The sequence below is a fragment of the Rhizobium sp. RAF56 genome (assembly GCF_052113965.1).
Taxonomy (GTDB): domain Bacteria; phylum Pseudomonadota; class Alphaproteobacteria; order Rhizobiales; family Rhizobiaceae; genus Rhizobium.
Genome location: NZ_JBFRDU010000015.1, coordinates 56,879 through 114,549, shown reverse-complemented (window position 1 = coordinate 114,549; position 57,671 = coordinate 56,879). Strand labels below are relative to the sequence as shown.

The 57,671-nt window shown below is 62.3% G+C and carries 49 protein-coding genes (2 of these 49 running past the window's edge); 30 read left to right on the top strand and 19 right to left on the bottom strand.

Annotated elements, in window-relative coordinates:
- Positions 1–1,635, top strand: partial view of a CocE/NonD family hydrolase gene (locus tag AB4048_RS14850; protein ID WP_442202732.1) — the 3' portion only. It extends 366 nt beyond the left edge of the window; the window shows 1,635 of its 2,001 coding nt (coding positions 367–2,001); the start codon falls outside the window, past its left edge; it ends in the stop codon at positions 1,633–1,635.
- On the opposite strand, the gene AB4048_RS14845 is transcribed toward AB4048_RS14850, so the two are convergent.
- From AB4048_RS14845 to AB4048_RS14835, 3 genes are all read right to left on the bottom strand, one after another.
- Entirely contained in the window at positions 1,613–2,029 is a 417-nt protein-coding gene (locus tag AB4048_RS14845) for an ACT domain-containing protein (RefSeq protein ID WP_442202731.1), read from the bottom strand. The two genes, AB4048_RS14850 and AB4048_RS14845, sit on opposite strands and share 23 nt — an antisense overlap.
- Positions 2,026–2,949, bottom strand: coding sequence for an alpha/beta hydrolase (locus AB4048_RS14840; RefSeq protein WP_442202730.1), 924 nt, complete (start codon positions 2,947–2,949; stop codon positions 2,026–2,028). The genes AB4048_RS14845 and AB4048_RS14840 overlap by 4 nt, the downstream gene beginning before the upstream one ends.
- Before the next feature lie 106 nt (positions 2,950–3,055).
- Positions 3,056–3,967, bottom strand: coding sequence for an SMP-30/gluconolactonase/LRE family protein (locus tag AB4048_RS14835; protein WP_442202729.1), 912 nt, complete (start codon positions 3,965–3,967; stop codon positions 3,056–3,058).
- 269 nt (positions 3,968–4,236) lie between these two features.
- Between AB4048_RS14835 and AB4048_RS14830 the strand changes: the two genes are divergently transcribed.
- Genes AB4048_RS14830 through AB4048_RS14815 form a run of 4 tightly spaced genes read left to right on the top strand, consistent with a single transcriptional unit; the run spans position 4,237 to position 8,049 of the window.
- Positions 4,237–5,265, top strand: coding sequence for a sulfate ABC transporter substrate-binding protein (locus tag AB4048_RS14830; protein WP_442202728.1), 1,029 nt, complete (start codon positions 4,237–4,239; stop codon positions 5,263–5,265).
- A gap of 6 nt (positions 5,266–5,271) precedes the next feature.
- A complete protein-coding gene (gene cysT / locus AB4048_RS14825) occupies positions 5,272–6,129 on the top strand; it encodes a sulfate ABC transporter permease subunit CysT (RefSeq protein ID WP_442202727.1) in 858 nt (285 codons plus the stop codon).
- Positions 6,119–6,994 carry a sulfate ABC transporter permease subunit CysW gene (gene cysW / locus AB4048_RS14820; RefSeq protein WP_442202726.1) on the top strand — a complete coding sequence of 292 codons (876 nt, stop codon included), beginning with the start codon at positions 6,119–6,121 and terminating at the stop codon, positions 6,992–6,994. Before cysT ends, cysW begins: the two co-directional genes overlap by 11 nt.
- 11 nt (positions 6,995–7,005) lie before the next feature.
- Positions 7,006–8,049 carry a sulfate/molybdate ABC transporter ATP-binding protein gene (locus AB4048_RS14815; protein ID WP_442202725.1) on the top strand — a complete coding sequence of 348 codons (1,044 nt, stop codon included), beginning with the start codon at positions 7,006–7,008 and terminating at the stop codon, positions 8,047–8,049.
- A gap of 149 nt (positions 8,050–8,198) precedes the next feature.
- On the opposite strand, the gene AB4048_RS14810 is transcribed toward AB4048_RS14815, so the two are convergent.
- Complete coding sequence (locus AB4048_RS14810; RefSeq protein ID WP_442202724.1) at positions 8,199–8,441, bottom strand: DUF982 domain-containing protein; 243 nt, start codon at positions 8,439–8,441, stop codon at positions 8,199–8,201.
- Positions 8,442–8,520: 79 nt separating this feature from the next.
- Positions 8,521–9,504, bottom strand: a complete 984-nt coding sequence (acuI, locus tag AB4048_RS14805; protein WP_442202723.1) for an acrylyl-CoA reductase (NADPH) — start codon at positions 9,502–9,504, stop codon at positions 8,521–8,523.
- A 469-nt stretch (positions 9,505–9,973) separates the two neighbouring features.
- Between acuI and AB4048_RS14800 the strand changes: the two genes are divergently transcribed.
- Positions 9,974–10,303: a hypothetical protein gene (locus tag AB4048_RS14800; protein WP_442202722.1), complete on the top strand. Its 330-nt coding sequence runs from the start codon at positions 9,974–9,976 to the stop codon at positions 10,301–10,303.
- Positions 10,304–10,474: 171 nt separating this feature from the next.
- Positions 10,475–11,011 carry a hypothetical protein gene (locus tag AB4048_RS14795; RefSeq protein WP_442202721.1) on the top strand — a complete coding sequence of 179 codons (537 nt, stop codon included), beginning with the start codon at positions 10,475–10,477 and terminating at the stop codon, positions 11,009–11,011.
- A 51-nt stretch (positions 11,012–11,062) separates the two neighbouring features.
- Here the strand turns inward: AB4048_RS14795 and AB4048_RS14790 are convergent, their stop codons facing one another.
- Positions 11,063–12,952, bottom strand: coding sequence for an adenylate/guanylate cyclase domain-containing protein (locus AB4048_RS14790; RefSeq protein WP_442202720.1), 1,890 nt, complete (start codon positions 12,950–12,952; stop codon positions 11,063–11,065).
- Positions 12,953–13,263: 311 nt separating this feature from the next.
- The gene (gene speD, locus AB4048_RS14785) at positions 13,264–13,647 is read right to left on the bottom strand and encodes an S-adenosylmethionine decarboxylase (protein WP_442202719.1); all 384 of its coding nucleotides are present in this window, start codon (positions 13,645–13,647) and stop codon (positions 13,264–13,266) included.
- Between the two features lie 391 nt (positions 13,648–14,038).
- On the opposite strand from speD, the gene AB4048_RS14780 reads away from it, so the two are divergent.
- The 8 genes from AB4048_RS14780 (at position 14,039) to AB4048_RS14745 (ending at position 25,768) form a co-directional block, all read left to right on the top strand.
- Positions 14,039–17,659 carry a hydantoinase B/oxoprolinase family protein gene (locus tag AB4048_RS14780; RefSeq protein WP_442202718.1) on the top strand — a complete coding sequence of 1,207 codons (3,621 nt, stop codon included), beginning with the start codon at positions 14,039–14,041 and terminating at the stop codon, positions 17,657–17,659.
- 243 nt (positions 17,660–17,902) lie between these two features.
- Positions 17,903–19,039, top strand: a complete 1,137-nt coding sequence (locus AB4048_RS14775; protein WP_442202717.1) for a transporter substrate-binding protein — start codon at positions 17,903–17,905, stop codon at positions 19,037–19,039.
- A complete protein-coding gene (locus AB4048_RS14770; protein ID WP_442202716.1) occupies positions 19,036–19,617 on the top strand; it encodes an ANTAR domain-containing response regulator in 582 nt (193 codons plus the stop codon). The genes AB4048_RS14775 and AB4048_RS14770 overlap by 4 nt, the downstream gene beginning before the upstream one ends.
- Positions 19,617–20,465, top strand: coding sequence for an ABC transporter permease (locus tag AB4048_RS14765; RefSeq protein WP_442202715.1), 849 nt, complete (start codon positions 19,617–19,619; stop codon positions 20,463–20,465). The genes AB4048_RS14770 and AB4048_RS14765 overlap by 1 nt, the downstream gene beginning before the upstream one ends.
- A complete protein-coding gene (locus AB4048_RS14760) occupies positions 20,466–21,386 on the top strand; it encodes an ABC transporter permease (RefSeq protein WP_442202714.1) in 921 nt (306 codons plus the stop codon). It begins immediately after the preceding gene.
- A 31-nt stretch (positions 21,387–21,417) separates the two neighbouring features.
- Positions 21,418–23,049 (top strand): ABC transporter substrate-binding protein, encoded by a 1,632-nt coding sequence (locus tag AB4048_RS14755; protein WP_442202713.1) that lies wholly within the window; start codon positions 21,418–21,420, stop codon positions 23,047–23,049.
- A gap of 71 nt (positions 23,050–23,120) precedes the next feature.
- The gene (locus AB4048_RS14750; RefSeq protein WP_442202712.1) at positions 23,121–24,065 is read left to right on the top strand and encodes an acetamidase/formamidase family protein; all 945 of its coding nucleotides are present in this window, start codon (positions 23,121–23,123) and stop codon (positions 24,063–24,065) included.
- Positions 24,062–25,768 (top strand): ABC transporter ATP-binding protein, encoded by a 1,707-nt coding sequence (locus AB4048_RS14745; protein ID WP_442202711.1) that lies wholly within the window; start codon positions 24,062–24,064, stop codon positions 25,766–25,768. Before AB4048_RS14750 ends, AB4048_RS14745 begins: the two co-directional genes overlap by 4 nt.
- Positions 25,769–25,777: 9 nt before the next feature.
- Here the strand turns inward: AB4048_RS14745 and AB4048_RS14740 are convergent, their stop codons facing one another.
- The 9 genes from AB4048_RS14740 to AB4048_RS14700 all read right to left on the bottom strand — a co-directional run bounded on the left by AB4048_RS14740 (position 25,778) and on the right by AB4048_RS14700 (position 37,314).
- Positions 25,778–26,077 (bottom strand): hypothetical protein, encoded by a 300-nt coding sequence (locus tag AB4048_RS14740; RefSeq protein ID WP_442202710.1) that lies wholly within the window; start codon positions 26,075–26,077, stop codon positions 25,778–25,780.
- Between the two features lie 293 nt (positions 26,078–26,370).
- Positions 26,371–26,886, bottom strand: a complete 516-nt coding sequence (locus AB4048_RS14735) for an RES family NAD+ phosphorylase (RefSeq protein WP_442202709.1) — start codon at positions 26,884–26,886, stop codon at positions 26,371–26,373.
- Positions 26,879–27,250 carry an antitoxin Xre-like helix-turn-helix domain-containing protein gene (locus AB4048_RS14730; protein WP_442202708.1) on the bottom strand — a complete coding sequence of 124 codons (372 nt, stop codon included), beginning with the start codon at positions 27,248–27,250 and terminating at the stop codon, positions 26,879–26,881. The genes AB4048_RS14735 and AB4048_RS14730 overlap by 8 nt, the downstream gene beginning before the upstream one ends.
- Positions 27,251–27,328: 78 nt before the next feature.
- Positions 27,329–28,120 (bottom strand): crotonase/enoyl-CoA hydratase family protein, encoded by a 792-nt coding sequence (locus AB4048_RS14725; protein ID WP_442202707.1) that lies wholly within the window; start codon positions 28,118–28,120, stop codon positions 27,329–27,331.
- A complete protein-coding gene (locus AB4048_RS14720; protein ID WP_442202706.1) occupies positions 28,117–28,998 on the bottom strand; it encodes a hydroxymethylglutaryl-CoA lyase in 882 nt (293 codons plus the stop codon). The genes AB4048_RS14725 and AB4048_RS14720 overlap by 4 nt, the downstream gene beginning before the upstream one ends.
- A 5-nt stretch (positions 28,999–29,003) precedes the next feature.
- Complete coding sequence (locus AB4048_RS14715; RefSeq protein ID WP_442202705.1) at positions 29,004–30,992, bottom strand: acetyl/propionyl/methylcrotonyl-CoA carboxylase subunit alpha; 1,989 nt, start codon at positions 30,990–30,992, stop codon at positions 29,004–29,006.
- Between the two features lie 7 nt (positions 30,993–30,999).
- Positions 31,000–32,607: a carboxyl transferase domain-containing protein gene (locus tag AB4048_RS14710; protein ID WP_442202704.1), complete on the bottom strand. Its 1,608-nt coding sequence runs from the start codon at positions 32,605–32,607 to the stop codon at positions 31,000–31,002.
- A 41-nt stretch (positions 32,608–32,648) separates the two neighbouring features.
- A complete protein-coding gene (locus tag AB4048_RS14705) occupies positions 32,649–33,812 on the bottom strand; it encodes an isovaleryl-CoA dehydrogenase (protein WP_442202703.1) in 1,164 nt (387 codons plus the stop codon).
- Between the two features lie 13 nt (positions 33,813–33,825).
- Entirely contained in the window at positions 33,826–37,314 is a 3,489-nt protein-coding gene (locus tag AB4048_RS14700) for an indolepyruvate ferredoxin oxidoreductase family protein (protein ID WP_442202767.1), read from the bottom strand.
- A gap of 241 nt (positions 37,315–37,555) precedes the next feature.
- On the opposite strand from AB4048_RS14700, the gene AB4048_RS14695 reads away from it, so the two are divergent.
- From AB4048_RS14695 to AB4048_RS14670, 6 genes are all read left to right on the top strand, one after another.
- Positions 37,556–38,641 (top strand): LacI family DNA-binding transcriptional regulator, encoded by a 1,086-nt coding sequence (locus AB4048_RS14695; protein WP_442202702.1) that lies wholly within the window; start codon positions 37,556–37,558, stop codon positions 38,639–38,641.
- A gap of 54 nt (positions 38,642–38,695) precedes the next feature.
- A complete protein-coding gene (locus AB4048_RS14690; RefSeq protein ID WP_442202701.1) occupies positions 38,696–39,934 on the top strand; it encodes an ABC transporter substrate-binding protein in 1,239 nt (412 codons plus the stop codon).
- A gap of 151 nt (positions 39,935–40,085) precedes the next feature.
- Positions 40,086–41,003, top strand: a complete 918-nt coding sequence (locus AB4048_RS14685; RefSeq protein WP_442202700.1) for a carbohydrate ABC transporter permease — start codon at positions 40,086–40,088, stop codon at positions 41,001–41,003.
- Positions 41,000–41,863 (top strand): carbohydrate ABC transporter permease, encoded by an 864-nt coding sequence (locus tag AB4048_RS14680; RefSeq protein WP_442202699.1) that lies wholly within the window; start codon positions 41,000–41,002, stop codon positions 41,861–41,863. Before AB4048_RS14685 ends, AB4048_RS14680 begins: the two co-directional genes overlap by 4 nt.
- Positions 41,864–41,885: 22 nt before the next feature.
- Complete coding sequence (locus AB4048_RS14675; protein ID WP_442202698.1) at positions 41,886–43,820, top strand: glycoside hydrolase family 127 protein; 1,935 nt, start codon at positions 41,886–41,888, stop codon at positions 43,818–43,820.
- Position 43,821: 1 nt separating this feature from the next.
- Entirely contained in the window at positions 43,822–44,895 is a 1,074-nt protein-coding gene (locus tag AB4048_RS14670) for an ABC transporter ATP-binding protein (protein ID WP_442202697.1), read from the top strand.
- Here the strand turns inward: AB4048_RS14670 and AB4048_RS14665 are convergent.
- A complete protein-coding gene (locus AB4048_RS14665) occupies positions 44,887–45,816 on the bottom strand; it encodes a LysR family transcriptional regulator (RefSeq protein WP_442202696.1) in 930 nt (309 codons plus the stop codon). The genes AB4048_RS14670 and AB4048_RS14665 overlap by 9 nt on opposite strands.
- Before the next feature lie 100 nt (positions 45,817–45,916).
- Between AB4048_RS14665 and hglS the strand changes: the two genes are divergently transcribed.
- From hglS to AB4048_RS14620, 9 genes are all read left to right on the top strand, one after another.
- The gene (gene hglS / locus AB4048_RS14660; protein WP_442202766.1) at positions 45,917–47,314 is read left to right on the top strand and encodes a 2-oxoadipate dioxygenase/decarboxylase HglS; all 1,398 of its coding nucleotides are present in this window, start codon (positions 45,917–45,919) and stop codon (positions 47,312–47,314) included.
- A gap of 10 nt (positions 47,315–47,324) precedes the next feature.
- Positions 47,325–48,746 (top strand): FAD-binding oxidoreductase, encoded by a 1,422-nt coding sequence (locus AB4048_RS14655; protein WP_442202695.1) that lies wholly within the window; start codon positions 47,325–47,327, stop codon positions 48,744–48,746.
- Positions 48,747–48,772: 26 nt separating this feature from the next.
- The gene (gene amaB, locus AB4048_RS14650; protein ID WP_442202694.1) at positions 48,773–50,302 is read left to right on the top strand and encodes an L-piperidine-6-carboxylate dehydrogenase; all 1,530 of its coding nucleotides are present in this window, start codon (positions 48,773–48,775) and stop codon (positions 50,300–50,302) included.
- 9 nt (positions 50,303–50,311) lie between these two features.
- Positions 50,312–51,544, top strand: a complete 1,233-nt coding sequence (locus AB4048_RS14645) for a pyridoxal phosphate-dependent aminotransferase (protein WP_442202693.1) — start codon at positions 50,312–50,314, stop codon at positions 51,542–51,544.
- 202 nt (positions 51,545–51,746) lie between these two features.
- Positions 51,747–52,574 (top strand): transporter substrate-binding domain-containing protein, encoded by an 828-nt coding sequence (locus AB4048_RS14640; RefSeq protein ID WP_442202692.1) that lies wholly within the window; start codon positions 51,747–51,749, stop codon positions 52,572–52,574.
- A 106-nt stretch (positions 52,575–52,680) separates the two neighbouring features.
- The gene (locus tag AB4048_RS14635) at positions 52,681–53,928 is read left to right on the top strand and encodes an NAD(P)/FAD-dependent oxidoreductase (RefSeq protein WP_442202765.1); all 1,248 of its coding nucleotides are present in this window, start codon (positions 52,681–52,683) and stop codon (positions 53,926–53,928) included.
- Positions 53,929–53,950: 22 nt separating this feature from the next.
- Entirely contained in the window at positions 53,951–54,922 is a 972-nt protein-coding gene (locus AB4048_RS14630; protein ID WP_442202691.1) for an amino acid ABC transporter permease, read from the top strand.
- On the top strand, positions 54,912–55,796 hold the full coding sequence (locus AB4048_RS14625) for a DMT family transporter (protein WP_442202690.1): 885 nt from the start codon (positions 54,912–54,914) through the stop codon (positions 55,794–55,796). Before AB4048_RS14630 ends, AB4048_RS14625 begins: the two co-directional genes overlap by 11 nt.
- A gap of 18 nt (positions 55,797–55,814) precedes the next feature.
- The gene (locus AB4048_RS14620) at positions 55,815–56,570 is read left to right on the top strand and encodes an amino acid ABC transporter ATP-binding protein (RefSeq protein ID WP_442202689.1); all 756 of its coding nucleotides are present in this window, start codon (positions 55,815–55,817) and stop codon (positions 56,568–56,570) included.
- Between the two features lie 63 nt (positions 56,571–56,633).
- Here the strand turns inward: AB4048_RS14620 and AB4048_RS14615 are convergent, their stop codons facing one another.
- Both AB4048_RS14615 and AB4048_RS14610 read right to left on the bottom strand, forming a co-directional pair.
- The gene (locus tag AB4048_RS14615; protein ID WP_442202688.1) at positions 56,634–57,446 is read right to left on the bottom strand and encodes a PfkB family carbohydrate kinase; all 813 of its coding nucleotides are present in this window, start codon (positions 57,444–57,446) and stop codon (positions 56,634–56,636) included.
- 78 nt (positions 57,447–57,524) lie between these two features.
- On the bottom strand, positions 57,525–57,671 hold the 3' portion of the coding sequence (locus AB4048_RS14610) for an SIS domain-containing protein (protein WP_442202687.1). 867 nt of this gene lie beyond the right edge of the window; 147 of the gene's 1,014 nt are visible here — the last part of the coding sequence; its start codon lies off the right edge, out of view; it ends in the stop codon at positions 57,525–57,527.

Here is a 57,671-nt window from a genome sequence, read left to right as displayed (position 1 = left end):
GGGTTCAATTCTTTGCAGGTGGCGGCTTTGCGCCCTCCCGCGCTCAAGGCGGTAATCTCTATTGCATCGACCGTCGACCGCTACAATGACGACATCCACTATAAGAACGGCTGCCATCTTTCCGCGCAGCTCTCCTGGGCCGCGACCATGCTCGCCTACCAGTCGCGTGCACCCGATCCGTTCTTCGTCGGCGACCGCTGGAAGGAGATGTGGCTGGAGCGGCTCGAAAACGAGCCCTTCTTCCTCAAGGAATGGCTCTCCCACCAAAGGCGCGACGATTTCTGGCGGCATGGTTCGATCTGCGAGGATTTTTCCGCGCTGGAGGTGCCAGCGCTGGTGATTGCGGGCTGGGCGGATGGCTATCGCAACACGCCGCTTGCCGCCATCGAAGGCCTCGGTGGTCGCGCCAAGGCGATGGTTGGGCCCTGGATTCACAAGTATCCGCATTTCGCCTGGCCGAAGCCGCGTGCCGATTTCCACGGCGAGGCTATTCGCTGGTGGAACCGCTGGCTGCGCGGTGAGGAAAACGGCGCCGAGACGCTGCCGCAGGTGCGCGCCTATATTCTCGACGGCGTGCGTCCGGCACCCCGGCGCGAACGCGACCCCGGCTTCTGGATCGCCAAGGACGCTTGGCGGCCGCCTCAGATGCAATGCTTCTACGTCGAGCAATTCGGCACGCTGTCGGAGGGTATGCCGATCCCGCACGCGCCGCCGCACGACGTCTATCTCAAATCGCCGCTCGACACCGGCACCGCCTCCGGCGAATGGTTCACTCTGAAACCTGACGCCGAACTGGCGCTTGACCAGCGCGGCGACGACGCCGGGTCGCTCACCTTCCAGACAGCGCCGCTTGCCGAAGCGTTCGACTATCTTGGCCGTCCCGTGCTGACCGTGATGCTGAGTTCGGAGGCGGAGCTTGCAAATCTCTGCGCGCGGCTCGTCGACGTTCATCCGGACGGCACGGCCACCCGCGTCTCATTCGGCGTCCTAAATCTCGCGCATCGCGGCGGAAATGCCGCCCCTCAGCCGATGACACCGGGCGAGCGTACGCCGATCCGCCTTGTGCTCGACGCCTGCGGTTGCCGCTTCGGAAAGGGTCACCGCATCCGGCTCTCGCTTTCGACCTCCTACTGGCCGACAGTCCTGCCGCCGCCGGTCGATGGAGGTCTGTCGATCGACATCGCCTCGCTCGGCCTCGCGCTTCCGAAACTCGGGGAGCACGACAGGATAGAGGTCAAGGAGCCGGATAATCCCTCGCCGCTGCCGACCTATATCGAGTACAAGCCGCCGACGACGCGGCGCACCGTCACGCGCGAGCTCTCGGCCAACCGCACCGACTATCATATCTACGAGGACAGCGGCCTCGCCGAGCATCCAGGCACCGGGCTTGCGACCCGCGAATTGCGCGACGAAGTCTGGTCGATCGCGCCGGACGACCCGCTGTCGATGGCCGGAACCTCCGTCTGGACTTGCGACATGCACCGCGGCGATTGGTTCGTCAGAACGGTGACGATTTCGAAGATCCGCTGCACGAAGACCGACTGGCAGATAACCGGTACTGTCATCGCCTACGAGGCCGAGCAGCAGATTTTCGAGAAGGTCTTCGAGAAGGTCATCCCGCGCGACCTGATGTAGCCGCAAGCGAAAGCAGTGCCGCGAGCGCACGTTCGGCATCCGCCGACGGCACGAAGATATGATCGTGGAAATAGCCCGCCACGACATTGGCGCTGATCCCCTCACGGGTCAGGGCGGTCGCGAAGGCAGCGGTCAAGCCCACGGCCTCAAGGGCAGAATGAACGTTGAGCGTAATGCAGCGCATTGGCGCGCTCGCGGGGAGTTCCTGGGCCTTGGCCACCTCCGCAGGCAGGATGAGCGTCACGCCCTCCGCCTCGCGAAACAAACCGAGCGGCTTCAAGCGCAGAAGAGCCGCCAGCTTCGCTTCCGGGACGCTGCAATAGACGAACTCGCCCGGTGCGAGACTAGGCGTCATTGTGGAAAGCAGCACGTCAAGGTTGGTAATACCGCTCATAGTGACCCCGCAAGCCGGCTGACGGCAAGGCAGAGGGCTTGAAACCCGTCACGGGCACCGTCGCTCATGTGGCGGGCGCGCAGCCAGGCATGCACCATCTGCGGCTCTTCGCGAAACCAGACCTCGATGCCGGCGGCAGCAAGCCGTCCGGCATAGAGCCGGCCGTCGTCGCGCAAGGGATCGAAATGCGCGACCGTGATATAAGCGGGCGGCAGCCCGGCGACGGAGCGTGCAAGCAGCGGATGGGCGACCGGCTCGTCGGCCGGCGCTTTCAGGACGGCACGATAATAGCTTACATCGGCCGTGCTGAGGCCAGGTGCCTGTGCCATTTCATGGTAGGAACCGGAGACGAGATCGCCGCCAAGGCCGGGATAGATCAGCGCCTGGCCGATAATGCCGGAGAGGCCCTCGTCGCGTGCCCGCAGCGTCAGTCCCGCCGCAACGTTGCCGCCGGCGCTATCTCCGATGAGGACGACGCGAGCGCCCTCGCCGAGCATCAGTTTGAGGACCGTGAAGGCATCGTCCGTTTGCGCGGGCCAGACATGTTCCGGCGCGAGGCGATAGCCGACCGAGATGAGCTCGGCGCCGGCGAATTCGGCGAGTTCGGCGCAGATCGCATGATGGCTGTCGAGCGAGCCTAAAACGAAGCCGCCGCCATGGATATAGAGGAGCTTGGCGTTGGCCCGAACCCTAGCCGGGCGATAACGTCTGGTCGGCACGGCGCCGACAAGTGCGTCGTCGGTCGTCATACCCTCAGGCAATGGCCGGTCGAACCCCGCGCACAACGCATCGTACCAAATCCGCTGCTGCGCCACGGACGCGCTGACGGCGTCGGGCGGATAGAAGCTGTCCGAGAGGCGCAGGAATTCGAGGATGCCCGCGTCGGTCGGCATTGGCGGCTGGTCGCTGGCTTCAGGCATCTACGCCTCGCGTCGGTTTGCTCTCAGTCATCGTATCATCCGCATGCCACGGTGCATCACGAATCGCGCCATCAGCTGACGCGCAGAGAAGGTATGCGGCCTTTCGCTATCCCCGCGCCGCCGGTCCGCTGTTGACGTAAATCGCGTAAAGCGAGGAGGTCGCGGTAATGAAGAGCCGGTTGCGTCGGGGTCCGCCGAAGCAGACGTTGGCGACAGCTTCGGGCACAAGAATGCGGCCGATCAAGGTGCCGTCCGAGGTGAAGACCCGCACGGAATCACCGCTAGAGGCGAAGATATTGCCGTGGCGATCGACTCGGAAGCCGTCGAAGAGACCGACGTCGCAGGTGGCGAAGACCCGCCCTGCTCCGAGGCTGCTACCGTCGCCCGAGACCGAATAAGCCCGTATGGTCGCCGGCAGGCCGGGCACATGCGTGACGCCGGTGTCCGACACGTAAAGCACGCTTTCATCGACGGAGAAGGCAAGCCCGTTCGGCTTGACGAGATCACTGGCAACAAGCGTGATCGTGCCGTTCGCAGGATCGATGCGATAGACGTTCGACGCGCCGATCTCGGAAGGCGCTGTGTGGCCTTCATAGTCACTGTCGATGCCGTAGGTGGGATCGGAGAACCAGATGGAGCCGTCCGATTTGACCACCACGTCGTTTGGAGAGTTCAGCCGCTTGCCGTCGAAGCGATCGGCGAGCATGCGCCAACTGCCATCGTGATCGAGGCGGCTGACGCGCCGATTGCCGTGTTCGCAGGCAATGATTCGGCCCTCCAGATCGAGCGTGTGGCCATTGTGATAACCACATGGCGCCTCGAAGACACCGGTAGTTCCACCTACCTCGTCGTAGCGAAGGATCCGGTTGTTCGGAATGTCGGACCAGATGAGGTGGCGGGCGGCCGGCACGTAGACCGGTCCCTCCGTCCAGCGCCCACCCGTCCATAGGCGCTCCAGCCGCGCCGAACCGTTGATCAATTTGGAAAAGCGCGGATCGAGAATCTCGTAGTCGCTCATCGTTCCCCCCTGACAAGGCCGCCGCCGGTTCCTTCCGAACTTAGGCGCCAACGCATTGATAGCGAGCGACGGGCGGAGAAATCAAGGACACTCCGGGAGAGGTCGATACTTTGCCGCACAGTTGGCCTCGGCCAACTGTGCGGCAAAGTGGTTTCGTTTCCGACGATTCTATGGGATGCCATTCTAAGAGCGGCCTTGGATCCGAAACGATCTTCGTTACATTATACGACCAAGTTGATAGAGTTTAGTCGTAACCACGGAGGGTGACGATGCAGACGGTACGGCTATCCCGGCTTCTTGCCGCGGCGGTTTTGATTGGGAGTTTCTCGCTTGCGGACCTCTCCGCGGCCTGGAGCGCGGATACGACGCTTCTCAATGTATCCTACGATCCGACACGCGAATTATATAAGGATTTCAACGCCGCATTTGCCGCCAAGTGGAAGAAGGATACCGGCGATAGCATCAATATCAAAGCTTCTCACGGTGGCTCTGGCGCGCAGGCGCGTTCGGTCATCGACGGCCTTAATGCCGACGTGGTGACGCTGGCGCTCGAAGGCGACATCGACGCCATCGCCAAGGCGACCAAGAAAATCCCCGCTGACTGGAAGACGAAATTTCCAAACAACAGCGTCCCCTATACTTCCACGATCGTTTTCCTGGTCCGCAAGGGCAACCCGAAGGGCATCAAGGACTGGTCTGATCTTGTGAAGGACGGCGTCCAGGTCATTACGCCCAATCCGAAGACCTCGGGCGGCGCACGCTGGAATGTGCTTGCGGCCTGGGCCTGGGCTCGGCAGGCGAACGGCGGCGACGACGCCAAGGCGCGGGAATACGTGACGCAGCTCTTCAAGCACGTGCCGGTGCTCGATACCGGCGCGCGCGGCGCCACGACGACCTTCGTGCAGCGTGGCCTCGGCGACGTGTTGCTCGCCTGGGAAAACGAAGCCTATCTCTCGCTTGAAGAGCTTGGCCCCGATCAGTTCGAAATTGTAACTCCCTCCGTCTCGATCCGCGCCGACCCGCCGGTTGCCGTCGTCGAGGGAAATGCCGACGCCAAAGGCACGCGCAAGGCGGCGGAGGCTTACCTCTCCTATCTCTACGCCGATGAGGGGCAGAAAATCGCGGCGAAGCACTTCTATCGCCCGATCAAGCCAGAAGCAGCTGATCCCAAGGATATTGCCCGCTTTCCCAACTTGAAGCTTGCGACGATCGACGATTTTGGCGGCTGGAAAGAAGCGCAGCCGAAATTCTTCGCCGACGGTGGTATATTCGACCAGATCTACAAGCCGGGAAAATAATACCTTATGCAGGCAGCATCCCGCAGGCGGTGGCGGTTCAGGCAGCCGAGTGTCATTCCGGGCTTCGGAATGGCGCTCGGCGTTACGCTGATATGGCTCACCTTCATCATCCTTATTCCGATTTCCGGGCTCGCCTGGAAATCGAGCGCTCTTGGCTGGGAGAAATTCTGGTCGATCGGACTTGACCCGCGGACGATCGCCGCGCTTCGCATGAGTTTCGGCGGGGCGCTGATTGCCGCCTTCGTCAACGCCGTGTTCGGGGTCATTTTGGCCTGGGTCCTGGTGCGATACCGTTTCCCGGGCAAACGCATCCTCGACGCTGTGGTCGACCTGCCGTTTGCGCTGCCGACCGCCGTCGCGGGCATTGCGCTGACCACGCTCTACGCCCCCAACGGCTGGATAGGCCAATATCTGACGCCGCTCGGCATCAAGATCGCATTCACGCCAGCAGGCGTCGTGGTCGCGCTGATCTTCATCGGCCTGCCTTTCGTGGTCAGAACGGTGCAGCCGGTGATGGAGGAGATCGACCGCGAGGTCGAGGAAGCGGCTGCCACACTCGGCGCCAATCGCTTCCAGACGATCACCCGCGTCCTGCTGCCGGGCCTCGCGCCGGCCGTGCTCACCGGCTTCGCGCTTGCCTTCGCGCGCGCCGTCGGCGAATACGGATCGGTAATCTTCATTGCCGGAAATCTTCCCTATGTATCTGAAATTGCACCGCTTCTCATCGTGATACGCCTTGAGGAATACAACTATTCCGCCGCAACCGCGATCGCGGCCTTGATGCTGATCATCGCCTTTGCCATGTTGCTGGTGATAAACCTCATCCAGACTTGGAGCAGGCGGAGGTACGGCTATGGCGTATGACGCGATCTCCCCGGCTCCGGCCAAGGTTCACTCGGTCATTACCGAAAGCAAGGTCGCCCGCTGGACGCTGGTGATCGTCTCGCTGGTTTTCCTGGCGCTCATGCTGCTGCTGCCACTGGCGGCCGTCTTCGTGGAGGCTTTCCGAAAGGGGCTCGGCACGTTCTTCGAAGCGCTGCAGGACCAGGAGACCTTTGCCGCGATCCGCCTGACACTGATCGTTGCCGGCATCAGCGTACCGCTCAATCTCGTATGCGGGGTCGCCGCCGCCTGGGCGATCGCCAAATTCGAGTTCAAGGGCAAAGCCTTCCTTACCACCCTGATCGACCTGCCGTTTTCCGTCTCGCCTGTCATCGCGGGTCTCGTCTTCGTGCTCCTCTTCGGATCCAACGGCGTGCTTGGCCCGTTCTTTGAAAGCCACGGCATCAAGATACTGTTCGCGGTGCCCGGACTGGTGCTCGCGACCATGTTCGTCACTTTCCCGTTCGTCGCCCGCGAACTGATCCCCCTGATGCAGGAGCAGGGAACGGCGGACGAGGAGGCAGCCTTGTCGCTCGGGGCGAGCGGATGGCAGACCTTCTGGCATGTCACGCTGCCGAATATCAAATGGGGGCTGCTCTATGGCGTGCTCCTCTGCAACGCCCGTGCGATGGGTGAATTCGGCGCAGTCTCGGTCGTCTCTGGCCATATTCGCGGCGAAACGACGACCATGCCGCTGCAGGTTGAGATTCTGTACAACGAGTATAATTTTGCAGGCGCCTTTGCGGTCGCGAGCCTGCTTGCGCTATTGGCTCTCGTCACGCTCGTACTGAAGACGGTGCTGGAAATGCGCTACAGCGAGGAAATCGCTGCCAGCCGGCGTCACTAAAGGAATTTTTGATGGAAGTTCGCGTACAGAATCTGCGCAAGGAATTCGGCCGCTTTCCGGCCTTGGACAATGTTTCCCTTGATATCCGCTCCGGTGAGCTGATCGCCCTGCTCGGGCCGTCGGGGTCCGGCAAGACAACCCTGCTGCGCCTCATCGCGGGGCTCGAGAGCCCTACCGATGGACTAATCTTCTTTGGCGACGAGGATGCGTCCAGGAAGACCGTGCAGCAGCGCAACATCGGCTTCGTTTTCCAGCACTATGCCCTGTTTCGCCACATGACGGTGCTCGACAACATCGCCTTCGGGCTGAAGGTACGCCCCGGTTCCCGCCGCCCACCGCGCGCGGAGATCCGCAAAAGAGCGTTGGAACTGCTTGAGCTTGTACAGCTTTCGGGTCTCGAAAAGCGCTATCCGGCGCAGTTGTCCGGCGGCCAGCGCCAGCGCGTGGCATTGGCACGCGCCATGGCCGTCGAGCCGAACGTGCTGTTACTCGACGAGCCCTTCGGGGCGCTCGACGCGCAAGTCCGCAAGGATCTGCGAAAGTGGCTGCGCGAGATCCACGACCGCACGGGCCACACCACGGTCTTCGTCACGCACGATCAGGAAGAGGCGCTCGAACTTGCCGACCGCATCGTCGTGCTGAGCCAAGGCAGGATCGAACAGGTGGGTACGCCCGACGAGATCTACGACGCGCCGAACTCGCCCTTCGTCTTCGGATTCATCGGCCAGTCGAACTGTCTCAACGTCCGCGTCGCCGACGGCGAAATCTGGTTCGACGATCGCCCGCTCGGCCTAACGGCGCGCGGCGAACCCGAGGGCCCGGCCAAGCTCTATTTCCGCCCGCACGACGTCGAACTGCGGGACGGCTGCGGCGGCTGTGTGGCCGGCCTCTTGGCAGCGAGCCGGCGCGTTGCCGGCACCCGCCATCTCGAGATCAATATCGGTGCGAACCACGATCACGTCGAGATCGAGCTGCCGCCCGACAAGGCGGGCGCCCTCGACCGCAATCGCATCGCGTTCCGGCCGACACGTTGGAAGTTGTTCCGCGAGGGATGATGCTTTAGCGCTGGACCGCAAGCGTCGGACGAGTTGCCACAGGGCTTGGCAAGCCGACCAACTTCCACGCTATTCCCCAAGCGTTTCCGGTCAGGGAAACGCTCTCTTGCTTGCTTTGGCCAGTTCCGGAGACGTTTGCCGGAACTGCTCTAATTCACATTAAGGTGCGCCTCGCGGGTGGCCGTCATGAACGCCATGCGGGCTTCCTCCGCGCTACGCCTGCCTGCGAGTGCTGCGCGGCAGAGCATGCGGGCGCTGACGTAGTTCGGTCCGCGCTGGTCCGGCCAAAGGTCGGCCAGACAACGCAAGGCTTCCGACGGTCCGTCAATTTTCCGCACGACGCCACGCATAAAAGCGATCTTCACAGGATCTTCCCAGTGCACGTGCTGCATCGCCTGATCCTCACCAGATGACGATAACCCAAGTAAACGCGCACGCAGCCGTGAAGTTCCGTCCCCCTGCTAAAAAATCTCAGCCGGCAACATTGATGACGACCCTGCCCCGAATGCGCCCCTCAAGCACCGCCTCGGCGGCAGCCTGGGCATCCGCCAGCGGCCGTTCTTGGGTGATCAGGTCAAGCTTGGTGATGTCGAGCAGCGCAGCGAGACGCTCCCAGGCTGCCGCGCGGTCGGCGATTGGCCGATAGACACTGTCGATGCCATAGAGCGTGATGCCTCGAAGGATGAACGGGGCGACGGTTGCCGGAAAGTCCATGCCCTGCGCCAGCCCGCAGGCAGCGACGGCGCCGCGATACTTCATGCCGGCGCAGACATTAACAAGCGTGTGGCTGCCGACGCTGTCGATCGCGCCCGCCCAGCGTTCCCGGGCGAGCGGCTTGCCGGGCAGGGAAAATTGCGCGCGGTCTATGACCTCGGCCGCACCGAGGGACTTCAAATATTCTGTTTCCGCAAGCTTGCCAGTAGAGGCAACCACCCTGAAGCCGAGGGTCGACAGAAGCGCCAACGCAAAACTGCCGACGCCGCCTGACGCGCCGGTGACAAGCAGCTCTCCACTTGCCGGCGTCAGCCCGTGACGCTCGAGCGCCATAATCGCGAGCATCGCGGTATAGCCCGCCGTGCCAATCGCCATCGTCTGGCGCATCGACAGGGCCTCGGGCCGCTTGATCAGCCACTCGCCTTTGACGCGGGCACGCTCCGCAAGGCCGCCCCAATGCACCTCGCCGACACCCCAGCCGTTGAGGATGACCTCGTCGCCGGCAGCAAATCCGGGATGGTTGCTCTCCTCAACAATCCCGGAGAAATCCACGCCGGGCACCATCGGGAAGCGCCGCACGACCGGGCTTCTGCCGGTGAACGCGAGCCCCTCCTTGTAGTTGATGGTCGAATAGGCAACGCGAACGGTAACATCGCCCTCGGGCAGATCTTTCTCATCCAGATCTGTCAGTGCGACGGTTTGAACATCGCCGATCTTATCGATCAACCACCCCTTGAACATCTCATTTCCCCATGTGTGCGAGCGCCCCCTTCAGATAGAGCGGCAGTGACCATCGGGCAATTGCAACGGGCGCTGTATGGCGCACCTCGTTCAGGGTTCATTCCGGCCCCGAGGCGCGCTGGAGGAACCGAAGCACGTGAATCGTGCGCGATGTACTTCAGCGGCCACGTGGAGTATGCTTGGGTGTGCTGCCCTCGGGTCTCTCGTCTAGTCTCAAACGCCTGAATGCCGATGGGTGCGAGGCTGTGCAGCAGGAGTGGGAAGCGAATTTCATTCAGAGTTCGAAGTGAAGCCGGATCTACGGCGTTTACTCGTGCCCACTCATGGAAATTCGGATTAGGTCTTATCAAGCCGCGAGGAGAGCGGACTTGCCAGCAATTCTCGCCGACAAGCATCAGATTTGTAGGGTGGGACGGGGCTGAGGACCAAATGGCCCTCAATGCCGCCGTACCAAACGGGGGAGGCTAACATGCATCCGAATACAAATGCAGCACTCGAAAAGGAAAACATACTGGTCGACCTTCTCGCTGCTACAGCAGCGGCGTTTGCGAAATCGACTGCTGAAAATTCAATGGAAGCTGACATCTTGAACGCATGGGCGGCGGATCTTCTGAGACACAAGGAAGTCAACGAAACATACCAAAAACTCAGCGACTCAGGTTTCGACAGCCAAGCTGACGAGGAACTGGAAATCCTGAAGGGGTTTCGCGCTACGCTAGCGGGTAAGAGCGGCTACATCGCCAAGTGCTGGAGCAACCATTTCGAGGACGACATAAATCTACTTGCGTCTCTCAAATAGACGAAGCCTTCGTTGGGCTCCCAGCTGCGTTACGATATCGCTATGTTCGGCACTAGTCTGATTGGAAAGATCAGGCTTGAAAGTGGTGCGGCCGTGCGCGCGACATGGCTAAGCCCGTATTGGCTTCGCGATTTTGTGCCCTGCTGAGCCAAGCAGCAAAGCGAAATCATCATGTCGAAAAAGGAACATATCGAGGTTATTCGCGAATTCACCGACTACATCGTCAATTTCGTTGAACAGCCGCGGCCCGAAATGGGAAACATGCCAGTCTGTCCGTTTGCGCGAAAAGCTCGGCTGGACAGCAGTATGAGAATAGAGGTGATGGAATTGACTTCGGGTGCCATCACCCCTCACCTGACTTCGTTGGCGCGGGAGTCGAGCCTCGACTTGATAATCTGCGTTCACCCCGAAAAGAACGGACTGTCTTACGGCGAGGTCTATCGACTAGCCGGCGAGTTGAACGAGTTGCTACCCGCCCTCAACATCTTGGCGCTTGCCGGACATCCCGATGACCCATTCAACATCGACGGTCTGTATACCCGGAGGGAGCCCTATCCGAATATTCAACTCCTACGTCGGGATGTTGGAGAGCGGGCTTACCGGAGCCTCGAAAGCTCTGGATACTACGACCGTTGGACTGAGGAAAACTTTCGTGATCTCATCCCAATGATGTCGAAATGTCCGGTGCTCCCCCCAAAGGCTTGTTGACGGCTACCCCACTCACAGGCGCGTTGGCTATCGGCGCAACGCCTAGTTCGGTCACTCAGGTATTCCAGCGCGACGCATCCTCGCGACCCACCGGTCAAGCAGATCCTTTGTCTTATATGGAGATCGCGCCTGGAGTTCTGAAATGGATACGCTCGGATTTAATACCAGCATCTGTTGCACGACCTTTTGCGCGTCGTCGGGCCTCCCGATCTTTGGGTCGGCGTAGGATGCCGCCAAGGAGGGCAAGACCCAAAGCTCGTCCTCATTCGGATCCGGACCAATCGTCTGTTCAAGGGTCTCGATGGCCTTATCAGGCATATCGGCCTCGGCATAGGCCCATCCAAGAAATTCCAGATACCATGGCGCATGGAAGGGATTGAGACGGATTGCCTCTTGTATCTGATTGACCGCTTGGCCCGCTTGCCCAGTGTAGATTAAGAGATTGGCCATTTCAGCGAGGAGTTCAGCGTCGTTCGGATTCAAATCGCGGGCACGCTGATAGCTGGCGAGCGCTTTGTCGTGCTGGCGGCTGAACAAACAAGCCCACCCAAGTGCCCATTGATTATGGTAGTCATTTCCATCAAGGCGCACTGCCGTTTCGGCCATATCCAGCGCGAGCTTAAGGGTTTTATCAGAGTCATCCGTCCACTCGAAATCGTAGTCGGATGAATAGGACCAGGCGAGGCCTGCATAGGCTCGGGCATAGTTCGGATCGACGGTTCTTGCTTTCTCAAAAAAATCCCGCGCCGCGAGGTTGTCCTCGCGTGTAAACTTGTACCATTCCTGCCAGCCTCGCATGAGGTAATCGTATGCAGTGAAGCTGTTCGGGTCCTTCGTTGAGAGGCGAGCCAACTCGGCATCGGCGAGTTTACCATTCGTCCCCATCAGCGTTCCGGCGATGTTCCGCGTGATCTCGTCGCGAATATCAAAAATATTGCTCACATGCCTGTCGTACCGGTCCGCCCAAATCTGGCTCCCCGTGCCCGCATCAACCAGTTGCGCCGTTACACGGACGTTTTGATCGGCGTGTTGGATGGTGCCCTCAACGACATAGTGGACATGAAGCTCTCTTCCCACTTGGCGAATATCTACCGGCTTGTCCTTGTAGCCCAATGTCGAGTTGCGAGCCATGACCAAAAGATCTGGAAACTTGGCCAACGCCGTCGTCAACTCTTCGGTAATTCCGTCGGCAAGGTACTGCTGATCGCCTGTCGCACTTAGGTCGCTAAAGGGAAGTATAGCTATGGCCGGACGTTCCGGCATAGAAAGTCTACCGAAATGGCTGAAGAAAGCAGTGCGCATCGCGGGCGGAGCAGCAACATAACTGGCCGCTGCTATCAACGATAAAACCAAAACGGCCAAGCCAGCATGGAAAGCGAGGCGCCGGCGGCCTCTCGTGCGCGAAAACAGCTTTCTAAACCAAGGCAATGGTCCTTCGAGGATCCGATAGACCCGGACCGGTTCCTCGATGTTCTTCAAATGGATATCGCCGATATCCTGAAATGACATCTCCACAATTTTTCGAACCTGCTCGTATACGGTCTGGGAAATGCAAACTCCTCCCGGCTCGGCCAACTGTTCTAATCGAGCAGCGACATTCACGCCTGTTCCATAGACGTCGCTGTCTTCGGCGATGACATCTCCCAAGTTGACACCGATGCGGAACTGCATGCGCCTTTCTTTGGAGACCGACGTGTTGCGATCGGCAATCTCATGCTGAATCTCGACAGCACAGCGAATTGCCTCAACGATACTTGGAAATTCGGCGACGACGCTGTCGCCAGCCTTGCTGAAGACACGGCCGCGATGTGCGGCGATTGCAGACTCCAGGACACTGCAATACGAACGCAACGTCTCCGTGGAGACCTCGTCGTTGAGCTCCGTAAGGTGACTGTACCCAGCCACATCCGCAGCGAGAATCGCAGCAAGTCGACGTTCCATGGTAAAGCAACCCCAAGTGGGCAACACAAAACTGAAACGACCTCAGGATCGTAACTGAGCGGACCGTCCGAGGCCAGATAAATAATGAGCGCCCATGGCCGGCCAACACTGCGGCAATTCCTGGCTTCAGCTGAGCCCGACGCATTGCAATAGTGGGGCGAGCAACGACGTTACGCCCTGATTGCAGGGCACATTTCAATCCGCAACTTCTATCAATAAGAATATATTCGACTATAGAGCCAAAAGCGCGAAATCCTCTTCAAAAGGAAATGAGCTTTGTGATTTGCGCGATCGACATTCTGCGTAGTTCTTCATCTTCTAAGGATCATCGATGAACGAGCTATTTTCCCTCCGAAAAACTTTCGACAGAACTCCGCGGCCTTCTTCCGATCGAAATCCTTGCAGGAAAAAATATTGACATAAACCTTTCCCAGCAGATCAAGGGCGTGAACCGTAATGCTGCTGGTCATGATGAATTGAACGGCAGATGTACCCTTTAGATGAGGTTCCGTCTGCCTCTTCGCCACTGGCACCTTATAGTCATCCCACCACGTCAGCTTACTTCTTTGCATTCCTATCAGTTCGCAAAGCTCCTGAAAGAATCTTTTAAGTACAGCGCGCTTGAACATTGCAGGATTGCAATCGTGGAGATCGATAATTAACTCCTTTCCATAGTTCTTTCCTTCTTCTTTCATTGCCAGCCCCCCCAAAATCTCCCGCGCCAACGAATATAGCGACCTCGATACCGAGATAGACGACGATATCGCGCGACGTGTTTCGTCCCGTCGCCTTACCGCTTCCGACGTTCCCATACGAAGATTGTTCTTCCTGAAGCCGGAGTCCAAGTACGCAACAGTTACATTCTCGCTCGTTTACTAAGATAAGACGACTGAGGCCGAGATCGAACGGGCTTCGAAGACAGCCGGCGCCGATGCTTCCATTGTGGATCTTGCAGACCGCGTCGTAGTGGGTATTGTCGCCGACCGAACGGCGCAACCGGCGAAGTGACGCCGATGTTGCAGCCTACCCGCTATTATGCGCTCCGCAGCTATCGGGTTATGATGAACGTAAGCGGGAGAGCCGGCAATGGCGGAGACGGGACACGGGCGGTGGGATTTCTGGATCGACCGTGGCGGCACCTTCACCGACATCGTCGCACGCGATCCTGAAGGGCGGTTGCACGCCCGAAAAGTGCTGTCGGAAAATTCCTCGGCCTATCGCGATGCCGCGGTCCATGGCATCCGGCTACATCTTGGGCTGGTCGCCGGCGAGGCGATCCCGGAAGGGATCGTCGGCGAGGTGCGCATGGGCACGACGGTTGCGACCAACGCGCTTTTGGAGCGAAAGGGCGAACGGCTGGCGCTGGTGACGACGGAAGGTTTTCGCGATGCGCTGCGCATCGGCTACCAGGAGCGCAAGAAAATCTTCGCGACCGAGATCATCAAGCCCGAGGCGCTTTACGACGAAGTCGTCGAAATCCACGAGCGCGTCCTTGCCGATGGCACGACCGAACGGCCGCTCGACCCGAGCGCCGCACGCAATGCGTTGAGAGCCCTCCACGAGGCCGGCTACCGCGCGGTAGCGATCGTCCTCATGCATGCCTACAAATATCCGCAGCATGAGGCGACGCTTGCCCGCCTGGCGCGCGAGATCGGTTTCGATCAGGTTTCCGTCAGCCATGAGGTGTCGCCGCTGGTCAAGCTGGTCGGCCGGGGCGACACGACGGTGGTGGACGCATATCTGTCACCGGTGCTCGGACGCTACGTCCGCCAGGTCTCCGACGAACTGGACGTCGCGCGGACGGGCGCGCGCGTGATGTTCATGATGTCTTCCGGCGGGCTCACCGCCGCCGATATGTTCCAGGGCAAGGACGCAATCCTTTCCGGCCCCGCCGGTGGCGTAGTCGGGCTTGCCAAGAGTGGCGAGCAGGCCGGATTTTCCCATGTCATCGGCTTCGACATGGGCGGCACGTCCACCGACGTCGCGCATTTCGACGGCGAATACGAGCGCGCCTTCGAAACGGAAGTGGCGGGCGTGCGTGTGCGCGCGCCGATGATGCTGATCCATACGGTCGCCGCCGGCGGCGGCTCGATCCTGCATTTCGACGGCGATCGCTTCCGCGTTGGACCGGATTCGGCCGGCGCCAATCCCGGCCCCGCCTGTTACCGCAACGGCGGGCCGCTCGCCGTCACCGACGCCAACGTCATGACCGGCAAGCTGCTGCCGGACTATTTCCCGGCTATATTCGGGCCGGGCCAGGATCAGCCGCTCGACATCGACGCCGTCCAGCAAGGATTTGCGACGCTTGCGGACCGGATCGGCGACGGCCGCAGCGCCGAGGACGTGGCGGACGGTTTCATCCGCATTGCAGTCGCCAACATGGTCGAGGCGATCAAGAAGATTTCCGTGCAGCGCGGCTACGACGTCACCCGCTATGCCCTGAATTGCTTTGGCGGTGCGGGCGGGCAGCACGCCTGCCTGGTGGCCGACGCGCTCGGCATGAAGAGCATTCTGCTCCATCCGATGTCCGGCCTGCTCTCCGCCTACGGCATGGGTCTCGCCGACATCCGCGCCACGCGGCAGAGGGCGCTCGGCGTGACGCTCAATGCCGAGGCTCCCTCGGCAATTGAGGCGATGGCACGCGAGCTTCAGGTAGAATGCCTTTCGGAACTCGCGGCTCAGGGTGTGGCGGCGAGCGACGCGCAAACGATCGTGCGCGCCCATATCCGCTATACCGGCACGGACACAGTGATCGCGGTTGAAGCTTCCTTCCCCGGACCCGACGACACCTTCCGCCTACGTCAGGAATTCGAGCGCCTGCACAAACGCCGTTTCGGCTTCGTTGCCGAGGATAAACCGCTTTTCGTGGAGGCGGTGGAAGTGGAGGCGATCGGCGGCGCCGCGGCCGAAATGAAGGCGGAGAGCGAGGAGAGTGCTTCGGGAGAAGCAACTGCTGCCCGCCGCACGCGCTTCTATTCGCAAGGCGAGGCCCATGATGCCGCCGTGGTGCGGCGCGAAGGCCTGCGGGCCGGCCAGACCGTCACCGGCCCGGCCATCGTCATCGAACCCAACCAAACGATCGTGGTGGAGGACGGCTGGCAGGCGCGGCTGACAGCAAAGGATCATATCGTCATAACCCGTATCAAGGCGCTGCCGGAGCGTACCGCGATCGGCACCAAGGCCGATCCCGTGATGCTTGAAATCTTCAACAACCTCTTCATGTCGATCGCCGAACAGATGGGCGTGACGCTCCAGAACACCGCCTATTCGGTCAACATCAAGGAGCGGCTCGATTTCTCCTGCGCGGTCTTCGACGCCGGCGGCAATCTCGTCGCCAACGCGCCGCATATGCCGGTGCATCTCGGCTCCATGGACGCTTCGGTAGCGACCGCGATCCGCGAGAACGCGAAGATCCATCCCGGCGACTTCTTCCTCATCAACGCGCCCTACAATGGCGGCACGCACCTGCCGGACCTGACCGTCTGCACGCCGGTTTTCGACGATGAGGGTCGCTCCATCCGCTTTTGGGTTGCAAGCCGCGGACACCACGCCGACATCGGCGGCATTTCGCCGGGCTCGATGTCGCCGCTTGCCACCCATATCGAGGAGGAAGGCGTCTATATCGACAATTTCAAACTGATCGACCGCGGCCGTTTCCGCGAAGAGGCGCTGGCGGAGCTTTTGACCGGCGCCCGCTACCCGGTGCGCAATCTCGCGCAGAACGTCAACGATCTGAAGGCACAGGTCGCCGCCAACGAGAAGGGCGTCGCCGAACTGAAAAAGATGATCGCCCATTTCGGCGAGGACGTCGTCGATGCCTATATGGACCACGTTCAGGACAACGCCGCCGAGAGCGTGCGCCGCGTCCTCGATCGACTGCAGGACGGCGAATTCTCCTACGAGATGGACCAGGGTTGCCGGATCGTTGTGAAGGTGTCCGTCGACAGAGAGAAGCGCGAAGCGACCGTCGATTTCACCGGCACCTCGCCGCAGCGCGCCGACAACTTCAATGCGCCAGCTCCGGTCACGCGCGCCGCCGTGCTCTACGTCTTCCGCGTTCTTGTCGAAGCCGACATACCGATGAACGCCGGCTGCCTGCGCCCTATCCGGATCATCATCCCGAAAGGCACGATGCTAACGCCGGAATATCCCGCCGCCGTCGTCGCCGGCAACGTCGAGGTGAGCCAGGCGGTCACCAACTGCCTGTTCGGCGCCGTCCGCGCCATGGCAGCCGCGCAAGGCACGATGAACAACCTCACCTTCGGCAACGACCAGTATCAATACTACGAGACGATCTGCTCCGGCGCGCCGGCCGGCCCCGGCTTCAGCGGCGCTGACGCTGTTCACACCCACATGACGAATTCACGTCTGACGGATCCGGAAATTCTGGAGACGCGTTTCCCCGTCGTGCTCGAGGATTTCCATATCCGCGAAAATTCGGGCGGCCGTGGCAAATGGTCGTCCGGCAACGGAACGCAGCGCACCATCCGTACCCGCGAGAGGCTGGAATTCGCGATCCTTTCCGGCCATCGCCGCGTGGCGCCCTTCGGGCTCGACGGCGGCGGGGCTGGAGAGGTTGGCCGTAACCTCGTGCGCCGCAACGACGGCAGCGTCGAGACCCTGCCGGGGAGCGCCCATACCGTGCTCGACGCCGGCGAAGCATTTACCGTCGTCACGCCCACGGGCGGCGGCTTCGGGCGACCCTGACTATCAGGTATTTAGGTGGCGCCTTGCCGTATAAACAACCAACGCTTGCGCTTGCCCCGCACTGTCGCAATACGGCTTCGATCGACCTTGACAAAGGGAATATGCCTGTATTTTATCCATGCTTGCAGATTGGGCAACGGTCCTCTGCGCACACACGACTTTCGATAGTCGCTGGGCAGTTTCGCCCCATGACGCTCCATCTTCGATGGGTCCCGCGTCGTGGGGTTTTTATTTGGCTGGGTCATGAAAAACGCGCTGAAGATCGGCATCCTTTATTCGACCACGGGACCTTACGGGTCCATGGGCAGAGATGCCCGCGCCGGCGCCGAATTCGCCATTCGCGAATTTTCCGACTTGCATGACGAAATCATCGAGCCTTTTTTCTTCGATCCGCACGCAGATCTCGGGGCCTATCTCGAAGGTGCCCGTCAGTTGCTGCGAGACCATGGCTGCCGCCATATCGTCGGCACGATCACCTCCGCGGCGCGCAAGGAGGTCATTCCGCTCGTCGAAAAGCATGACGGCCTCCTATGGTACATGTGTCCCTATGAAGGGTTCGAGGCCAACGAGAACGTTATCTATGTCGGCGGCTGCCCAAGCCAGCATCTGCTGCCGCTCTTCGAGCACCTGATCCCTCGCCACGGCGCACGCCCCTATCTGGTCGGAGCGAACTACGTCTGGGGTTGGGAGATGAACCGCTTGGCGCGCGAACTCATCGCCAACGCCGGTGGCGAGGTTCTCGGCGAGCGCTATCTGCCGCTGGAGGAAACCGCCGTCGAACGCATCGTCGCAGATATCGCGCAGCGCCGGCCGAGCTTCATTCTCAACAATCTCATCGGACCGTCGAGCTACGCCTTCCTTGCCGCCATCAAGGCGCTCGGCGATCGCGACCCGGCTTTCCGGCCGGGTAACTGCCCGGTCGTCAGCTGCGACCTGATGGAATGCGAACTCGGCGACATCGCCGAAGGTGCGGGCGCCGGCCAGCTCTGCGCAGCTTCCTATTTCGACAGCCTCGACACCGCCGACAATCTTGCCTTCAAGGAAAGGGTCGCAGCGGTCTACGGGTCGAACCGGCGCATATCGAGCGTCTTTGCGAGCGCCTACAGCGCGGTCCGTCTTTGCGTCGAGGCCATACTTTCAGCCGGCAGCGACGAACCGCAGACCGTCCGACGGAAGCTGTACTCCACCGCCTGGCAGACGCCGCTGGGGCCGCTCACGGTCGACCCGGAAACAAATCACGCGGCGCTGCCGTTTCATCTCGGCAGAATCAATGGCGACAACGGGTTCGACGTCATCGCGTCGCGACCGGCGATACCGGCCGATCCCTATCTGACCGGACGCTCGGTCCGGTCGGTTCCAAAATTCAGGGTGGTGTCATGAGAGAGACACCGAATTTCACCGGCTGGCGCGCGACGATCCTCCATCGCGAGGACGGCAACACAGAACGTCTCGTGAGGCAGCTGAAGCTCCTCGGAATGCAGCCGTCGCAGCGCTGGGAGCCGATGGGCGCGCACCAGCTGCCGGACATCGTCATCGTCGACGCCGACCAGGGCTGGGATGGCCTATTGCCGTGGACAAGCGCCAGCCCGCCGCTTCCGGTAGTGGCGCTGTTGAGTTCCGAAGCGCCGGGCCGCGTCGCCTGGGCGTTGGAACGTGGCGCAGGCGCAATGATTGCCAAGCCGATCACAGCTTCTGCCGTCTATCCGGCGCTGGTAATGGCGGTGTCGATCCACGAGGAGCGCAAGGCCGTGCGCGAACGGATGGAGCATCTGGAGGAGCGGGTGCGCCTGAGGCCGCTGGTTCATGCCGCCGTCCAGAAGATCATGGCGGAGCGGCGCGTCGGCGAGAGCGAGGCCTATACGATCCTGCGCGCCTCGGCCATGCGCCGCCGCCTGTCCATGGAACAGCTTTCCGCCTTCATCATAGGCGGTGCCGAACCCTTGCCGGAGGCCGGCTGATGCGCGTACTCAAAGCCATGCTGCGCCAGCCCGCGGCGCTGATCGGCCTGGTGATCGTCATTCTCGTCGTGACGATGGCAATTGCGGCACCGCTGATCGCACCCTTTAGCCCGGAAGAGCAGATGTTCGACGGCCTGTCGCTGGAAGGCGCGCCGCTGCCGCCCGGCGGGGCATTTCTGCTGGGCACGGATACGCTTGGGCGCGACCTCTTCTCGCGGCTCCTGTTCGGCGCTCGCACCTCGCTCGTCATCGGCCTTGTCGCCAACGGCGTGGCGGTCGGCATCGGTCTCCTCGTCGGGATTGTCGCCGGCTATGTGCGCGGTTTTGTCAGCAGCGTGCTGATGCGCTTCACCGACCTGATGATGGCCTTCCCTGCCCTGCTTTTGGCAATCGTGCTCGCCGCCCTCCTGAAGCCCAGCCTCTGGATCGTCGCGCTGGTCATCGCCCTGGTGAACTGGGTACAGGTCGCCCGCATCGTCTATACCGAGACGCGCGGCCTTGCCGAACGCGACTTCATCGTCGCCGAGCGCTCACTCGGGGCCGGGCACGCGCGCATTCTCTTCCTCCACATTCTGCCACACCTCATGCCGACGGCGATCGTCTGGGGGACGCTGGGGATCGCAACGACTGTGCTGCTCGAAGCGACGCTCTCCTTCCTCGGCATCGGCGTTCAGCCGCCGCAACCGTCCTGGGGCAACATCATTTTCGAGAGCCAGAGCTACTTCCAGAACGCCCCCTGGCTGGTGTTCATCCCGGGCGCGATCATTCTGGTGACCGCGCTGTCCTTCAATCTCGTCGGCGATGCGTTGCGCGACATCCTCGATCCTACGCAACGCGGGAGAGGTTGAATGGCGTTCCTGATGCTCCGCCGGCTGGTGCAAGCCGTTCTTATTCTCCTTGGTGTCGCCGCCATCACCTTCCTGCTGCTCTATGCGCTGCCCGCCGACCCGGCCGTTCTCATCGCCGGGCGCAGCGCGACGCCGCAGACGGTGGCCGCCATCCGCCATGAACTCGGTCTCGACCAGCCGCTCCTCGTCCAGTTCGTCCATTATCTCGGCGGCCTCATCAACGGCGACCTTGGCCGTTCCTACACACAGAAGACCGCGGTGCTGCCGCTGATCCTCGCGCGCCTACCAGCCACGCTGATCCTGATGGCGGCCGGCATCGTCGTCGAAGTGACACTCGGCCTAACCTTCGGCGTCATCGCCGCCGTCAAGCGCGGCGGCTTCGTCGATCGCGCGGTGATGATGCTGTCTTTCGTCGGCGTGTCGTCGCCGCAGTTCGTCGTCGCGCTGCTTCTGCTCTATGTCTTCGCCGCCACGCTTGGCTGGTTCCCGATGTCGGGCTTCGGCACGGTCAACCATGTCGTGCTTCCGGCGCTGACCCTCGGCATTCTCGGGGCCGGCTGGTACGCGCGAATGGTTCGCTCCGCGATGATCGACGTTCTAAACCAGGATTATGTCCGTACCGCGCGTGCCAAGGGCCTGTCGTCGATGCGCATTCTTTTCCGGCACGCGTTGCCCAACGCCATTTTGCCGATCATCGCAATGATCGGCATCGATATCGGCCAGTTCATGAGCGGCGTGGTCGTGGTCGAGGCGGTTTACGGTTGGCCGGGCATCGGCCAGCTCGCCTGGCAGGCGATCCAGCAGGTCGACGTACCGATCATCATGGGCGTGACGCTGGTTTCGGCTCTGGCGATCGTGCTTGGCAACCTGCTTGCCGACGTCGTCGCTCCCTTCATCGATCCGCGCATCCGCGCGCAATAACCGAGCAAAAAACCAACAGAGGAGTTCGTTGATGAAAAAGACTTTCCTGCGGCAGGCGGCATTGGCCGCAATGCTCGCCACCACCGCGCTGGCGCCGGCCGTCTCGGCCCATGCCGAAGCCGCCGCCAAGGGCGGCAACATCATCGTCACCTTCAAGGACGACATCGCGACCCTCGACCCAGCCATCGGCTACGACTGGCAGAACTGGTCGATGATCAATGCGATGTTTTCCCGCCTGGTCGACTACACGCCCGGCACCACGGAACTGAAGCCTTCGCTCGCCGAAAGCTTCGAAGTCACTTCGGACGGCAAGACCTACACGTTCAAGCTCCACAAGGGCGTCAAGTTCACCAACGGCCGCGAAGTCACCGCCGCCGATGTCAAGTATTCGATCGAGCGCGCCGTAAATCCGAAGACCCAGGGGCCCGGCGCCGGCTTCTTCCATTCGATCGTCGGCGCTGACGCCATGACGGCCGGCAAGGCCGAGACCATGGAAGGCATCGTCGTCGTGGACGATCACACGGTCCAGTTCAATCTCGTCCAGCCCGACGCGACCTTCCTCAACGTGCTGGCGCTCAACTTCTCCTCCGTCGTGCCGAAGGAAGCAGTGGAAGCCGTGGGCGGGGATTTCGGCAAGCATCCTGTCGGTTCGGGCGCCTTCATCTTGAAGGACTGGACGGTTGGCCAGAGCCTGACCTTCGAACGCAACCCGGACCACTTCATCAAGGAGCGTCCGTTGATCGACGGCTACAAGGTCGAAATCGGCCAGGAGCCGCTGGTGGCATTGCTGCGCCTGCAGAAGGGCGAAGTCGACATCGCCGGCGACGGCATTCCGCCCGCGAAATTCCTGGAGATGAAGAAGTCGCCTGACTTTGCCGGCATGATCGTCGATCGTCAGCAGATGCAGACGGGTTATGTGACGCTCAATACGCAGATCAAGCCATTCGACGACGCGCGCGTCCGTCAGGCCGTCAATATGGCGATCAACAAGGATCGCGTCGTCCGCATCATCAATGGCCGTGCCGAACCCGCGAACCAGGTCCTGCCGCCGTTGATGCCGGGTTATGACAAGGACTACAAGGGCTACGCTTTCGATCCGGCGAAGGCCAAGAAGCTGCTCGCCGAGGCCGGTCTCAAGGACGGCTTTACGACGACGCTTTACACCTCCAATACCGATCCGCAGCCGCGCATAGCCCAGGCTATCCAGCAGGATCTGGCCGCCATCGGCGTGAAGGCGGAGATCAAGGCTCTCGCCAACCCGAACGTGATCGCCGCCGGCGGCACCAAGGGCGAGGCAGCTATGATCTGGTCGGGCGGCATGGGCTGGATCGCCGACTTCCCGGATCCTTCCGACTTCTACGGACCGATCCTTGCCTGCGGCAGCGCCGTGCCCGGCGGCTGGAACTGGTCGTGGTACTGCAATCCGGACATGGAAAAGCGCGCTCAGGCCGCCGACGCCATGCCGTTGCCGGCCAAGGAGAAGGAGCGCCTTGAGACGTGGAGCAAGATCTTCACTGAAATCCAGGAAAAGGATGCGCCGTGGATCCCGGTCTTCAATGAGCGCCGCGTCGTCGCCAAGTCGAAGCGCATGGGCGGTCCGGACGAGATCTACATCGATCCGACCCGCGTCATCGACTACGAAGCGATCTCCGTAAAGCCGTAAGCGGCCATTGGCCACCCCTCCCCGGTGAGATGCCGGGGAGGTCCAGTTTTCAAAGACTTCGGAGACAGTCAATGTGCATCGTTTGCGCCCACACTATCCACCGCGCCCAGCATAATTTCGGCTGGAACCGCGACTTCGAGCCGGCGGTGATCGCCAAGCCGGGTGAGACCATTCATTTCGAATGCCTCGACTCCTCCGGCGGCCAGCTCGGTAGGGATGCGACGCTGCAAACGCTTGCCAGTCTCGATTTCGGGAAGATCAATCCGGTCTCGGGTCCGGTCTATGTCGAGGGCGCTGAGCCGGGCGATGCGCTCAAAGTGACACTGCGCCGCTTCATCCCCTCGGGCCACGGCTGGACCGCCAACATTCCGGGCTTCGGCCTGCTCGCCGATCAATTCCAGGACCCGGCCCTGCACGTCTGGTCATACGACGCCAACAGCATGACGCCCGCGCTCTACGGTCCCGGCGGCCGGGTGCCGCTGAAGCCCTTTGCCGGCACCATCGGCAACGCGCCCGCCGAGCCCGGACTGCACTCCGTCGTGCCGCCGCGCCAGGTGGGCGGCAACATGGATATCCGCGACCTCAGCGCCGGGGTGACGCTCTACCTGCCGGTGGAAGTCGAGGGCGCATTGTTTTCGATCGGCGATACCCATGCGGCTCAGGGCGACGGCGAAGTCTGCGGCACGGCGATCGAAAGCCAGATGGAGGTCGAGGCGACGCTCGAGCTTGTCAAGGACGCACGCCTTAAGAGCCCGCGCTTTACGACCACCGAACCGATCACCCGTCACCTCGATGGCGCCGGCTACGAAGTCACGACCGGAATCGGCCCGGATCTGATGACCGGCGCACGCGAGGCCGTGATGCGCATGGTCGACCTGCTTGTCGCCGAGCACGGCCTCAATCCGGTTGACGCCTATATGCTCTGCTCGGTTTGCGGCGATCTGAAAGTGAGCGAAATCGTCGACATGCCAAACTGGGTTGTCTCCTTCTATTTCCCGAGGATCGTGTTCGCGTGACGCAGGCCTCAAATGCTGCCGCGCCGGTACTTTCGGTGCGAAACCTTTGCGTTGATGCCCGAACGCCGGAAGGCCCTCGGCGTGTGCTCGATGACATCGGCTTCGATCTTGCCCTCGGAGAGACGCTCTGCATCGCGGGGGAATCCGGCTCGGGTAAATCCGTATCCTCGCTGTCGATCATGGGGCTTCTGCCGAAGGCATCGCTTCGGGTGGCGTCGGGCAGCATCCTTCTCGACGATCGGGATCTCACCAAGCTCTCCGACCGGGCAATGCGGCGGGTTCGCGGTGGCGATGTCGCGATGGTCTTCCAGGAGCCGATGACGTCGCTTAATCCGGTAATTTCGGTGGGCGACCAGCTCATGGAAGCGATCCGCGAGCATCAAGGCAGTGAAGGCAACTCAGCGGAGACGGTTGCGCGCCAGATGTTGGAGGCCGTCCACATCACCGACCCCGGCCGGCGTCTCACCCAATATCCGCACGAACTGTCGGGCGGCATGCGCCAACGCGTGATGATCGCCATGGCGCTCTCCTGCCGGCCGAAAGTGCTGATCGCCGACGAGCCGACGACAGCGCTCGACGTCACCGTCCAGGCGCAAATCCTGAAGCTGATGCGCGAGCTTAAGAGCGAATTCGGCGCATCGATCATCCTCATTACTCACGACATGGGCGTGGTCGCCGAAATGGCGGACCGTGTCGTCATCATGCAGAATGGCAGGATCGTTGAGGCGGGCGACTCGCTGCAAGTGTTCGGGCAACCGAAAGAAGCCTATACGCGCCAGCTTCTTGCAGCCGTCCCCCGGCTCGGCGCGCACGTAGGCACGGATGGGCCGCCGCGGGTGACTGCCGCCGGGCCCGAGGCTCGGCCGGAGAATCCGGCGCCGGTCCTCAAGGTCCGCGATCTTCACGTCACCTATGGCAGCGCCAGCGGATTGTTCTGGAAACGCAAGCACCCGGCAGCGACTGTGGCCGGCGTTTCCTTCGACATCCTGCCAGGCCAGACACTCGGCCTCGTCGGCGAAAGCGGTTCCGGCAAATCGACCACAGGCAAGGCCGTGCTCGGGCTTATTCCCTCCGCCGGCAAGGTGGAGATCGACGGGCGTGATATCGTGGGCCTCGGCCACCGGGCCATGCAGCCGGTGCGGCGTTCGGCACAAATGATCTTCCAAGATCCCTATGCGTCGCTTGATCCGCGCATGGTTGTGGGTAGCGCCATCGCCGAACCCATGGTCATCCACGGGATCGGCACCCGTTCCGAACGGCAGGACCGTGTCGCGGAACTCCTGCGCCGCGTCGGACTGACGCCGGACGCGGCCACCCGCTATCCGCATGAATTCTCAGGCGGCCAGCGCCAGCGCATCTGCATCGCCCGTGCGCTGGCGCTGGAACCCAAGCTGATCGTCGCCGACGAGAGCGTTGCGGCACTCGACGTGTCCGTGCGAGCACGCGTGCTCGACCTCCTCCTTGAGCTGCAGGAGACGATGGGTCTTGCCTACCTTTTCATTTCCCATGACATGGCGGTCATCGAACGCATGTCGCATCATGTTGCGGTCATGCGCGGCGGTCGGATCGTCGAATCCGGCACTCGCCGCGAGGTGTTCGAAAAGCCGAGAGACGCCTATACGCAAGCCCTGATGGCGGCCGTACCGATCCCGGATCCGAAAATCCATCGCATGGCGAGGCAGGGACGCCCGCTCTCGGCCTGAGCCCACGTGTCAGCAGCCGTCGGCCGAATAGGCCGGATGCGCCTCGCACCACTCCGAAGCGCTCGGCAAGTGGTTCAACAGGGCGGCCGAAGCCGTTTGCATTTCGCCAGCGGGCACGGGCGCATTGGAACGAACGCCAACGCCGAGGCAAATCAACAGGGTAAGGGCGGCGATCACCAGCATGTTGTCAGCCGACGAGACCTTGTAGCTGCTGACGTGTTCGAAATAGTCACGCTCACCCTCGCCGGCTGTCTGCTGCGATTCCGGAATATGTTTATGCTGCTGGTCGAAGCAGTCGCTATGACCCATGGCTCTATCTCCTCATCCACGGTCAAATATGCGCAGTTGATAGCGGCCGCGTCTTCGACGACGCGCCAATGTGTCAATAACACTTTGAATTGCTGTATAATTCTCTCCGTGGAGAACTATGCAGCAGCCGCTCCAGTGCAGTTCGCCCGCGGTTGCCTTCGTTTCGAGGACATCACACCCTTGGAAGACGCCTCGCACCCCGATGTGTGTTCGGGCCCCTCGAATTTTAAGGGCGGTTCTTCAAACGCACTGTTCGCGGATCAAAAACAATGCTCCTGGCAAGTAACGCTCCGCTACAGCCAGGATGCCGAGGTCTTCGGCAGACGTCCCTCCGGGTCGATGACGTCAAGATGAGGCGCGTCGGGCGCATTCCGCCGCCAGAGGGCGACACAGCTGCCGCCCGGCGACATGAAGGAGGGATAGATGACGCCGTCGAACCCCTGCGCCAGCAACGTCTCACGGAGCCGATGGGTCTCAGGCAGCTCCCCCTCATCGAGAGCCAGCCGCCATTCGCAGCGGTGGATATTCGCGCTGACGCGGAGTTCATCGAGGACGGCCGGATCGGTGGTGTCCGCAAGCGAGGCACCCCGTAGAACCAGACCCACGATCAACGCCGGATGCTGGACGAAGCCCTGATTATATTCAGCCCACGCGGTCGAAAGCTCGCGCGCCGCGTAGATGGTCGGTGTACCGACCGGGTTCCAGCGGCCCCCGAACCGCGCAGCTCCCTCCCCCGAAAGCGGCGCATGCGCCCAGCGCGGAACAAAGGCCCGCCAAAGGTGGATTTCACCGCCGTTCGATTCAGGCATAGACGCCGGAGCGGACCGCCTCCAGGTAGGCGAGCACTTTGTCCGCCTTGCCATCGCCGACGAGGTCATAGGCGGTCTTGCCGGCCCAGCCAGGGATCGGCTGATGCTTGAACCATATGACCGCGCGGCTTTCATCGCCAGCCATCTCGCTCGCCACGGCAAGGATGCGCACGACCGGGCTCAACGCCCCATCCACCTTGCGCGCACTCGATTTTGCGGCCAGCGTGTTGCGGGCAACGCCGATCAGCTTGGCGAGCTCCGACAGCGTCACGCCCAGCTGCTCTGCCACCCTGCGAGCAGAGAGGAAAGGCGAATTGTCGTCACCGAAACGGGTGGCCGTGAGGCCGAGGCTGAGAGCTGTCATCACACCCTCCTGGCATGATTTTATCACGTTCTGATCAAGATAGGATCAATATGCGTTCAATACAAGCGCAATCGGCGCTTAATCCGCTCGCGGCCAACGAGGTTCGCGGCGTTCGAAGAAGGCCGCCAACCCCTCCCGCGCCTCCTCAGTCTCCCAGCTGGCAGCCAGTTGAGCCACGACATTTTCTGTGGTGGCATCGGTGATCGGTGTTCCAAGCGATTGGGCGAGCGTCTTGGCGCGTGCGACTGCCCCGGGTGCGGCCGTCAGGAAGTGCTTGATCTCGCCTTCGATCGTCTCGTCCAGCTCCGTCCCGGGCACCGTGCGCGCCACCAGCCCGACGGCCTGTGCTTGCCAGGCGTCGAAAATCTTGCCGGACATGAAAAGCGGCCTCGCCTTGCCCTCGCCGATGCGCGCGACGACGTAGGGGCTGATGGTCGCCGGAATGAGGCCGAGCCGTACCTCCGTCAGACCGAACCGAGCGGTCGAAGCGGCAATCGCCAGATCGCAAACGCTGACGAGCCCGACGCCGCCCCCGAACGCATTGCCATGCACGCGGCCGATCAGCGGCTTCGGCAGCTCGTGCAGCGCTTTGAACATCATCGCCAGCCGCCTCGCCTCGGCCATCCGCGCGCCGCGATCGGCGTCGACCTGTTCGCGCATCCAGCCGAGATCGCCGCCAGCGCAAAAGCTCTGCCCCTTCCCCGCCAGGACGACGACCCGCACCGTCGGGTCGCGCCCCAATTGATGGGCAGCAGCCGTCAGTTCGTCGATTGCCTTTGCCGACAGGGCATTGTGCTTCTCGGCGCGGACGAGCGTCAAACGCGCCACGCCCCTGTCGTCGGTCGCGATATGGATGGTTTCCGGCATCACGGGGGACTCCTTAGTTTGCGGGCGAAAGCAGCCGCTTCCTCGAGCCTTTCGGTCGACAGGCCGGTGTCGAAACCGTGGTCCTTGAGATAGCGGTTGACCACCAGCGTATCGACATTGCCCTTGGCACCGGGCGCATAGGGGCAACCACCGAGACCGGCAACCGACGCATCAAAGACGCGCAGGCCCCGGTCGAGAGCGACCGCTATATTGTCGAGCGCCCGGCCCGAGGTGTCGTGGAAATGACCGGCCAACCTTTGCGCCGGCAGGTTTACAAGAACTGCGTCCAGCATCCTTGCGACTTCCTCTGGCTCACCACGGCCGATCGTGTCTCCGAGACTGATCTCGTAGCATCCGAGGTCGTCGAGACGGCGGACGACATCCGAGGCCTTCTCGGGAGCCACGGCGCCCTCATAGGGACAGCGCACCACACAGCTGACGTAGCCGCGCATCAGGATGCCGCGCGCCCGGCTTGCAGCCGCAATCGGGCGGAACCGCTCGATGCTTTCTTCGATCGTGCAGTTGATATTCCGCTGAGAAAAGCTTTCCGAGGCCGAGGCAAAGACAGCCACCTCATCGGCGCCGGCCGCAAGCGCTGTCTCAAAACCCTTCATGTTTGGCGTGAGCGCGGCATAGCGGACGCCAGCTTCGCGTCTTATCCCAGCCATGACCTGCTCGGCGTCGGCGAGTTGCGGCACCCATTTCGGACTGACGAAGCTCGTCACTTCGATGCGGGTAAAACCGCAAGCCGACAGCCGGTCGATCAATGCGATCTTGTCGCGCGTCTCGATCGGCGCGGTCTCGTTCTGCAGCCCGTCGCGAGGCGACATCTCGACGATGGTAACGCGCTCGCCAGGTATCGCGGATGATGGGTTCGGCATCGCTATCACGCCTCTTCGGCCTTCAGCGCCAGAAGAACGGCGCCTTCGCTCACCTGATCGCCTTCGCTCACGTCCACGCTCTCGATGATGCCGTCCCTGCCTGCTGCAAGCGTCAATTCCATCTTCATCGCTTCCATCACAACGAGCGCTTGCCCCTTCACTACCGCCGCGCCGGCGGTTACGCGGACCTGCTTCACGAAGCCCGGCATGGGCGCAACGACACGATCGTCGCCGACATCGTCTTCTCTGTCGCCGTCGAAGGGATCGGCGAGGTGGAATTCATGGGATGCGTCGTCGATCATCAGGGTGAGGCGACGCGGTGCTTCGAAGATCTGCACCCGCATCTGCCGGCCTTCCATTTCGACCCGGCAGCCGCCATCGAAACGGCCGATGATCTGGAGCGGCATCATCGCATGATGTCCCGCCTGAACCGCGAACATGTCGCGCCCCTTGGCGGCGACGCGAAGTGTGGTTCGCCCCCCGGCATGATCGAGCACGACGACGCGGCTCGCCTCGCCCCACACCTGCCAATGTCCGAGCGACTGCCAGAGATCGCCGGGCTCAGCTGTTCGCCAGGTACCAAGAAAGAGCGCTGCCGCGAGCGCCACCACCGTGTCACCAGGCGCTTCGAGGGAAACCAGCGCCTCGAGGTTGCGATCGATCAACCCCGTATCGGGAGCACCGGACACGAAATGCGGATCTTCGCTCAACCGCGCGAGGAACGAGAGATTGTTCGCCAGTCCGCGGATATGACTTGTCTTGAGTGCCGCCGTCAGCCGCTCGAGCGCCGTCTGTCGGTCCGGCCCGTGGACGATCAGCTTGGCGATCAGCGGATCGTAGTGCGGCGTGACGCGGTCGCCGGCCCTGATCCCGGAATCGACCCGCACCCGACCTTCGGGAAAATGAAGCTCGGACAGGGTGCCTGTTGCCGGCAGGAAGGCGTGCGCGGGATCCTCGGCATAGATCCGCGCCTCGAAGGCCCAGCCGTCGATGGCAAGCTCCTCCTGCGTCTTCGGCAGCGGCTCTCCCGCGGCGGCGCGCAGCTGCCACTCGACAAGGTCGACGCCGGTTATCGCCTCGGTAACCGGATGCTCGACCTGTAGCCGCGTATTCATTTCCATGAAAAAGAAGCGGTCGGATCTGAGCCCGTCGGAAACGTCCGCGATGAACTCGACGGTGCCCGCGCCCCGATAGCCGATCGCCTGGGCGGCGCGGACGGCTGCTTCCCCCATCGCGCGGCGCATCTCGTCGCTCATGCCGGGCGCCGGCGCTTCCTCGATCACCTTCTGGTGGCGGCGCTGCAGCGAGCAATCCCGCTCGAACAGATGGACGACGTTGCCGTGTTCGTCGCCGAACACTTGAACTTCGATATGGCGCGGGTGACGAAGGTAGGTTTCGAGCAGCACCGCGCCATCGCCGAAGGCGGCGATGGCCTCACGCCGCGCGGATTCCAGCGCCTCGCCGAATTCCTCCGCCCGGTCAACGCGCCGCATGCCCTTGCCGCCGCCGCCGGCGCGCGCCTTGATCAACACGGGAAAGCCGATGTCAGCCGCGCGCGCCGCAAGTGTCGCCGCATCCTGATCGTCGCCGTGATAGCCGGGAACGACGGGCACGCCGGATTGCTCCATCAGCGCCTTGGCGGCATCCTTCAACCCCATGGCGCGGATCGCCGACGGCGAGGGGCCTATGAAAACGAGCCCGGCCGCTTCCACCGCTTCGGCGAAGTCGGCGTTCTCCGAAAGGAACCCGTAACCCGGATGCACCGCTTCGGCGCCGGCGCGGAGCGCGGCCTCGACGATCCGCCTGATCGCCAGATAGCTTTCCGCCGCCGGTGAACCGCCGACGTGATAAGCCTCGTCGGCAAGCTCCACGTGCAGTGCGCCGGCATCGGCATCCGAATAGATCGCCGCCGTGCGGATGCCCATGCGTCTGGCGGTTCGAATGATGCGGCAGGCAATTTCGCCGCGATTGGCAATCAGTATCTTGGAGAACATCGCCGCCTCACATCCTAAACACGCCGAAGCGCGTCTCTTCGATCGGCGCGTTGAGCGCGACCGAGAGCGAAAGCCCGAGCACGTCGCGGCTCTTGCGCGGATCGACGATCCCGTCGTCCCAAAGGCGCGCCGACGCATAGAGCGGATGGCTCTGTGTCTCGAAGAGATTGAGAACGGGCCGCTTGAAGCGGCTTTCTTCCTCCTCGGTCCAGGGCGTACCTGCGCGCGCAAGCGCCTCACCGCGCACGATTGCCAGAACACTCGCCGCCTGTTCGCCGCCCATCACGGAAATGCGGCTGTTCGGCCAACTCCAGAGAAAACGCGGCGAGTAGGCGCGGCCGGACATGCCGTAGTTGCCCGCGCCGAAGGAGCCGCCGACCATCAAGGTGATCTTCGGCACCTTCGTCGTCGCAACCGCGGTTACCAGCTTTGCGCCGTGCTTGGCGATACCCTCGGTCTCGTATTTGCGCCCGACCATGAAGCCGGTGATGTTCTGCAAAAAAATCAGCGGAATGCGGCGCTGCGAGCAGAGCTCAATAAAATGCGCGCCCTTGAGCGCAGACTCCGAAAACAGGACGCCGTTGTTGGCGATGACGCCGACAGCCATGCCGTGGATATGCGCGAAGCCGCAGACGAGCGTTGTCCCGAAGCGGGCCTTGAACTCATCGAAACGCGAACCGTCGACGATACGCGCGATGACCTCGCGGATGTCATAGGGCATGCGCAGATCGGAAGGCACGATACCTGCGATCTCAGCGGGATCATAAAGCGGTGGTTCGGCCTCTCGTCGCTCGGCCACGGCTGCCTTTGTCCGGTTAAGAGCGGCAACCGCTTGCCGCGCCACGGCGAGCGCGTGAGCGTCGTCGCGCGCCAGATGATCGGCGACACCCGAAAGGCGGGTATGGACGTCGGCACCGCCGAGATCCTCCGCCGAGACCATCTCGCCCGTTGCCGCCTTGACCAGCGGCGGCCCGGCCAGAAAGATCGTCCCCTGTCCCTCAACGATGATCGTCTCGTCCGACATCGCCGGGACATAGGCGCCGCCTGCGGTGCAGGAGCCCATCACCACGGCGATCTGCGCTATGCCAGCCGCCGACATGTTTGCCTGATTGTAAAAGATGCGGCCGAAATGTTCCCGGTCCGGAAAAACCTCGTCCTGGTTCGGCAGGTTCGCGCCGCCGGAATCGACGAGATAGATGCAAGGGAGATGGTTTTCCGCCGCGATCTCCTGGGCCCGCAAATGCTTCTTTACCGTCATCGGATAATAGGTGCCGCCTTTGACCGTGGCGTCGTTGCAGACGATCATGCATTCGAGCCCCGCCACACGTCCGATACCGGCAATCAGCCCCGCTCCCGGCGCGTCACCGCCATACATGCCGTGCGCGGCCGTCATGCCGATTTCGAGAAAGGGCGTTCCCGGATCGACGAGGCCCGCGACCCGGTCACGCGGCAGCATCTTGCCGCGGCTCAAGTGACGCTCGCGCGCTGTCGCGCCGCCGCCGGCGGCCGCCAGCAACGCTGCTTCCTCGGCAACCCGGATCGCCTCGGCCATCGCCAAGCGATTGGCGTTGAACGTCTCGGAGTTGACGGACACTTGCGATTTCAGAACGGCCATCTATCCCCCAGTCGAAACGCCAAACCCGCTGCCGCCAAAGACTACATCGTCTCCGCGAAAAGCTCCCGGCCGATCAGCATGCGCCTGATCTCGGATGTTCCCGCGCCGATTTCATAGAGCTTCGCATCGCGCAGAAGCCGCCCGGCGGGGTAGTCGTTGGTGTAGCCGTTGCCGCCCAAGACCTGGATCGTCTCGAGCGCCATCGCTGTCGCCTTCTCAGCAGCGTAGAGAATGCAGCCGGCCGCATCCTTGCGCGTCGTCTCGCCCCGGTCGCAGGCGGCAGCCACCGCATAGACATAGGAGCGCGCCGCATTCAACGACACGTACATGTCGGCGAGCTTCGCCTGCATGATCTGGAATTCGCCGATCGGCTGGCCGAATTGTTTGCGCTCGTGCAGGTACGGCAAGACCACGTCCATGCAGGCGTCCATGATGCCGAGCGGGCCCGCCGACAGAACGACGCGCTCATAATCGAGCCCCGACATCAAGACGCGCACGCCGCCGCCAAGGGCACCAAGGACGTTCTCCTCAGGGACCTCACAGTCCTCGAAGACAAGCTCGCAGGTATTGGAGCCGCGCATGCCGAGCTTGTCGAGCTTCGTGCCGACCGAAAACCCGTCGAACCCCTTCTCGACGAGGAAGGCCGTGATGCCGCGTGACCCGGCCGTCGGGTCGGTTTTGGCGTAGACCACGAGCACGTCGGCGTCCGGCCCATTGGTGATCCACATCTTGCGGCCGTTGAGCACATAGCGGTCGTCCCGCCGCTCGGCCCGCGTCGCCATCGAGACGACGTCCGAGCCGGAGCCCGGCTCGGACATAGCCAGCGCTCCGACGTGGTCGCCCGAGATCAGCTTGGGCAGGTAGCGTGCCTTCTGGGCGTCGGTGCCGTTGCGGTTAATCTGATTGACGCAGAGGTTGGAATGCGCGCCGTAACTCAGGCCCACGGACGGCGAAGCGCGGCTGATTTCTTCCATCGCGACGCAGTGGGCAAGGTAACCAAGGCCAGCTCCGCCATGCTCTTCGCCTGCCGTTATCCCAAGCAGCCCTAGCGATCCCATCTCCTTCCAGAGCGGCATTGGAAAGCTGTTCTCCCGGTCGATCTCATTGGCCAGCGGCGCGATGCGCTGGCCGGCGAAACGCCGGACACTCGCCCGCAGCGCCTCAATGTCCTCGCCGAGCGCGAAATTCAATCCACCCGTAAACATGCGGGCACCTCCCTCAGGCCGCGTCGGAAACGCGCGGCTTCTCCCCAAGCTTCCCATAGGCCTCCAACCGGTCGGCGACAGTCGCCATCACGGTGGTAACGGCCTCTTCCTTGACCGGCCCAAACCCACGAATTTCATCGAACAGCGTCAGAAGCACAAGGGCGTCCTTCTCGTTATCCTTGTTCAGCCCCGCAAGCACTCGCCCTGCGATCTCCTCGTAACGCGAGATCAGACGGCGCTCCAGCCGGCGCTCCGCGATATAGCCGAACGGGTCGAAAACGGTGCCGCGCAGACCTTTGAGGCGGGCGAGTTGGCGCAGAAGCGGCAGGATCCATGCGCCGTACTCGCGTTTCTTCGGCCGCCCGTTCGGGTCCCTACCGGCAAGAAGAGGCGGCGCGAGATTGAAGGCAAGTTTGAAATCGCCTTCCATCTCCTCACGCATTTTCGCCTCGAAGGCCGGATCGGTAAGCAGGCGCGCGACCTCGTACTCGTCTTTATAGGCAAGTATGCGAGCATAGGTCACCGCGACGGCGAACGGCACGCTGTCTCCCAGTTGCGCTCGGGCCGCCGCCGCCTTGGCACGGTCGACAAAGGCGAGATAGCGCTCTGCCAGCCCGACGCCCTGATAGGCGGTCAGATGCGTGCGTCGATGCACGATCAGAGCCTCGAGATCCATGTCCACAAGCGTCCGCGCGGCAGGCTGTTCCGCCAGAAGCGCCTCCACCGATTTGGGATCGTAGGCAAGCAGCCGTCCCCACCGGAATGCGTTCTTGCTCGCGGCGACCGCAACGCCGTTGAGTTCGATCGCCTTTTCCATTGCTTCGAGCGACAAAGGCAGAAGGCCACGCTGCCAGGCAAAACCGGTGAGCAGAATATTGGTGGACATAGAGTCGCCCGTCACGGACGTCGCGACATGATTAAAGTCGAGGAAGGCGGAGCGGTCGTTCACCGTTTTTGCGATCGTGTGTTGCAAGGTACCGATCTTGAAATCGAAATCGCGCTTGCGGACGAAATCGGCGACCGGCATCAGCCCCGTATTGACGATCGCCGCCGTCCGGTCACCGCGGCAGAGCGTGATGGCGTCCTTGGAGGCTCCGACCACCTCGTCAGCCGCCAGAAGCAGGTCCGCCCCGCCGTTGACGATCTTAGGCGACGTCACGTCCTCCCGATTGAGGCCGATGCGAAGATGGCTCATCACCGCCCCGCCCTTTTGCGCAAGGCCTGCCATGTCGAGGATCATCGGCACCTTGCCGTCGAGATGCGCGGCCATGCCGAGGATGGCGCCGATCGTCAGGATGCCTGTACCGCCGACGCCTGCAATGGCGACGTTCCAAGGACGGTCGCCAACGACCGGGATCTGCGGCAGCGGGATTTCGACATCCGAATGTTCGACCGCTCGGCGCTTCCTGCGGGTGCCGCCATGGACTGTCACGAAGGACGGGCAGAAACCCTTGACGCAGGAAAAGTCCTTGTTGCAGCTCGACTGATTAATCTGCCGCTTCCGGCCGAACTCGGTCTCCAGCGGCTCGACCGAAATGCAGTTCGATTGCACCGAGCAGTCGCCGCAGCCTTCGCAGACCGCCGCGTTGATGAAGACGCGCTTTGCCGGATCCTCGATCAGCCCGCGACTGCGGCGCCGGCGTTTCTCCGCCGCGCAAGTCTGGACGTAAACGATGGCAGAACAGCCTTCCGTCTCGCGAAGCGTCAACATCACCTGGTCGAGGTGATCGCGGTGGAGCACCTTCACGCCCGGCGCCAGATCAGACGCGCCGTAGGCATCCGGATTGTCCGAAAGCAGATAGATCGGCGCCACGCCCTCGCCGAAGAGTTGCCGCGTCATCAGCTCCGGCGTCATGTAGCCATCGACCGGCTGACCGCCTGTCATCGCCACGGCGTCATTGTAGAGCAGCTTGTAGGTTACGTTGACCTTGGCCGCGACCGACTGGCGGATCGCCAAAATGCCCGAATGAAAATAGGTGCCGTCGCCGAGATTGACGAAGATATGCTTCTCATCCGTGTAGCGCGAGATCGCCGTCCATGGCACGCCTTCGCCGCCCATCTGCGTGAAGGTTTCGGTATTGCGATCCATCCAGGTGACCATGTAGTGGCAGCCGATGCCCGCCGTCGCACGGCTGCCTTCCGGCACGCGGGTCGACGTATTGTGCGGACAGCCAGAACAGAAGAACGGCGTGCGCAGCAAAGGCGCCACATGGGTTCGCGCGACCTGCCCGCGCTCGGCCAGGTATTCGAGCTTGGTCGCGATGCGCTCGTGCAGAGCCGGATCCAGATCCAGTTTCAGCACGCGCCCCGCAATGGCACGCGCCACCGCGCCGACCGTGAGCGCGGCGGAGAGGCTGAGATAGGGCTTGTCGTGCTCGTCGAACTTGCCGACGATCCGAGGACGCACGTCCGGTCGCCAGTTGAACAGCTGCTGCTTGATCTGGTTTTCGATGATCTCGCGCCGTTCTTCGACCACCAGAACCTCGTCCAGACCCTCGGAGAAATGCCGAACGGCCTCGGGCTCCAGCGGCCAGGGCATTCTGACTTTCAGAATGCGAAGGCCGATCGCCGCCACTTCCCGCGGCCCGATCTCCAGCTCGCGTAGCGCCTGAAGGACGTCCTCATACGCCTTTCCCGAGGAAATAATGCCGAAGCGTGCGTTGGGAACGTCGTGGGTCACCTCGTCCAGACGATTGGCACGGGCAAAGGCGATTGCCGCATAGGCTTTATAGGTTTGCAGCCGGTCGTCCTGGACGAGCGGCGGATCGGGCCAGCGCAGGTTGAGCCCACCGGGCGGCAACTCGAAGTCTGTCGGCAGCACGAATTGCCGTTTCTCGCCGGCAAGGTCGATCGCGGCTGTGGTTTCCACCGTGTCCGCAATGAACTTCATGCCGACCCAGCAGCCGGAATAGCGCGACATCGCGATGCCGAGCAGGCCATACTCCAGAAACTCATGGATGGAGGACGGATAGAGTAACGGGATGACCGCGGACATGAAGTCGTGGTCGGTCTGATGCGGCATGGTGGAGGATTTCGCGGAGTGATCATCGCCGGCCAGACAGAGCACACCACCGTGTTTCGATGTGCCGGCGGCATTGCCATGCTTAAGGACGTCGCCGGAGCGGTCGACGCCCGGGCCCTTGCCATACCAGATCCCAAGCACGCCATCCTTGCGCGCGCCCGGCGAGAGGCCAACCTGCTGCGTGCCCCAGACGGCGGTCGCAGCGAGATCCTCGTTGATCCCGGGCTGGAACGTCACATCCCATTGATCGAGGAAGGGTTTTGCCTTTAACAGCTGCTGGTCGTAACCGCCGAGCGGCGAGCCGCGATATCCGGATATGAAGGCGGCGGTATTGAGGCCTGCCGCCCGATCTCGCCGCATCTGCGTCATCGGCAGGCGAACGAGCGCCTGCAGACCGGTTAGAAAGATGCGGCCTTCCTCGGCTGTGTACTTGTCGTCCAGCGAGACATTCGTCGCAAGCATCCGCTCTCCTCCCGAGATCGCAGTCTTCGATTACGAACGCAGCCCTTATGAGCGGTTCCGGCAGAGGCCCTGAGGGCCTCCGCCAGCCGTTCACGCGGTGCAGGGATAGTAACACGCGCCCTTGCTAATTTCCCAACGAAGGGATGCAAGACCACGCACGATCCGCAAAGAAATCAGTGCAAAATCGACATTTTGCGTCCGCGGGGCGAACATCGATACCAAGCCGCTCGACCCTCCAAAAACTTACGCCTGAATATTCATGAGAAAAGCTTTTCTCTGCTTGACGAAATGCGTGAGAAAAGGTTTTCTCACACAAAAGCCAAGGGAGGAGGCAGCGCTGGAAAACTCGCGCAATCGCGGTGGTCGTACGACCATTCACGACGTGGCGGCGGCTGCCGGCGTCAGCATTTCGACGGCGTCGAAAGCGCTGAACGACAATGGCCGCATGAGCCCCGAAACCCGCGAGCGCGTGAAGCGCGTAGCCTCCGAAATCGGCTTTCGTCCGAACGCTTTGGCGCGTGGCCTTCTCAGCAAGCGTAGCTTCACAATCGGGCTTCTGACGAACGATACCTATGGCCGTTTCACCCTGCCGGTGATGGCCGGTATTTCCGAAGCGCTGGTCGACCACGGGGTATCGGTATTCCTCTGCGCCATCGAGGACGATCCGGCGCTCGCCAAGGTTCATGTCGATGCGATGCTCGACAAGAGTGTCGACGGCATCATCGCGTCTGGAAAACGCATCGATCGCAGGCTGCCGGTGGATCTTTCGGATCTTCCGGTACCTGTCGTCTACGCCTTTACCGAGGGAACGCCCGGCAGCGTTACATTCAGCGCCGACGACTTTCAGGGTGGGCGCCTTGCGGTCGAATGGCTGGCCGGACTTGGCCGCCGACGGATAGCGCATATCACCGGGCCGGAAAGCTTCGCGTCGGTTCGCGATCGCGCCCGTGCCTACCACTCCGTCGCCTCCGGCGACATTCCGGTGCTCTATGGCCAATGGTCGGAAACCTGGGGGCATGAGGCGGTCGCGCAGCTGTGGAGCGCCGCCGGCGCGAAGCCGGATGCCATCTTCTGCGGCAACGATCAGATCGCCCGCGCCGTCGTCGACGCATTGCGCGAGCGGGCAATTCGCGTGCCCGAGGACGTGTCGATAGTCGGCTTCGACAATTGGGAGATCGTCGCCGCCCAGACCCGCCCGCCGCTCTCGACGGTGGACATGAACTTGAAGACGCTTGGACGGGAGGCCGGGCTAACGGTGCTGGCGCTTGCGGAGGGGCGCACCGTCGAACCCGGGATCAGGACTTTGCCGTGCCAGTTGGTCGTGCGGCAATCATGTGGGGGATAACCCCGGCAAAATCGGAAGAGGACGGGGCAAAGGCGCCCCATGGGAGGAAGTAGTATGTTGAAACGGCTTTTGGCCACGACCGGCCTTATTACCCTGTGCATGGTCTCGGGCGCCTCGGCGGCCGAGGAGGTAACGATGTGGGTGCGCTCGGGCATCGGCGATTCCTTCAAGAAGGTCGTCGAGGCCTATAACGGCAGCCACGACACCAAGGTCACCCTTACCGAGGTGCCCTTCTCCGAACTCGTTCAGAAGTATGCGACCGCGATTGCTGGCGGCCAGGCCCCGGACGCGCTTTCCATGGACCTCATCTATACGCCGGCCTTCGCCGCGGCCGGTCAGCTGGAGGACCTGACCGACTGGGCGAAAAGCCTGCCTTATTTCAGCTCGCTGTCGCCCTCTCATGTGAAGCTCGGCACCTATCAGGATCATATCTACGGCCTGCCGCTTTCCGTCGAGACCTCGATCTTCGCCTGGAACAAGGACCTTTACAAAAAGGCCGGCCTCGACCCGGAGAAGGCGCCGGCGACCTGGGATGAAATTACCGCCAACGCCGAGAAGATCCGCGCCCTTGGCGGCGACACCTACGGCTTCTATTTCTCCGGTGGCGGCTGCGGCGGCTGCATGATCTTCACCTTCACGCCGCTCGTTTGGGGCGCAGGCGTCGATATCCTCTCCGCCGACGGCAAGAAGGCGACGCTTGACACACCGGAAATGCGCAAGGCCGTCGATGTCTACCGAAACATGGTCAAGAAGGATCTCGTCCCCGCTGGCGCTGCCAGCGACAACGGCGCCAATTTCCTGACCTTTACCAACGGAAAGGTCGGCCAGCAGAGCATCGGCGCCTTCTCGGTCGGCACCCTCATCACGCAGCATCCGGAAATCAATTTCGGCGTGACGATGATCCCTGGCGTCAACGGCCAGCCGTCCTCCTTTGCCGGCGGCGACAATGTCGTCGTCACCAAGGGAACGAAAAACATCGACGCCGTGAAAGACTTCATCCAGTACACCTATTCGCTGGAAGGCCAGAAGATCTTGGCGAAATACGGGAGCCTGCCAACCCGCGGCGATATCGCGGACAAGGTGCTTGAGGGGCTCGACCCGCGCATGCAGGTGGGCCTGAAGGCGATCGCAGTCGCCAAGACGCCCTACACGCTGCAGTTCAACGACCTGATCAACAGCGCCAACGGGCCCTGGGCTGGCTTCACCAACGCCGCCATCTTCGGTGACGACGTGGATGGCGCCTTCTCGAAGGCACAGTCCGAAATGCAGTCGATCATCGACGCGGCGCAGTAAAGAGGCCAAGGCATGTCGGCAAACCCTGGGTATCCTGGCATCCCGTCTTCAGGTGCGGCTGAGGGCGCAGGCTATGCCTCGGGCAAAAAGACTGGAGTGCCGCCGGCGCTCCAGTCGATCCAAGGTCCGAGGGCGAAACGAGGGAAATCCCATGGCTAGCAGCGCCGGCGCGGCCACGCCGCGACGCCCCAAGCGCCGTCGCCGTTCCGAATGGCACGGCTTTCTCTATATCGCGCCCGCCATGGCGTTGGTGCTCGTTTTCTTCGTGATGCCGGTGCTGTTCACCGGCTGGATGAGCCTGCACAACTGGTCGCTTCTCGGCAATCCGCGCTGGATCGGCCTTGGCAATTACGTGCGCATGATCTCCGACGCCCGCTTCATGTCAGCGCTCCGGTTCACCGCCTATTATACGATCATCGTCACCATCGCGATTTTCGCCCTCGCCTTTCCGCTCGCCATCTTCGTCGAGAAGCAACGGCCATTCGTCAGCCTCTACCGGACGGTCATTTTCCTGCCGGTGGTGGTAGGGCTTGCCACGGCGTCGCTTCTCTGGGTGTGGCTTGCCAATGTCGATAGCGGCCTCTTCGTGCCCGGCGCGCAGGCTCTCGGCCTGATCGATCACCGGCCGAACCTGCTTGCCGATTTCCATTCCGCGTTTGCCACGATCATTGTCATGGTCGTGTGGAAGATCGCCGGCTTCACCATGATCATCCTTCTGACAGGTCTCCAGGCGATCCCATCGGAGCTGACGGAGGCGGCACGTATCGACGGCGCCAGCCGCTGGCAGCGCTTCCGCTATCTAACCCTGCCCCTGATGCGCCGCACAATTGCTCTCGCGCTGATCATCTCGGTCACGGGCTCGGTGCTCGCCTTCGACCAGTTCTACGTCATGACAAGCGGCGGGCCGCAGAACCAGATGATTTCGGTGGTCTACTATATCGTCAACCAGTCTTTCGTATCGTTCAACCTGGGTTACGGTTCGGCACTATCGATCGTCCTCCTCGTGATCCTGGTCTTGATCAGCGTCGTGCAGCTTTGGCTGCTTCGGATCGGGGAGGACCAGCCATGATCACGGTCAAGCAGCGCCGCGCTCGCCGCGGGTTCCTGAACAACAGCAGCTATCACGCCATCGGCATCGTCACGATCTTCTTCTTCTTCGCGCCGATCGCCGTGACCTTCCTGGCCTCGTTTCGCAACGGTGCGGAGACCGGTCTGCCGCCGCTGCCGCCCTGGCCGGTGAACGGCATCAGCCTCGACGCCTACCACTCGCTCGACAGCTTCGGCTCAGGCATCCTGCAGCATACGATGAATTCGCTGCTCGTCTCGTTGGGGACGGTGCTCATCACCGTCGTGGTCAGCCTGCTCGCAGGCTATGGCTTCTCGCGCTATCGCTTCCCGCTGAAGCAGGTGTTTTTCGTGCTGATCATCGCGACGCTGATGATCCCGTTCCAGTCGATCCTGACGCCGCTTTTCATCATTCTGGCGCGCCTCGGGCTCAACAATTCGCTCTTCGGTCTGACGCTGGTCTACGTGACGCTGCAACTGCCCTTCTCGGTCTTCATGATGCGCAACGCCTTCGATGCGGTGCCGAAGGAGATCGAGGAGGCGGCACGCATCGATGGCGCACGCGATCTGAAGCTGCTCTTTCGCGTGTTGCTGCCCCTGGTGCTGCCGGGCGTCGCCACGGTGGCGATTTTCGCCTTCCTCAATGCCTGGAACGAGTTCCTCGCGGCACTCGTGCTTCTCTCCAGCAACGAGAAATTCACGCTGCCGGTGTTGATGATGGCCGTTCGCGCCGGCCGTCTCGGCGCGGTCAACTGGGGCGCCGTTCAGGCCGGCGTCGCCGTCATGACGCTTCCCTGCATCGTCGTCTTCCTTCTTCTTCAACGCTACTACATGCGCGGCCTCATGGCCGGCGCCGTCAAGTGACCCCAAGAAACGGATGAACCCCATGAGCAAGACCAGAAAAGATCGTCAGTTCCGTCCCCTTCCCGTTCCGAACGTCGAACTTGACGGCCTTTTCGGCGCCCGCCAGGACGCGATCTGCGATTCCACTGCCGAGACCTTGCTCGACCGCTGCGTCGAGGCGGGCATGGTGCGCGCGATCGACACCTCGCAGCCGAGCCCCGGCATCGTCATCCCCTTGCAGCCATGGGCGGGTTCCACCCAGATGTTCTGGGACAGCGACCTCGGCAAGTCGATCGAGACGATCGCCTACTCCCTCTACCGGCGCCCCAACCCGAAGCTCGAAGCAAGCGCCGACGCCATCATCGATATGTATGAGAAGATGCAGGACAAGGACGGCTATCTGAACGCCTGGTTCCAGCGCGTACAACCAGGCCGCCGCTGGACGAACCTGCGCGACCATCATGAGCTCTATTGTGCGGGCCACCTGATCGAGGGCGCCGTCGCCTACTATCAGGCGACGGGCAAGCGCAAGCTGCTCGACATCATGTGCCGCTATGCCGACTACATGATCACCGTTTTCGGGCATGGCGAGGGCCAGCTTCCGGGCTACTGCGGCCATGAGGAGGTCGAGCTGGCGCTCGTCAAACTCGCGCGCGTCACCGGCGAAAAGAAATACCTCGATCTTGCAAAATTCTTCATCGACGAGCGTGGCCGCGAGCCGCATTTCTTCACCGAGGAAGCCCTTCGCGACGGCCGCGATCCCAAGGCGTTCATCCAGAAGACCTATCAGTACAATCAGGCCCATGAGCCGGTGCGCGAGCAGACGAAGGTCGTCGGCCATGCGGTGCGCGCCATGTACCTCTATTCCGGCATGGCCGACATCGCGACGGAGTATAACGACGACACGCTGACGGCGGCGCTGGAGACGCTCTGGGACGACCTTACCGCCAAGCAGATGTATGTCACCGGCGGCATCGGCCCGGCGGCCTCCAACGAGGGCTTCACCGACTACTACGACCTGCCGAACGAGAGCGCCTATGCGGAGACCTGCGCTTCCGTCGGTCTGGTGTTCTGGGCCAACCGCATGCTCGGCCGCGGTCCCGACCGGCGCTACGCCGACATCATGGAACAGGCGCTCTATAACGGCGCGATGTCGGGGCTGTCGCTCGACGGCAAGACGTTCTTCTACGAAAATCCGCTCGAGAGCGCCGGCAAGCACCATCGCTGGACGTGGCATCATTGCCCCTGCTGCCCGCCCAACATCGCGCGCCTGCTCGCCTCGATCGGTTCCTACATGTATGCCGTCGCGGACGATGAAATCGCCGTCCACCTCTATGGCGAAAGCAAAGCGAAAGTGGAGATCGCCGGTGCGAAGCTCGAGCTTGCCCAGACAACCCGCTATCCTTGGGATGGCGCAATTCGCTTCGAAGCCACGCTCGACAAACCGGCGCGCTTCGCGCTGTCGCTGCGCATCCCGGAATGGGCGGAAGGCACGACCCTTGCCGTCAACGGCGAGGCGGTCGATCTGACCGCTGTGACCGTCGACGGTTATGCGCGGATCGAACGCGAATGGCGGTCTGGCGACCGTGTCGCGCTTGACATCCCGCTGACGGCACGGGCGCTTTTCGCCAACCCCAACGTCCGGCAGGACGCAGGCCGCGCTGCCCTGATGCGCGGACCGCTCGTCTATTGCGTCGAGGCGACCGACAACGGCGCCGGCCTCAACGGCATCACCCTTGTCGGCGATCCCGCAGCTGCAAAGGGCACGGAAATCCCAGACTTCGATGGTGCGATCGCGCTTGACGTCGCCGTTCAGCGCGACCAGGCGGAGGATTGGGGCAAGTCGCTCTATCGCACCTCTCCGCCGGCGAGCCATGATGCCACGGCGCGCTTTATTCCCTATCATCTGTGGGACAATCGCGAGCCGGGCGAAATGCTCGTCTGGATTCGCGCCGGCCATCGGGCCCGCGGAGTTTGAGATGACGAAGAAAGGCATGGTCCTTAAGGACGTCCGCAAGAACTACGGCGCCCTGCCGGTCATCCATGGGATCGATCTCGAGGTGCCGGAGGGCGCGTTCGTCGTTTTCGTCGGCCCGTCCGGCTGCGGGAAGTCGACGTTGCTGCGCATGATCGCTGGGCTGGAAGAGGTGACGGATGGCGAAATCGCCATCAACGGCCGGGACGTGACCGATCTCGACCCGTCGGAACGCGGCATCGCCATGGTATTCCAGTCCTACGCGCTCTACCCGCACATGAGCGTGCGGGAAAATCTCGGTTTCGGGCTGAAGATGGCCCGTACACCGACCTCGGAAATCGAGGAGCGGGTGCGTTCCGCCTCCGCTATTCTCAAGATCGACCACTTGCTCGATCGCCGGCCGGGTCAGCTCTCCGGTGGGCAACGGCAGCGCGTGGCGATCGGTCGGGCGATCGTGCGCAAGCCCGACGTCTTCCTCTTCGACGAGCCGCTGTCCAACCTGGACGCCGAACTGCGCGTCTCCATGCGCATCGAAATTGCCCGGCTTCATCGCGAACTCGGCAACACGATGATCTACGTCACCCACGACCAGACCGAAGCCATGACGCTCGCCGATCAGATCGTCGTGCTGCGCGACGGGCGGATCGAACAAGTCGGTGCCCCGCGTGAGGTCTATGAGAACCCCGCCAATATCTTCGTGGCAGGCTTCATCGGCTCGCCGCGGATGAATTTCGTTTCCGCCGATTGGGTCGGCGACGGTTCGCTTCGCGTAGCGGGCCGCGTCTTTCGGGTCGCGCTGAACAGCACCGCCTTGAGCCCAGGTGACAAGATCAGCCTCGGCATGCGGCCCGAGCATCTCCTGGTAAGTCCCAGCGATCCCGACGGTATCGCTGCCCGCGTCGACTTTTTCGAATATCTCGGCGGTACGCGTTATCTCTACTGCCAGCTGGAAGACGGGCAAAGCGTGACGGCGGAATATAGGGACGGGCCGGACTTCAAGCCGGGCGATATGCTGACGCTTGCCTGCGCGCCCCAGCGGCGTCGCTATTTCGACAGCGCAGGAAACCGCCTACGCTGATGGCTCGGGGTCGTCGGCGTCGCCTTTGCCGCTCACCTGCGACAGCAGCCACGAGGTGAACCTGAGCCCCAGGGCATGCTCCCGCTTGCCCTCCGGCATTACCACGTAATAGTTGTTTTCCGTCGCCATCGGCTGGTCCGATACGATCCTCAGCCTATCGGCCCGAAGTTCGTCCTCAATCAGATAGAGGGGCAGCAGCGCGAAGCCCAAGGAGGCGACGGCGGCTTCGATGATCATCGAAAACTGGTCGAACCGGTTACCCCTGTAAAAGTCCGAAACGCCGATGCCGCGCGCCTCGAACCACTGGCTCCACATACGCGGCCGCGTCGTCAGATGCAAAAGCGGCAGCCGGACGAGTTCTTCTTCCTGGGCTACCGGCGTTGATCGAAGAAGTGCTGGACTTGCGACCGGCACGACCATTTCGTTGCAGAGAAAGGTGCAAGTCGCGCGCGCCCAAATCGGCTGGCCGTAGTGGATGGCGAGATCAAAATTCTCCTCGTCGAAATCGAAGGGTTCCGACCGCGAGCCAATACTGACGAGGGTACCCGGATGTGCCGACAGGAAAGCCGGAAGCCGCGGCATCAGCCAGCGGCTGCCGAAGGTCGGCAAGGTCGCGACCGAAAGAAAGGCCGCCGCATCGGCGCCGGCCACGGCCCGGATCATCATCTCTTCCGTCTGCTGCAGCAGACGGCGCGCCTCCGGCAAGAAGCGTCGCCCGGCGTCCGAAAGCACGGCCCTTTGCCGGACGCGCTCGAAGAGAAGCAGTCCGAGCTGATTTTCCAAGTCCTTGATCTGCCGACTGATTGCGCTCTGCGTCAGATTGAGCTCGAGCGCCGCGCGCGTGAAACTGCCGTGGCGCGCAGCGGACTCGAAGGACTGCAACGTTGTCAGGTCGGGCATCAGGCGTCGTGAGAGGGTCATTCCAATCTCGCATCATCTTAGCTGAAATCGTCGCAAGTTTTCCTAGCGCGGCTTGGATATGATGGCAATCCAGAATGAACTCATCCGAATGGGCAAGGACATGTCGATCAGCTACCTGGTTTCTTCCTGCGATATCCGCTCCGCCTTCTCCAAGGCCATGTCGGCCATGTACAAGACCGAAGTGCCCGCCTACGGCACGCTCATGGAGCTTGTTGCCAAGGTCAACGCCGATACGCTTGCCGCCGATCCGGCTTTGAAGGTACGCCTCGACGCCACCGACAATCTGGAACGTATCTCCGAAGAACGCCACGGCGCGATCCGCCTCGGCACGGCGGCGGAACTGACGATGATGCGCCGCGTCTTTGCGGTGATGGGCATGTATCCGGTCGGCTACTACGACCTTAGCGAGGCCGGCGTACCCGTCCATTCGACCTCCTTCCGGCCGGTCGGCGATGCCGCACTGAAGCGCAATCCCTTCCGCATCTTTACTTCTCTGCTGCGGCTCGACCTGATCGCCGACGAAACCTTGCGCGCCGAGGCGGAAGCCATTCTCTCCAAGCGCCGGATCTTCACGGAAAAGGCCGTGGAACTCACGGAAAAGGCTGAGCGCGACGGCGGTCTCGGCAAAGACGATGCCGAACGCTTCGTCTCCGAAGTGCTCGAAACCTTCCGCTGGCATGACCGCGCCAATCTCAGCGCCGACATGTACAAGCGCCTGCACGACGCCCATCGCCTGGTCGCCGACGTCGTGTCGTTCAAAGGCCCGCATATCAACCATCTGACACCGCGCACGCTCGACATCGACGCCGTTCAGCGGCTGATGCCGGAATACGGCATCGACCCGAAGGCCGTCGTCGAAGGCCCGCCGACCAGAAAGTGCCCGATTCTGCTGCGCCAGACCTCGTTCAAGGCGTTGGAAGAATCGGTCTCCTTCGAGGATGCCGACGGTAGCTGGAAGGCGGGCTCCCACACCGCGCGCTTCGGCGAGATCGAAAGCCGCGGCATTGCCCTCACCCCTAAGGGTCGCGCGCTTTATGATGCCCTGCTCCACGAGTCGCGCATGCTCGTTCGCCCCGCCGCCGACGGCTCGAACGCCGACGAGTACGACCGGGCACTGGCGGACGCGTTCAAGCCTTTCCCCGACAGCTGGGAAGGCATCCGCGCCGAGGGGCTCGGTTATTTCACCTATTCGCTGACCGAAAAGGGCATGAATACGCGTTCGAACGCTACGAATCTCGACCGGTTGATCGCGGAAGGACTCGTCCGTTTCGATCCGATCGTCTATGAAGACTTCCTGCCCGTCAGCGCCGCCGGCATCTTTCAGTCGAACCTGGGCGACGACGCGGCACAGGAGTTCGCGGCGAGCCCAAACCAGAAGCGCTTCGAAAAAGACCTCGGAGCTTCGGTCCTCAACGAGTTCGACCACTATGCGGGCATCGAAGCGGCCTCGGTTGCCGCCTGCATCTCGCGTCTGGACAGGGCGGTAGCCGCGGAATAAGGCATTCGGCATGATCGCTGGGAAGCACATCGAGGCGTTGCGCGGCCTGCTCGGAGACAAGGGTATTGTTTCCGAGAGCCGTGACATGGCCGCCTATCAGACGGGTGCGCGCTATGACGAAGGCGTGGCAGGGCTCGTGCTTCGCCCGCGAACGACGGCGGAAACCTCCTCGGTGGTCAGCTATTGCGTCAGGAACGACATCGCCCTCATCCCCCAATCTGGCAATACCGGTCTCGTTTCCGGCTCGACGCCGGATAGCTCGGGTGACCAGATCGTGCTGTCGCTCGATCGGCTGGCCGAGCATTTCGAGCTAGACGCCGGCAACCGCTCGCTGTCGTTGGATGCCGGCTTCCGCCTTTCCGACGTCAACGCACGGCTGGAAAGCCACGGCCTGTTCTTTCCGATCGACCTCGGCGCCGATCCACGTATCGGCGGCATGCTGTCGACCAACACCGGCGGCTCGCGTTTCTTGAAATACGGCGACGTGCGCCGCAACACGCTGGGCGTCAAGGTGGTGCTCGCAGACGAGGCCGGCACTGTTCTCGACCTCAATTGCGACCTACGCAAGAACAACACCGGCGTCGACTGGAAGCAGATATTCGTCGGCACTTCGGGTGCCTTCGGCATCATCACCGAATGCGTGCTCAATCTCGAGCGCCTGCCGAGGCAAACGGCGACAGCTTTCCTCGTGCCGCAGAGCGCCGCACACGTCTTGCCGCTCCTGACGGTGATGGAGGAGCGGCTTGGTGCCTACCTCTCCGCGTTTGAAGGCATGTCGGGCAATGCCGTGGCGGCAGCGCTTGCCCATGTTCCCTCCTTGCGCAATCCATTCCAGGGCGGCCACATCCCCGACTATCTGATCCTTGTCGAAGTCATGCGCACATGGGCGCCACGGGAGGGCGAACAGTCCCTCGACGAAGTGCTGGAGACGGCGCTGGCCGAGATCTGGGAAAGCGAGGCCGCGCCGCTCGCCGATGCTTTCGTCGGTCCGCCCGCGGAAATGTGGTCGTTGCGCCACGCCCTCTCCGAAGGCGTCAAGCATGCGGCCAAGCTCATCGCCTTCGACGTCAGCTTCCGCCGCGGTGACATCATGGCGTTTTGCGAGCGCATGCGGGCCGACCTGCCGCAGGCGTTCGACGACATCACCATCTGTGATTTCGGCCATATCGGTGACGGCGGCGTCCACTTCAATCTCGCCGTCAAGAAAGATAGCCCGCAGCTTGCCGACCCCATATTCGAGACAACGTTGCGGCAATGGGTTTTCAAGATAGCGGTCGAGGACTTCGGCGGCAGCTTCAGCGCGGAGCATGCCATCGGCCGCAAGAACCAGGCGATCTATGACGCCTACACATCCGACACACTAAAACAGCTGGCCGCAAGCCTTAAGATGATCACATCGCCGGGTAAGCTCGGTACGGTGACATTCGGCTGACGCCGGCGCAATCAGGGAGTTAGACCATGAATATTGCAGCAAAAGTGAACGTGGCTCAGGAAGCCGCAGCACTTCTCGAAAAGCTCGGCGTCCAGAAGGCGCTCTACACCGGTGGCGACATGGCCTCGTTCAGCCCAGTTACCGGCGAGCAGATCGGCAGCCTCAAGACGGATTCCGCCGCCGAAGCCGCCGCCAAGATCGAAAAGGCCGACGCAGCATTCCGCGCCTGGCGCCTGGTTCCCGCCCCGAAGCGCGGCGAACTGATCCGCCTGCTCGGCGAGGAACTGCGCGCCCATAAGGCCGATCTTGGCCGCCTCGTCTCCATCGAAGCCGGCAAGATCCCGTCCGAAGGTCTCGGCGAGGTGCAGGAAATGATCGACATCTGCGATTTCGCGGTCGGTCTCTCCCGTCAGCTGTACGGCCTGACGATCGCCACCGAACGTCCGGGCCACCGCATGATGGAAACCTGGCATCCGCTCGGCGTCGTCGGCGTCATCTCCGCCTTCAACTTCCCGGTCGCCGTATGGTCGTGGAACACCGCGCTGGCGATCGTCTGCGGCAACGCCGTCGTCTGGAAGCCGTCCGAAAAGACCCCGCTCACGGCGCTTGCATCGCAGGCTATCCTTGAGCGCGCGCTGGCCCGCTTCGGCGACGCGCCGGAAGGCCTTTCCCAGGTTCTGATCGGCGACCGCGCTATCGGCGAAGTGCTCGTCGATCATCCGAAGGTTCCGCTCGTTTCGGCAACCGGCTCCACCCGCATGGGCCGCGACGTCGGTCCGCGCCTGGCCAAGCGTTTCGCTCGCGCCATCCTCGAACTCGGCGGCAACAACGCCGGCATCGTCTGCCCGTCCGCCGACCTCGACATGGCGCTGCGCGCCATCGCCTTCGGCGCCATGGGCACCGCCGGCCAGCGCTGCACCACGCTGCGCCGCCTCTTCGTGCACGACAGCGTCTACGACGCGCTCGTGCCGCGCCTGAAGAAGGCTTATCAGAGCGTATCGGTCGGCAACCCGCTGGAATCGACTGCCCTGGTCGGCCCGCTGGTCGACAAGCTCGCTTTCGACGGCATGCAGAAGGCACTCGGCGAAGCCAAGGCCCATGGCGGCGCCATCACCGGCGGCGAACGAGTCGACCTCGGACATGCCAACGGCTACTACGTGAAGCCTGCCATCGTCGAAATGCCGAAGCAGGAAGGCCCTGTGATGGAAGAGACGTTCGCTCCGATCCTGTACGTCATGAAGTACAGCGACTTCGACGCCGTCCTTTCCGACCACAACGCCGTCGGTGCAGGCCTCTCTTCGTCGATCTTCACGCTGAACCTTCAAGAGGCCGAGCGCTTCCTGTCGCCGGACGGCTCGGATTGCGGCATCGCCAACGTCAACATCGGCACGTCCGGCGCTGAAATCGGCGGCGCGTTCGGCGGCGAGAAGGAAACCGGCGGCGGCCGCGAATCCGGCTCCGACGCGTGGAGGGCCTACATGCGCCGCGCCACCAACACGGTCAACTATTCGAAGGCTCTGCCGCTCGCGCAGGGCGTCTCCTTCGACATCGAGTAAGGATCGGACATGACCGTCAATCAAGTCATCGAGGAGGCGGGCTTTTCGCCCGCCTCGCGGATCTCCACGATAGGAGTTTCCGAAATCCTGAAGATCGGCGCCCGCGCGCAGGCCATGAAGCGCGAAGGCAAGCCGGTCATCATCCTGGGCGCAGGCGAACCTGATTTCGACACGCCGGACCACGTCAAGCAGGCTGCATGGGACGCCATGCAGCGCGGCGAGACGAAGTACACGGCGCTCGACGGATCGCCCGCGTTGAAGGCAGCGATCCGCGACAAATTCGCTCGCGAGAACGGCGTCTCCTACGAACTCGACGAGATCACGGTTGCGACCGGTGCCAAGCAGATCCTGTTCAACGCCATGATGGCGACGCTGAACCCCGGCGACGAAGTCGTCATCCCGATGCCTTACTGGACCTCCTATTCGGACATCGTCCAGATCTGCGAGGGCAAGCCGGTGCTGATCACCTGTGACGCGGATGCCGGTTTCCGGCTGAAGGCCGAGCAGCTGGAAGCCGCGATCACGCCGAAGACGCGCTGGGTCCTCCTCAACTCGCCGTCGAACCCGTCGGGCGCGGCCTATGGCGCCGAAGACTATCGCCCGCTGCTCGACGTGCTCTTGAAGCATCCGCATGTCTGGCTGCTGGTCGACGACATGTACGAGCACATCGTCTATGACGGTTTCGAGTTCGTCACCCCGGCGCAGATCGAACCGCGCCTGAAAAACCGGACCTTGACCGTCAACGGCGTATCCAAGGCCTATGCCATGACCGGTTGGCGCATCGGCTACGCGGGGGGACCGCGCGATCTTATCAAGGCCATGGCCGTGGTGCAGAGCCAGGCGACCTCCTGCCCCTGCTCGATCAGCCAGGCGGCCTCTGTCGCTGCGCTGAACGGCCCACAGGACTTTCTAAAAGAGCGTACGGCCAGCTTCCAGCGGCGCCGGGATCTCGTGGTCGCAGGTCTGAACGCGATCGAAGGGCTCGATTGCCGCGTACCGGAAGGCGCCTTCTACACCTATTCGGGCTGCGCCGGCATGCTCGGCAAGGCGACGCCATCCGGCCAGCGGATCGAAACCGACGCGGATTTCTGCGCCTATCTTCTCGATCACGTACATGTCGCCGTCGTTCCGGGCTCCGCATTCGGGCTTTCGCCGTTCTTCCGCATCTCCTACGCCACCAGCGAGGCGGAACTGCGCGAAGCGCTCGTGCGCATCGCCGATGCCTGCGCCAAACTCGTCTGACTTCGCTTCCAAGAAAGGCCGGTCGTCGCCGGCCTTTTTCTCACAGGCCTCCTCCGGCCATGCGCAGTCCGCATGGGATATTGCCTAAGAATCATCAACTCCGCCGGCAATTGGCCTTGACACTAACTAATGCGTATCATCTAGTTATGTTGTCAGACATCTTACATAAAACGGAATGACGGCTGACTGTCATGGAGGAATTATGAGGAATTTGTTGAAGAGCATAGCGATCGGCGCCGCAGCGCTCGCCATCGCATCCGTTGCGCACGCCGGCGCGACGCTCGATCGCGTCATGTCGAAAAAGGCCATGGTGGTTGCCACCAACAGCGGCTGGCCTCCGCAGAGCTACCTGGACGACAGCAACCAGATGGTCGGTTTCGACATCGACGTTGCGCGCGAAATCGGCAAGCGCCTGGGCGTCGAAGTCAGCTTCGAGACTCCGGATTGGGCAACGCTCACCGGCGGCCACTGGCAGGGACGCTATGACGTCGGCGTCGGTTCGGTCACGCCCACCAAGGCCCGCGCCCAGGTCATCGACTTCGCCGGCATCTACTACTACAGCCCATACGTCTACGTGCTGCACAAGGACAGCCCGGTCAAAACCGTGGCCGATCTCGACGGCAAGGTGATCGGCGTCGAAACCGCGACCACCTCTGAAGACTTCATGCGCCGCCAGCTGCAGATCGATGCGCCGGGCCTCCCGCCGATCGAGTACAAGGTTACGCCTGGCGAAATCCGCACCTTCGCGGATTCCATGCTGCCGTTCGATGATCTGCGTCTCGGACCGGGCGTGCGTCTCGACGCCGTCGTCGCTCCCGAACAGACCGCCAAGAACGCCATCAAGAACGGCTATCCGCTGCGCGTGATCGAAGGCGAATACGCCTTCCGCGAACCGCTCGTCGTGATTGCCGAGAAGGGTGACGCAGAATGGACCGCCAAGGTTGGCGAGCTCATCAAGGAGATGAAGGCTGACGGCACACTCGGCACGCTGACCAAGAAGTGGTACGGCGCCGACTACAGCGCCGATTGATAGAACGATTACGGGTCCGGGCCGTCTTGGCTGCCCGGGCCCTTCCTTTGCCTACTATTCCGAAAGAGCCACGATGTCGTACCCCGATACCTATTACCGTCGCACCATGACAGACACCACCGCCCGCCCTGCGCTGAACGGCCCGGCGGAGTGCGACACGGTGATCGTGGGTGGCGGCCTTGCCGGCCTGACGACGGCTTTGCAGCTTGCGCGTGCTGGCGTGTCGGTCGTGGTTCTCGAGGCTGAGTCCGTAGGCTTCGGCGCGTCGGGCCGCAACGGCGGTTTCGTCAGCGCCGGTTTTGCCACCGATGGCTCGTCGATCGCCCGCTTCACTGGCGCTGAAACCGCCAAGAAAATTCATCGGCTTTCCGTCGAAGGTGTCGACTTCGTTCGCGACACGATCCGCGACTTGAACATCACCGATGCCAGCCCGCAGGCCGGTATCATCAGCGCTTTGCGCCATGACGGCGGCGACAGCCTCAAGCGCTACGCGGAAACGATGAACCGCGACTTCGGCAGCGAACTTGAGTTCATGGAGCGCGATCAGGTTCGCGCCATTCTGAAATCCAGCCGATACTACCAGGCGCTCCGCAGCCAGAAATCCTTCCACATGCATCCGCTCAACTATCTAAGGGCGGTCGCCGCCGAGATCGAGCGGCTGGGCGGGCGCATCTATGAAAACTCCGCCGCCACCGACTGCCGGCTTTCGGGAGCGGAGAAGCTCGTCAAGACCGCCGGCGGCCAGGTCAAGGCGCGCCGCGTCGTCTTCACGACCGGTGGCTACACCGGCGCGCTCGTCGGCAAGCTGAAGCGCTCGTTCCTGCCGATCGCCACCTATGTGATGATATCAGAGGAAAACCCGGAGCTCATCGCCAAGGCGATCGCGACCCAATGTGCGATCGGCGACAACCGGCGTGCCGGCGACTATTACCGCGTCGTCGATGGCGGCAAACGCCTTTTGTGGGGCGGTCGCATCACGACGCGCGCCGCTTCGCCAGCCACCCTCGCGCGGGAACTTCGCAGCGAAATGGTCGGCACCTATCCGCAGCTCGCCGAGCTGAAGACCGAACTTGCCTGGTCCGGGCTGATGTCCTATGCCCGCCATCTGATGCCACAGATCGGCGAGATGATGCCCGGCGTCTGGCATTGCACCGCCTTCGGCGGCCACGGCCTCAACACGACCGCGATCGGCGGCAAGGTCGTTGCGGAAGGCATTCTCGGCCAATCCGACCGCTACCGGCTGTTCCAGCCCTTCGGCCTCGTCTGGGCCGGCGGCGTTGCCGGACTTGCCGCGGCACAGCTCACCTATTGGAAATTGCAGGCGCAAGACTGGTGGCGCGAAAGAGCCGCCTGAAGAGAACGCCCGGGGGACGAAAATGCTAGGAAGACTGATCCTGAACTATCCGGATGCCGCAAGGAGAACGGGCATCCTTTTCATGCTGGCGACATTTTCCGCCATACTCTACGCGCTCGGTATCAGCGGGGCGTGGATCGGCAAGCTGGTCCCGGTAACGGTCGGCTGGGTTACAGATAGGCCCGAGGTCAGCCGCATCGTATCGGCGGTGCTGATTTCCCTCATCGTCGCAGTCAACATCAAGCTTTTGCGGCTACTTCCCCGGCGTCAGCAAATCATTGGGGTGTGGATCGAACTCTTCACCTTGTTGATGCTGTTCTTCTACACCTTCGACCTTTCCTTTACCTTCATCGCCAAGAAGATCGGCTTCCTGATCACGCAGGGCGTCACCACGACGCTTTACATTTCTGCCATCTCGATCGTCATCGCCACCGCCATTGCGCTGGCCGGCGCCATCGCCAAGCTTTCGAAGAACGGCGTGATCTACGGTCTGGCCACATTCTATACGTCGCTCTTCCGCGGACTGCCGCTGCTCATGCAGATCTACATCATCTACCTCGGCCTGCCGCAGGTCGGCTATGTCATCGGCGCTGTTCCTGCCGGCATTATGGCACTCTCGCTCTGCTACGGCGCCTATATGACCGAAATCTTCCGCGCCGGCATCGAGAGCATCCCGCGCGGCCAGTCGGAGGGCGCAACCGCCCTGGGCCTGAGCCCGAACCAGACGATGTTCCTCGTCATCCTGCCGCAGGCGATGCGCGTCATCATTCCGCCGACCGGCAACCAGTTTATCGCGATGCTGAAGGATTCTTCGCTCGTCTCGGTCGTCGGCGTCTGGGAAATCATGTATCTCGCCCGTACCCAGGGTCAGACGGAATTCCGTCACATCGAGATGCTCATCACCGCCTCGATGATCTACTGGATCCTGTCCATCGGGCTTGAGTTCCTGCAGTCGCGCATCGAAGACCGCTTTGGCCGCTTCAATGTCCGATAGCGTTCAGCCGGCGGCGGCCGTCGAAGCCGGCGCCAGCTCCAACCTGCGTGCGGCCGGCATAGTCATTGCAGCCTTCGCTGTCTTCTCCGGCACCGACGCGCTCGTCAAACTTCTGAGCGCGGACTTCCGGGTTCCGCAGGTGACCTTCATGATCACGCTGGGCGCGCTTTTCCTGGTTGCCGGGCGTGCCCTCTTCACTCGCGATGTCGGCGCGCTCGTGCCGCGCCAGCCTAGGCTGGCACTGCTGCGGGCACTGTTGCTGGCCGGCGATACATTGCTGATCCACTACGCTTTCGCGGCCTTGCCGCTGGCCGAAGCCTATGTGCTCGCCTTTCTGACGCCTATCCTCGTCGCCATTCTCGCCTTCGCCTTTCTGGGCGAACGCCTTTCGCTGGTCGGGTGGCTGGGCGTCTTGCTTGGATTTGCGGGCGTTGCCGTTGCGCTGAGGCCAGGGGCCGTGGCGCTCAATTTCGGCCATGCCGCCGCGATCGGATCGGCTCTTCTGTTTGCGCTCTCGCTCGTCCTCTTGCGAAAGGCGAAATCAAACGAATCCGACACGGCGCTCGTCGCCACGCTGCTCCTGGTGCTGACGTTCTCCGCCTTCGGCGTTGCGATGGCGACCGGGGGCTTCGATCAAGTGACCCCCCACGCACTGGCGCTTGCGGCGCTTGCCGGGGCGCTGCTCTACGCCGGCCACGCGCTTTTGGTGCGGGCATTCCGCATAGGCGACGCATCCGTGGTCGCTCCCTTTCAATATAGCCAGATTGTCTGGGGCTGCCTCTATGGCGCGATGCTTTTCGGCGCCCCAGTCGAGACCTACACGATCGCTGGAGGGATCATCATCATCCTCTCCGGCTGGCTCGTGCTGAAGTAATCCAAGGAGGAGACGAACTTGACGTTACACCCCCACGCCACACAGCCGGAAATCGAGCTCTCCGGCGTTAACAAATGGTACGGAAGCTACCAGGCTCTCAGCGATATCAACCTGTCGGTTCGCAAGGGTGAACGCGTCGTTATTTGCGGCCCATCTGGGTCGGGTAAATCGACGCTAATCCGCTGTATCAATCGCCTGGAAGTCCATCAGGAAGGCCGCATCGTCGTCGGGGGAACAGAGCTCTCGGAGAACGAAAAGAACATCGGTGAAATCCGCCGCGAGGTCGGGATGGTGTTCCAGCACTTCAATCTCTTCCCGCATCTGACGATCCTGCAGAACTGCATACTGGCTCCGGTCTGGGTGCGTAAAATGGACAAGAAGAAGGCGACCGAAATCGCCATGCACTATCTTGAGCGCGTGCGCATTCCGGAACAGGCAAACAAGTTCCCCGGTCAGCTTTCCGGCGGTCAGCAGCAACGCGTCGCGATCGCCCGCGCTCTTTGCATGAGCCCGAAGGTCATGCTCTTCGATGAGCCGACGTCCGCGCTCGATCCGGAGATGGTCAAGGAAGTTCTTGAGACCATGGTGTCGCTCGCCGACACCGGCATGACGATGATCTGCGTCACGCATGAGATGGGGTTTGCCCGTCAGGTCGCCGATCGCGTCATCTTCATGGATCGCGGTGCGATCGTCGAGGAGGCTCCGCCCTCGGAATTCTTCGACAATCCGCAGAACGAACGCAGCAAGCTGTTCCTGAGCCAGATCCTGCACTGAACGTGAAAAAAGGCGACAGATCGCAAGATCTGCCGCCTCTCCCAAGCTGGATTCAAGTCGTTTCTAAAGCGGCAGCGGCTGCTGCGGAAAGCCGCCGACATGCGTGCAGGTGATCGCGGCACAATCGCGACCCGCCTCCAGGCAGTCCGCAAGCGGCACGCCTGCAATGTAGGCCACGAGAAAACCGGCAATGAAGCTATCGCCGGCGCCGGTCGTGTCCACGACCGCGACGGGTACGACCGCTGCTTCCGCCCTTTCCTCTCCGCGACGAGCAAGGGACCCCTCCTCGCCGCATGTGACCACGGCGCAGCCCGCTCCACCCTCAAGGATGTCGCCGAGCATCGCTTCCGCAACCGAACCGCGCTCACCGGCAGAGGCGAAGGCGACGGATAGCCCTGCTAGGCCGAGGTTCTCCGGGCTCGCATTTACGGAAATATCCTGGGAAACGCTGACGCCCTCGGTGACAAGCCTTCGGCGCAAAGCGCCACCGTCATCGAGCCAGCCCAGGTGCACGTGATCCATGGTCTTAAGGACGGCAATATCCGCCTCGCTCGGCCCATAGCCGGCGCAGACGCCAAAATCCTCGTAGGCCATGATCCGGTCGCCTGAGGGTGTCTTTTCGATGTCGGTATAGGCTGTGATGCCCGGACGCGCCTCCAAATGGTCGGTTTCGACACCGTTGTCTTCCAAGGCCCTCTTGGTCCGGGCTCCATCAAAATCTTCGCCAACCGCTCCGAAATAGAAGGCCGTATGGCCAAGCCGCGCGAGCTGAACCGCCACATTGACGGCATTGCCGCCGACAAGCGACTGGCTTACCGGCGGCTGAAACCGATCAATGCAATTGTCGCCGACAGCCGCAAAGCGGAAATGCGTCATTCGATCCTCGATCTCTTGTTTGCGCAAGGCAAAGCCGCGAACGCTTCAGCGTCGCGGCTTCTACCTCTGTCTAGCAGATCAATAGGCTACGCGCTTGTAGTAGCGGCGCGTCGTCAGGGGATGATTGCGCATGACCTCGAGGTGGGCGCTGATGCGCTCGAGGACCGTTGCGAGCAGTACCGGCGAGATAAGCGCGCGCACCTCGGCGGAGATGCCGGGAAGTTC

Excerpts from the sequence above, each read along its gene's own strand:
- AB4048_RS14845 (WP_442202731.1), bottom strand. The coding sequence starts at position 2,029 with ATGAGCGGTATTACCAACCTTGACGTGCTGCTTTCCACAATGACGCCT.
- AB4048_RS14840 (WP_442202730.1), bottom strand. The coding sequence starts at position 2,949 with ATGCCTGAAGCCAGCGACCAGCCGCCAATGCCGACCGACGCGGGCATC.
- AB4048_RS14835 (WP_442202729.1), bottom strand. The coding sequence starts at position 3,967 with ATGAGCGACTACGAGATTCTCGATCCGCGCTTTTCCAAATTGATCAAC.
- AB4048_RS14830 (WP_442202728.1), top strand. The coding sequence starts at position 4,237 with ATGCAGACGGTACGGCTATCCCGGCTTCTTGCCGCGGCGGTTTTGATT.
- cysT (WP_442202727.1), top strand. The coding sequence starts at position 5,272 with ATGCAGGCAGCATCCCGCAGGCGGTGGCGGTTCAGGCAGCCGAGTGTC.
- cysW (WP_442202726.1), top strand. The coding sequence starts at position 6,119 with ATGGCGTATGACGCGATCTCCCCGGCTCCGGCCAAGGTTCACTCGGTC.
- AB4048_RS14815 (WP_442202725.1), top strand. The coding sequence starts at position 7,006 with ATGGAAGTTCGCGTACAGAATCTGCGCAAGGAATTCGGCCGCTTTCCG.
- AB4048_RS14810 (WP_442202724.1), bottom strand. The coding sequence starts at position 8,441 with ATGCAGCACGTGCACTGGGAAGATCCTGTGAAGATCGCTTTTATGCGT.
- acuI (WP_442202723.1), bottom strand. The coding sequence starts at position 9,504 with ATGTTCAAGGGGTGGTTGATCGATAAGATCGGCGATGTTCAAACCGTC.
- AB4048_RS14800 (WP_442202722.1), top strand. The coding sequence starts at position 9,974 with ATGCATCCGAATACAAATGCAGCACTCGAAAAGGAAAACATACTGGTC.
- AB4048_RS14795 (WP_442202721.1), top strand. The coding sequence starts at position 10,475 with ATGTCGAAAAAGGAACATATCGAGGTTATTCGCGAATTCACCGACTAC.
- AB4048_RS14790 (WP_442202720.1), bottom strand. The coding sequence starts at position 12,952 with ATGGAACGTCGACTTGCTGCGATTCTCGCTGCGGATGTGGCTGGGTAC.
- speD (WP_442202719.1), bottom strand. The coding sequence starts at position 13,647 with ATGAAAGAAGAAGGAAAGAACTATGGAAAGGAGTTAATTATCGATCTC.
- AB4048_RS14780 (WP_442202718.1), top strand. The coding sequence starts at position 14,039 with ATGGCGGAGACGGGACACGGGCGGTGGGATTTCTGGATCGACCGTGGC.
- AB4048_RS14775 (WP_442202717.1), top strand. The coding sequence starts at position 17,903 with ATGAAAAACGCGCTGAAGATCGGCATCCTTTATTCGACCACGGGACCT.
- AB4048_RS14770 (WP_442202716.1), top strand. The coding sequence starts at position 19,036 with ATGAGAGAGACACCGAATTTCACCGGCTGGCGCGCGACGATCCTCCAT.
- AB4048_RS14765 (WP_442202715.1), top strand. The coding sequence starts at position 19,617 with ATGCGCGTACTCAAAGCCATGCTGCGCCAGCCCGCGGCGCTGATCGGC.
- AB4048_RS14760 (WP_442202714.1), top strand. The coding sequence starts at position 20,466 with ATGGCGTTCCTGATGCTCCGCCGGCTGGTGCAAGCCGTTCTTATTCTC.
- AB4048_RS14755 (WP_442202713.1), top strand. The coding sequence starts at position 21,418 with ATGAAAAAGACTTTCCTGCGGCAGGCGGCATTGGCCGCAATGCTCGCC.
- AB4048_RS14750 (WP_442202712.1), top strand. The coding sequence starts at position 23,121 with ATGTGCATCGTTTGCGCCCACACTATCCACCGCGCCCAGCATAATTTC.
- AB4048_RS14740 (WP_442202710.1), bottom strand. The coding sequence starts at position 26,077 with ATGGGTCATAGCGACTGCTTCGACCAGCAGCATAAACATATTCCGGAA.
- AB4048_RS14735 (WP_442202709.1), bottom strand. The coding sequence starts at position 26,886 with ATGCCTGAATCGAACGGCGGTGAAATCCACCTTTGGCGGGCCTTTGTT.
- AB4048_RS14730 (WP_442202708.1), bottom strand. The coding sequence starts at position 27,250 with ATGACAGCTCTCAGCCTCGGCCTCACGGCCACCCGTTTCGGTGACGAC.
- AB4048_RS14720 (WP_442202706.1), bottom strand. The coding sequence starts at position 28,998 with ATGCCGAACCCATCATCCGCGATACCTGGCGAGCGCGTTACCATCGTC.
- AB4048_RS14715 (WP_442202705.1), bottom strand. The coding sequence starts at position 30,992 with ATGTTCTCCAAGATACTGATTGCCAATCGCGGCGAAATTGCCTGCCGC.
- AB4048_RS14710 (WP_442202704.1), bottom strand. The coding sequence starts at position 32,607 with ATGGCCGTTCTGAAATCGCAAGTGTCCGTCAACTCCGAGACGTTCAAC.
- AB4048_RS14705 (WP_442202703.1), bottom strand. The coding sequence starts at position 33,812 with ATGTTTACGGGTGGATTGAATTTCGCGCTCGGCGAGGACATTGAGGCG.
- AB4048_RS14695 (WP_442202702.1), top strand. The coding sequence starts at position 37,556 with ATGAGAAAAGCTTTTCTCTGCTTGACGAAATGCGTGAGAAAAGGTTTT.
- AB4048_RS14690 (WP_442202701.1), top strand. The coding sequence starts at position 38,696 with ATGTTGAAACGGCTTTTGGCCACGACCGGCCTTATTACCCTGTGCATG.
- AB4048_RS14685 (WP_442202700.1), top strand. The coding sequence starts at position 40,086 with ATGGCTAGCAGCGCCGGCGCGGCCACGCCGCGACGCCCCAAGCGCCGT.
- AB4048_RS14680 (WP_442202699.1), top strand. The coding sequence starts at position 41,000 with ATGATCACGGTCAAGCAGCGCCGCGCTCGCCGCGGGTTCCTGAACAAC.
- AB4048_RS14675 (WP_442202698.1), top strand. The coding sequence starts at position 41,886 with ATGAGCAAGACCAGAAAAGATCGTCAGTTCCGTCCCCTTCCCGTTCCG.
- AB4048_RS14670 (WP_442202697.1), top strand. The coding sequence starts at position 43,822 with ATGACGAAGAAAGGCATGGTCCTTAAGGACGTCCGCAAGAACTACGGC.
- AB4048_RS14665 (WP_442202696.1), bottom strand. The coding sequence starts at position 45,816 with ATGACCCTCTCACGACGCCTGATGCCCGACCTGACAACGTTGCAGTCC.
- hglS (WP_442202766.1), top strand. The coding sequence starts at position 45,917 with ATGTCGATCAGCTACCTGGTTTCTTCCTGCGATATCCGCTCCGCCTTC.
- AB4048_RS14655 (WP_442202695.1), top strand. The coding sequence starts at position 47,325 with ATGATCGCTGGGAAGCACATCGAGGCGTTGCGCGGCCTGCTCGGAGAC.
- amaB (WP_442202694.1), top strand. The coding sequence starts at position 48,773 with ATGAATATTGCAGCAAAAGTGAACGTGGCTCAGGAAGCCGCAGCACTT.
- AB4048_RS14645 (WP_442202693.1), top strand. The coding sequence starts at position 50,312 with ATGACCGTCAATCAAGTCATCGAGGAGGCGGGCTTTTCGCCCGCCTCG.
- AB4048_RS14640 (WP_442202692.1), top strand. The coding sequence starts at position 51,747 with ATGAGGAATTTGTTGAAGAGCATAGCGATCGGCGCCGCAGCGCTCGCC.
- AB4048_RS14635 (WP_442202765.1), top strand. The coding sequence starts at position 52,681 with ATGACAGACACCACCGCCCGCCCTGCGCTGAACGGCCCGGCGGAGTGC.
- AB4048_RS14630 (WP_442202691.1), top strand. The coding sequence starts at position 53,951 with ATGCTAGGAAGACTGATCCTGAACTATCCGGATGCCGCAAGGAGAACG.
- AB4048_RS14625 (WP_442202690.1), top strand. The coding sequence starts at position 54,912 with ATGTCCGATAGCGTTCAGCCGGCGGCGGCCGTCGAAGCCGGCGCCAGC.
- AB4048_RS14615 (WP_442202688.1), bottom strand. The coding sequence starts at position 57,446 with ATGACGCATTTCCGCTTTGCGGCTGTCGGCGACAATTGCATTGATCGG.